52 protein-coding genes and 1 pseudogene (2 of these 53 only partly in view) are annotated in these 57671 nt (G+C 61.9%); 25 read left to right on the top strand and 28 right to left on the bottom strand.

From position 1 onward, the window contains the following. On the bottom strand, window positions 1-616 hold the start of the coding sequence (locus B0G83_RS27670) for a sensor domain-containing diguanylate cyclase (RefSeq protein WP_105510564.1). Its footprint begins 662 nt before the window's first position; 616 of the gene's 1278 nt are visible here — the first part of the coding sequence; it begins with the start codon at window positions 614-616; its stop codon lies off the left edge, out of view. After that, window positions 616-984, bottom strand: a complete 369-nt coding sequence (locus B0G83_RS27665; RefSeq protein WP_105510603.1) for a phosphonate transporter — start codon at window positions 982-984, stop codon at window positions 616-618. The genes B0G83_RS27670 and B0G83_RS27665 overlap by 1 nt, the downstream gene beginning before the upstream one ends. Before the next feature lie 216 nt (window positions 985-1200). On the opposite strand from B0G83_RS27665, the gene B0G83_RS27660 reads away from it, so the two are divergent. From B0G83_RS27660 to B0G83_RS27640, 5 genes are read left to right on the top strand one after another with little or no spacing between them, the layout of a single operon-like run. Beyond that, entirely contained in the window at window positions 1201-1806 is a 606-nt protein-coding gene (locus B0G83_RS27660) for a MarR family winged helix-turn-helix transcriptional regulator (protein ID WP_105510563.1), read from the top strand. Between the two features lie 6 nt (window positions 1807-1812). Next, window positions 1813-3915, top strand: coding sequence for an FUSC family protein (locus B0G83_RS27655; protein ID WP_105510562.1), 2103 nt, complete (start codon window positions 1813-1815; stop codon window positions 3913-3915). Between the two features lie 46 nt (window positions 3916-3961). After that, window positions 3962-4171, top strand: coding sequence for a DUF1656 domain-containing protein (locus B0G83_RS27650; RefSeq protein WP_105510561.1), 210 nt, complete (start codon window positions 3962-3964; stop codon window positions 4169-4171). Further along, window positions 4168-5226 carry an efflux RND transporter periplasmic adaptor subunit gene (locus B0G83_RS27645; protein WP_105510560.1) on the top strand — a complete coding sequence of 353 codons (1059 nt, stop codon included), beginning with the start codon at window positions 4168-4170 and terminating at the stop codon, window positions 5224-5226. Before B0G83_RS27650 ends, B0G83_RS27645 begins: the two co-directional genes overlap by 4 nt. Further along, window positions 5223-6698 (top strand): efflux transporter outer membrane subunit, encoded by a 1476-nt coding sequence (locus tag B0G83_RS27640; RefSeq protein WP_105510559.1) that lies wholly within the window; start codon window positions 5223-5225, stop codon window positions 6696-6698. The genes B0G83_RS27645 and B0G83_RS27640 overlap by 4 nt, the downstream gene beginning before the upstream one ends. Window positions 6699-6811: 113 nt before the next feature. Here B0G83_RS27640 and B0G83_RS27635 read toward each other — a convergent pair whose 3' ends face one another. Then, the gene (locus B0G83_RS27635) at window positions 6812-7600 is read right to left on the bottom strand and encodes an alpha/beta fold hydrolase (protein WP_105510558.1); all 789 of its coding nucleotides are present in this window, start codon (window positions 7598-7600) and stop codon (window positions 6812-6814) included. Window positions 7601-7769: 169 nt separating this feature from the next. Between B0G83_RS27635 and B0G83_RS27630 the strand changes: the two genes are divergently transcribed. Continuing rightward, a complete protein-coding gene (locus B0G83_RS27630; protein WP_105510557.1) occupies window positions 7770-9245 on the top strand; it encodes an HD domain-containing phosphohydrolase in 1476 nt (491 codons plus the stop codon). A 12-nt stretch (window positions 9246-9257) separates the two neighbouring features. On the opposite strand, the gene speD is transcribed toward B0G83_RS27630, so the two are convergent. The 5 genes from speD to B0G83_RS27610 all read right to left on the bottom strand — a co-directional run bounded on the left by speD (window position 9258) and on the right by B0G83_RS27610 (window position 12836). Continuing rightward, window positions 9258-9641, bottom strand: coding sequence for an adenosylmethionine decarboxylase (gene speD / locus B0G83_RS27625; RefSeq protein WP_105510556.1), 384 nt, complete (start codon window positions 9639-9641; stop codon window positions 9258-9260). 38 nt (window positions 9642-9679) lie between these two features. Beyond that, the gene (locus tag B0G83_RS38740) at window positions 9680-9826 is read right to left on the bottom strand and encodes a hypothetical protein (RefSeq protein WP_167444649.1); all 147 of its coding nucleotides are present in this window, start codon (window positions 9824-9826) and stop codon (window positions 9680-9682) included. 2 nt (window positions 9827-9828) lie between these two features. Continuing rightward, the gene (locus tag B0G83_RS27620; protein WP_105510555.1) at window positions 9829-11367 is read right to left on the bottom strand and encodes a DUF4178 domain-containing protein; all 1539 of its coding nucleotides are present in this window, start codon (window positions 11365-11367) and stop codon (window positions 9829-9831) included. Between the two features lie 9 nt (window positions 11368-11376). Further along, the gene (locus tag B0G83_RS27615) at window positions 11377-12384 is read right to left on the bottom strand and encodes an SPFH domain-containing protein (RefSeq protein ID WP_105510602.1); all 1008 of its coding nucleotides are present in this window, start codon (window positions 12382-12384) and stop codon (window positions 11377-11379) included. 65 nt (window positions 12385-12449) lie between these two features. Beyond that, window positions 12450-12836, bottom strand: a complete 387-nt coding sequence (locus B0G83_RS27610) for a DUF350 domain-containing protein (RefSeq protein ID WP_105510554.1) — start codon at window positions 12834-12836, stop codon at window positions 12450-12452. 86 nt (window positions 12837-12922) lie between these two features. Here B0G83_RS27610 and B0G83_RS27605 point away from each other — a divergent pair, with 86 nt between their 5' ends. Together B0G83_RS27605 and B0G83_RS27600 are read left to right on the top strand one after the other, a co-directional pair. Beyond that, entirely contained in the window at window positions 12923-14437 is a 1515-nt protein-coding gene (locus B0G83_RS27605; protein ID WP_105510601.1) for a polyamine aminopropyltransferase, read from the top strand. Then, window positions 14437-16080: an FAD-dependent oxidoreductase gene (locus tag B0G83_RS27600; protein ID WP_105510553.1), complete on the top strand. Its 1644-nt coding sequence runs from the start codon at window positions 14437-14439 to the stop codon at window positions 16078-16080. The genes B0G83_RS27605 and B0G83_RS27600 overlap by 1 nt, the downstream gene beginning before the upstream one ends. A 220-nt stretch (window positions 16081-16300) precedes the next feature. On the opposite strand, the gene B0G83_RS27595 is transcribed toward B0G83_RS27600, so the two are convergent. The 7 genes from B0G83_RS27595 to xylA form a co-directional block, all read right to left on the bottom strand. Continuing rightward, window positions 16301-16762 (bottom strand): (2Fe-2S)-binding protein, encoded by a 462-nt coding sequence (locus tag B0G83_RS27595; protein WP_105510552.1) that lies wholly within the window; start codon window positions 16760-16762, stop codon window positions 16301-16303. A 52-nt stretch (window positions 16763-16814) separates the two neighbouring features. Then, window positions 16815-19085, bottom strand: a complete 2271-nt coding sequence (locus B0G83_RS27590; protein WP_105510551.1) for a xanthine dehydrogenase family protein molybdopterin-binding subunit — start codon at window positions 19083-19085, stop codon at window positions 16815-16817. A gap of 283 nt (window positions 19086-19368) precedes the next feature. Then, window positions 19369-22116 (bottom strand): TonB-dependent receptor, encoded by a 2748-nt coding sequence (locus B0G83_RS27585; protein WP_105510550.1) that lies wholly within the window; start codon window positions 22114-22116, stop codon window positions 19369-19371. 1125 nt (window positions 22117-23241) lie between these two features. Next, the gene (locus tag B0G83_RS27580) at window positions 23242-24441 is read right to left on the bottom strand and encodes a sugar ABC transporter permease (protein WP_105510549.1); all 1200 of its coding nucleotides are present in this window, start codon (window positions 24439-24441) and stop codon (window positions 23242-23244) included. Then, on the bottom strand, window positions 24438-25997 hold the full coding sequence (gene xylG / locus B0G83_RS27575) for a D-xylose ABC transporter ATP-binding protein (protein ID WP_105510548.1): 1560 nt from the start codon (window positions 25995-25997) through the stop codon (window positions 24438-24440). Before xylG ends, B0G83_RS27580 begins: the two co-directional genes overlap by 4 nt. A 79-nt stretch (window positions 25998-26076) precedes the next feature. After that, a complete protein-coding gene (gene xylF, locus B0G83_RS27570; RefSeq protein ID WP_105510547.1) occupies window positions 26077-27105 on the bottom strand; it encodes a D-xylose ABC transporter substrate-binding protein in 1029 nt (342 codons plus the stop codon). Window positions 27106-27273: 168 nt separating this feature from the next. Then, window positions 27274-28596, bottom strand: coding sequence for a xylose isomerase (xylA, locus tag B0G83_RS27565; protein WP_105510546.1), 1323 nt, complete (start codon window positions 28594-28596; stop codon window positions 27274-27276). 275 nt (window positions 28597-28871) lie between these two features. Here xylA and B0G83_RS27560 point away from each other — a divergent pair, with 275 nt between their 5' ends. The 5 genes from B0G83_RS27560 (at window position 28872) to B0G83_RS27535 (ending at window position 34049) form a co-directional block, all read left to right on the top strand. Continuing rightward, window positions 28872-30101 (top strand): DNA-binding transcriptional regulator, encoded by a 1230-nt coding sequence (locus B0G83_RS27560; RefSeq protein WP_105510545.1) that lies wholly within the window; start codon window positions 28872-28874, stop codon window positions 30099-30101. A 33-nt stretch (window positions 30102-30134) separates the two neighbouring features. Further along, a complete protein-coding gene (locus B0G83_RS27555; protein ID WP_105510544.1) occupies window positions 30135-31208 on the top strand; it encodes an aldose epimerase family protein in 1074 nt (357 codons plus the stop codon). 172 nt (window positions 31209-31380) lie between these two features. Beyond that, window positions 31381-31680: a DUF4148 domain-containing protein gene (locus B0G83_RS27550; RefSeq protein WP_105510543.1), complete on the top strand. Its 300-nt coding sequence runs from the start codon at window positions 31381-31383 to the stop codon at window positions 31678-31680. Window positions 31681-32500: 820 nt separating this feature from the next. Beyond that, complete coding sequence (locus B0G83_RS27540) at window positions 32501-33547, top strand: polyamine ABC transporter substrate-binding protein (RefSeq protein WP_258168340.1); 1047 nt, start codon at window positions 32501-32503, stop codon at window positions 33545-33547. Window positions 33548-33686: 139 nt separating this feature from the next. Then, window positions 33687-34049, top strand: coding sequence for a cupin domain-containing protein (locus B0G83_RS27535; RefSeq protein ID WP_105510540.1), 363 nt, complete (start codon window positions 33687-33689; stop codon window positions 34047-34049). 70 nt (window positions 34050-34119) lie between these two features. Here B0G83_RS27535 and B0G83_RS27530 read toward each other — a convergent pair whose 3' ends face one another. Both B0G83_RS27530 and B0G83_RS27525 read right to left on the bottom strand, forming a co-directional pair. After that, a complete protein-coding gene (locus B0G83_RS27530; RefSeq protein ID WP_146120305.1) occupies window positions 34120-35418 on the bottom strand; it encodes a hypothetical protein in 1299 nt (432 codons plus the stop codon). A gap of 115 nt (window positions 35419-35533) precedes the next feature. Continuing rightward, entirely contained in the window at window positions 35534-36529 is a 996-nt protein-coding gene (locus B0G83_RS27525; RefSeq protein WP_105510538.1) for a GlxA family transcriptional regulator, read from the bottom strand. Between the two features lie 132 nt (window positions 36530-36661). Here B0G83_RS27525 and B0G83_RS27520 point away from each other — a divergent pair, with 132 nt between their 5' ends. Next, the gene (locus B0G83_RS27520; protein WP_105510537.1) at window positions 36662-37339 is read left to right on the top strand and encodes a DJ-1/PfpI family protein; all 678 of its coding nucleotides are present in this window, start codon (window positions 36662-36664) and stop codon (window positions 37337-37339) included. 17 nt (window positions 37340-37356) lie between these two features. Here B0G83_RS27520 and B0G83_RS27515 read toward each other — a convergent pair whose 3' ends face one another. From B0G83_RS27515 to B0G83_RS39260, 3 genes and pseudogenes are all read right to left on the bottom strand, one after another. After that, window positions 37357-38061 (bottom strand): hypothetical protein, encoded by a 705-nt coding sequence (locus B0G83_RS27515; RefSeq protein ID WP_105510536.1) that lies wholly within the window; start codon window positions 38059-38061, stop codon window positions 37357-37359. Between the two features lie 66 nt (window positions 38062-38127). Beyond that, window positions 38128-38616, bottom strand: a complete 489-nt coding sequence (locus B0G83_RS27510; protein WP_258168342.1) for a TetR family transcriptional regulator C-terminal domain-containing protein — start codon at window positions 38614-38616, stop codon at window positions 38128-38130. Window positions 38617-38667: 51 nt separating this feature from the next. Next, window positions 38668-38856 (bottom strand): annotated as a pseudogene (locus B0G83_RS39260) (helix-turn-helix domain-containing protein); the annotation flags it as partial. A gap of 8 nt (window positions 38857-38864) precedes the next feature. Between B0G83_RS39260 and B0G83_RS27505 the strand changes: the two are divergent. Beyond that, window positions 38865-39572 (top strand): glutathione S-transferase C-terminal domain-containing protein, encoded by a 708-nt coding sequence (locus tag B0G83_RS27505; protein ID WP_258168334.1) that lies wholly within the window; start codon window positions 38865-38867, stop codon window positions 39570-39572. Window positions 39573-39678: 106 nt separating this feature from the next. Here the strand turns inward: B0G83_RS27505 and B0G83_RS27500 are convergent, their stop codons facing one another. Then, complete coding sequence (locus tag B0G83_RS27500) at window positions 39679-40035, bottom strand: hypothetical protein (protein WP_258168333.1); 357 nt, start codon at window positions 40033-40035, stop codon at window positions 39679-39681. Window positions 40036-40610: 575 nt separating this feature from the next. Here B0G83_RS27500 and B0G83_RS27495 point away from each other — a divergent pair. After that, entirely contained in the window at window positions 40611-41243 is a 633-nt protein-coding gene (locus B0G83_RS27495) for a helix-turn-helix domain-containing protein (protein ID WP_105510600.1), read from the top strand. 28 nt (window positions 41244-41271) lie between these two features. On the opposite strand, the gene B0G83_RS27490 is transcribed toward B0G83_RS27495, so the two are convergent. Both B0G83_RS27490 and B0G83_RS27485 read right to left on the bottom strand, forming a co-directional pair. Beyond that, the gene (locus B0G83_RS27490; RefSeq protein ID WP_105510532.1) at window positions 41272-44319 is read right to left on the bottom strand and encodes an FAD-binding and (Fe-S)-binding domain-containing protein; all 3048 of its coding nucleotides are present in this window, start codon (window positions 44317-44319) and stop codon (window positions 41272-41274) included. A 51-nt stretch (window positions 44320-44370) separates the two neighbouring features. Further along, window positions 44371-45408, bottom strand: a complete 1038-nt coding sequence (locus B0G83_RS27485; RefSeq protein ID WP_105510531.1) for a DUF1338 domain-containing protein — start codon at window positions 45406-45408, stop codon at window positions 44371-44373. 175 nt (window positions 45409-45583) lie between these two features. Between B0G83_RS27485 and B0G83_RS27480 the strand changes: the two genes are divergently transcribed. After that, window positions 45584-46528 carry a LysR substrate-binding domain-containing protein gene (locus tag B0G83_RS27480; protein ID WP_105510530.1) on the top strand — a complete coding sequence of 315 codons (945 nt, stop codon included), beginning with the start codon at window positions 45584-45586 and terminating at the stop codon, window positions 46526-46528. Window positions 46529-46598: 70 nt separating this feature from the next. On the opposite strand, the gene B0G83_RS27475 is transcribed toward B0G83_RS27480, so the two are convergent. Further along, complete coding sequence (locus B0G83_RS27475; RefSeq protein WP_105510529.1) at window positions 46599-47735, bottom strand: 4-hydroxyphenylpyruvate dioxygenase family protein; 1137 nt, start codon at window positions 47733-47735, stop codon at window positions 46599-46601. Between the two features lie 265 nt (window positions 47736-48000). After that, complete coding sequence (gene pcaQ, locus B0G83_RS27470) at window positions 48001-49014, bottom strand: pca operon transcription factor PcaQ (RefSeq protein ID WP_258168332.1); 1014 nt, start codon at window positions 49012-49014, stop codon at window positions 48001-48003. Between the two features lie 107 nt (window positions 49015-49121). Here pcaQ and pcaH point away from each other — a divergent pair, with 107 nt between their 5' ends. After that, on the top strand, window positions 49122-49826 hold the full coding sequence (gene pcaH / locus B0G83_RS27465; protein ID WP_105510528.1) for a protocatechuate 3,4-dioxygenase subunit beta: 705 nt from the start codon (window positions 49122-49124) through the stop codon (window positions 49824-49826). Window positions 49827-49829: 3 nt separating this feature from the next. Further along, window positions 49830-50417: a protocatechuate 3,4-dioxygenase subunit alpha gene (gene pcaG, locus B0G83_RS27460; protein ID WP_105510527.1), complete on the top strand. Its 588-nt coding sequence runs from the start codon at window positions 49830-49832 to the stop codon at window positions 50415-50417. Between the two features lie 184 nt (window positions 50418-50601). Here the strand turns inward: pcaG and B0G83_RS27455 are convergent, their stop codons facing one another. Together B0G83_RS27455 and B0G83_RS27450 are read right to left on the bottom strand one after the other, a co-directional pair. Further along, window positions 50602-51840 (bottom strand): serine hydrolase, encoded by a 1239-nt coding sequence (locus B0G83_RS27455; RefSeq protein WP_105510526.1) that lies wholly within the window; start codon window positions 51838-51840, stop codon window positions 50602-50604. A 159-nt stretch (window positions 51841-51999) separates the two neighbouring features. Beyond that, window positions 52000-52263 carry an H-NS family nucleoid-associated regulatory protein gene (locus B0G83_RS27450; protein WP_105510525.1) on the bottom strand — a complete coding sequence of 88 codons (264 nt, stop codon included), beginning with the start codon at window positions 52261-52263 and terminating at the stop codon, window positions 52000-52002. 113 nt (window positions 52264-52376) lie between these two features. Between B0G83_RS27450 and B0G83_RS38290 the strand changes: the two genes are divergently transcribed. From B0G83_RS38290 to B0G83_RS27435, 4 genes are all read left to right on the top strand, one after another. Then, window positions 52377-52718, top strand: a complete 342-nt coding sequence (locus B0G83_RS38290; protein ID WP_146120304.1) for a hypothetical protein — start codon at window positions 52377-52379, stop codon at window positions 52716-52718. Between the two features lie 26 nt (window positions 52719-52744). After that, window positions 52745-53380 (top strand): LysE family translocator, encoded by a 636-nt coding sequence (locus B0G83_RS27445; protein ID WP_105510524.1) that lies wholly within the window; start codon window positions 52745-52747, stop codon window positions 53378-53380. A gap of 299 nt (window positions 53381-53679) precedes the next feature. Next, window positions 53680-53883: a cold-shock protein gene (locus B0G83_RS27440; protein ID WP_006047703.1), complete on the top strand. Its 204-nt coding sequence runs from the start codon at window positions 53680-53682 to the stop codon at window positions 53881-53883. Window positions 53884-54172: 289 nt separating this feature from the next. Next, window positions 54173-54397, top strand: coding sequence for a hypothetical protein (locus tag B0G83_RS27435; protein ID WP_105510523.1), 225 nt, complete (start codon window positions 54173-54175; stop codon window positions 54395-54397). A 28-nt stretch (window positions 54398-54425) separates the two neighbouring features. Here B0G83_RS27435 and B0G83_RS27430 read toward each other — a convergent pair whose 3' ends face one another. Beyond that, the gene (locus B0G83_RS27430) at window positions 54426-56057 is read right to left on the bottom strand and encodes an acyl-CoA synthetase (protein WP_105510522.1); all 1632 of its coding nucleotides are present in this window, start codon (window positions 56055-56057) and stop codon (window positions 54426-54428) included. Between the two features lie 92 nt (window positions 56058-56149). Here B0G83_RS27430 and B0G83_RS27425 point away from each other — a divergent pair, with 92 nt between their 5' ends. Together B0G83_RS27425 and B0G83_RS27420 are read left to right on the top strand one after the other, a co-directional pair. After that, window positions 56150-56962, top strand: a complete 813-nt coding sequence (locus tag B0G83_RS27425; protein ID WP_374954945.1) for a Crp/Fnr family transcriptional regulator — start codon at window positions 56150-56152, stop codon at window positions 56960-56962. Between the two features lie 190 nt (window positions 56963-57152). Continuing rightward, on the top strand, window positions 57153-57671 hold the 5' portion of the coding sequence (locus B0G83_RS27420; RefSeq protein WP_105510520.1) for a methyl-accepting chemotaxis protein. The gene runs 1041 nt beyond the window's last position; 519 of the gene's 1560 nt are visible here — the first part of the coding sequence; the start codon lies at window positions 57153-57155; its stop codon lies beyond the right edge, outside the window.

The raw sequence follows: 57671 nt of genomic DNA, 5'->3' as shown, positions 1-57671 counted from the left end.
CAAACGCCAGGTGCTCGGGAGAACGGTGCGGCGGAAATTGACCCGGCGAATAGAAGCGCGCCAGCGTATGACCGAGCGTGTCCGCCTCGCTGAACCCGGTCACACGTTCGACGGAGGCGTTCCAGCTCTCCACGCGCCCTTGCGCGTCGAGCGTGAAAAACGAAAAGTCTTTCACGTTGGTATAGATCGCCGCGAGCCACGATTCGGTCTGGCGCGAGCGACGTTCGGCGGCGACCTGGCGCGACACGTCGGTGAGCACCGTCATGAGCAGATCGGCGCTGATCTTGATGATCGAACACGACAACACCACCGCGCGCTCATGCGCCGGCGTCACGAAAATCCGATGATGCTCGCAGACCGCGCCGCGCACGGGCTTGAAACTCTCCACCAGATTGCGCAATTCCGGCGCGACCGAGGTCAGGCTTTCAAAAATATTCTCGATGCCGTGCGCACCGACCAGCGGCATCAGCAATTGCGAGGCGAGCGGATTCATCATATCGATGCGGCCCGCCAGATCGCTGCGCACAATGCCGACCGGCGACATGTACACGAACGACAGCAGCGCTTCGTGCTCGGCCTGAAGCTCTTCCAGTGCCTCGTCGTCGGGAGAGTCCACTAGGCCGCCTTGCGGTCGATCAGCACGAACCGCGTTGCAATGTCCGGCCCGCGCAGCAAGCGCAACCGCACCGGCGTGGGCCGCATGCGCAGGGTCAGCACGTATGGGAAGGTGGCGTCGAGCGTGGGTTCGTCTTCGAAACGCTGCGCCACCATGAAGTTGTTCATGCACGGCGCGACTTCGTCGAATAGATGACGGCCCAGCACGTTTGCCGCGCGCAAACCGGCGCCCGCCGATTCGAACGCGTTGTACACGGTCACGAGGCCGTCGGCGGCAAAACCGATCACGCCGAATGGAAACGCGTCCAACGTCTCGCGATTGGCGGTGTTCAGCGTCGCGAGCGACACGTTGTCAAATTCCAGAGTCACGATGTCTTCCAATAGATTCCGCCGGCGGGGAGACCGATGCCGCTTGACCGGCTAACAGTATGGTTAACGACATTAAACGTCATAAGTTTACCGGAGATGCTACATAGCAGCGGTCGACCGGCGCCCGCCTCCCACTGCTGCGCCGCCTCACCACGTCACAAAAAAATCGCAATTCAATAGTTTGCTAACGAATTTTTTAGAAATACAATACCGGCCATGTCGAACCTCGATAAATTGCGCCGCACCGTCAGCAGCACCCTGGTCGTGGCTGCCAGAAAATGGCGGCGCACGAGTCATGGCGTGCTCGCGGCCTTCAACGTCTCCGAGGCGTGCGCCACGCCGCTGTTGACCGCCAGCCGGCTCGGCGCAGCGGTGCGCCAGGTCACGCTGGCCGATCACGTCGGAATTGAAGGTCCGTCGCTCGTGCGGCTGCTCGATCAATTGTGCGCGGCAGGTCTGATGCGCCGTGACGAGGATCCCGAAGATCGCCGCGCGAAAACCGTCGTGCTGACCGAAGAAGGCCGCGCGGTTACCGCGAAAATGGAAGAGGAACTGGTTACGTTGCGCGCGCAAGCATTGAAAGGTGTGTCGCGCAGCGATCTGGAAGCGACCTTGCGGGTGCTGGCGGCGTTTACATCCGACGCGAGCGAGCGGGCGGATCAGATCACCGACGTGCCCACCCCGTCGGCATCCGGCGCGCGAAAAACCGGCACGCCCCGCAAAACCGCGAAAGCCAACCAGGTTGCCAAGGCGACCGCAGGCAAACCCCAGAAACGCAAATCACCCACCGCGGCGCCGCACGACGCCGGCGACCCGGCATAACGGTTCATGGCCTATCCCTCCCTTCGCGACTGGCTGTTCTCGGTCAAGACCTTCGCCGCGGCGATGATTGCGCTTTACATCGGCCTTGCACTCGAACTGCCGCGACCTTACTGGGCGATGGCAACGGTCTACATCGTGTCGAATCCGTTTGTCGGCGCGACCCGTTCCAAGGCGCTCTATCGTGCGCTCGGCACCGCGCTGGGTGCGTCGGCCGCCGTGCTGCTGGTGCCGCCCTTCGTCGAATCGCCGTATCTGTTCAGCGTGATCGTCGCGTTATGGACCGGCACGCTGCTATATCTCGCGGTGTCCGACCGCACGGCGCGCAGCTATGTGTTCCTGCTGGCCGGCTACACGATGCCCATCATCGCGCTGCCGTCGGTCACGAATCCCGGCGGCGTGTTCGATCTGGCGGTGAGCCGCACCGAAGAGATCACGCTCGGTATCGTCTGCGCGAGCATCGTGGGCAGCGCGCTGTTTCCGAGCCGGCTCGCGCCGACCATCATCGAGCGCACCGACGCGTGGTTTCGCGACGCCGCGTTCTATGCCACCGAAACGCTGTCCGGCCGCATTGCCGGTTCCGCGATTTCGGGCGCGCGGCAGCGGCTCGCGTCCATCATCAACGGGCTGGAATTGTTGTTGAGTCAACTGGCCTACGACCACACACGGCCCGACGTGCTGGCGCGCGCGCATGAACTGCGCGGCCGCATGCAATTGCTGCTGCCGATCATGTCGTCGCTCGCCGATCCGCTGATCGCGCTGTACCACTGCGGCCGGCAGACGTGGCCCGAGGGGCTCGAAACGCTACTGAACGACGTCATCAAATGGTTCAACGCGCCGATGCCCGCGGTCAGCGCGGGCTATCACCCCGATCCGGCCGCCGACGCATTGCGCGTGCGCATCGCGGCCATGCAGCCGCCGCCCGCCGCACTGGCGAACTGGGACGGCGCGCTGCTCTCGAACGCACTGTGGCGCATGAAACAGGTGATCGACGTGTGGCAGGACTGCCGCTCGCTGCGCATCATCATCACGCGCGAAGAAGGCTCGTGGCGGCCGCGTTTTCGCCATTGGCGGCTGGGCGGCACCGAGCGCTTCTACGATCGCGGCATCATGCTGTTCTCGACCGGTTCGGCAGCAGCGGCCGTGATTCTCGCGTGCAGTCTGTGGATCAGCTCGGGCTGGAACGACGGCGCGGGCGCGGTGACGCTCGCGGCGGTGGCTTGCTGTTTCTTCGCCGCGCTCGACGAACCCGCGCCGATGGTTTTCCGCTTCTTCGTGGCGACCGCGATCAGCGTGGTGGCGGCAGGCGTCTATCTGTTCGCCGTGCTGCCGCACGTGCACGATTTCCCGATGCTGGTCATCATGTTCGCCGCACCGTTCATTTTCGTCGGCACGCTGATTCCACGTCCGCAGTTCAACCTCGCAACGGTGTTGGTCGCGGTGAACACCGCCACGTTCATCAGCATTCAGGACGCGTACGACGCCAATTTTCTGATCTTCATGAACAGCAATCTCGCCGGTCTGGCCGGCCTGCTGTACGCGTATCTGTGGACGCGCGTCACGCGCCCGTTCGGCGCCGAACTCGCGGCCTCGCGCCTGCTGCGTTCGAGCTGGGCCGACGTAGCGCTCACGGCGTCGACACGGCCCATCGACGATCCGCGCAATCTCGCCGCACGCATGCTCGACCGCCTGATGCAGTTGATCCCGCGTCTGGCCGCCACCGACGACCATCGCCACCCGTCGATCGAAAGCTTCCGCGATCTGCGCATTGCGTTCAACGCGCTCGATCTGCGCCGCGTGACCCGCAAGCTCGCCGGCGAAGCGCCGGCCGCGATCGATCGCGTACTCGACGACGTGCGCGCCTATTACGAAAACTGCGTGGACCGTCGCAAGCGCGAACCGGTGCCCGACAGTCTGATGGCGTCGATCGACGCCGCCATGGCGCGCGTCATCGCCCAAGGGCTGGCCAATGCCGGCACCCCGAGCGCGGCCTCGCAGAGCTCGGCGCGCCGCCTGCGTGACGCGCTGCATGCGCTGGTCGGCTTGCGTCTTTCGCTGTTTCCGGCCACGCTGACGACACCCACGCCGCCCGAACCGGAGGCCGCTGCCTGATGTGCGCATCTCGTGACCCGTCCCCCACCCTTTTCTTCTTCCCGCGATGATCGGTGAAATCGATATTTTCGGCGTGTTCGTGCCGGCCGTGCTCGTGCTGATGTTGATCGCCTATCTGATCAACCTGGCCTTGCGCACCATCCTCGCGCGCGTCGGCTTCTACCGCCTCGTCTGGCATCGCTCCATCTTCGATCTCGGCATCTATGTGCTGGTGCTGGGCCTTGTCGTCGTCGTTTCGCACAGACTAATAACGTGAAAAAAACCTGGTTCTCCGTCGGTCAAATTCTGCTGACCCTGATCGTCGTCGTGGCCGCCGCCCTGGTGCTGTGGAAACTGGTCGGCTACTACATGTTCGCGCCCTGGACTCGCGACGGACACGTGCGCGCCGACGTGATCCAGGTCGCGCCGGATATCTCGGGGCTGATCTCGTCGGTCGAGGTGGTGGACAACCAGCAGGTCAGCAAAGGCCAGGTGCTGTTCGTGATCGACCAGGCCCGCTACACACTCGCGTTGCGTCAGGCCGAGGCGACCGCGCAGCAACGCCGCGCCACGCTCGACCAGGCGCGCCGCGAAGATGCGCGTAACCGCAAGCTCGGCAACCTGGTCGCGGCGGAGGTGTATGAGGAAAGCCGCTCGCGCGTCGAACAGGGCGAAGCCGCGCTCGCCGATGCGAACGTCGCGATCGACACCGCGAAACTGAATCTGCAACGCTCGACGATCGTGAGCCCCGTCGACGGTTATCTGAACGATCGCGCACCGCGTGCCGGTGAATTCGTCGCGGCGGGGCGCGCGGTGCTCGCGGTGGTCGATATGCATTCGTTCCGCGTGGACGGCTATTTCGAGGAAACCAAGCTGCGCGGCATCGACATCGGCCAGCCGGTCGATATCACGGTGATGGGCGAGCCGAACGTGCTGCGCGGCCACGTGCAAAGCATTGTCGCCGCCATTGAAGACCGCGACCGCACGCAAGGTTCGAATCTGCTGCCGAACGTGAATCCGGCGTTTAGCTGGGTGCGGCTCGCGCAGCGGATTCCCGTACGTGTCGCGCTCGACGAAGTACCCGCCGATTTCCGCATGATCGCGGGGCGTACGGCGACCGTGTCGGTGCGCGATTTGTCGCCGATTGGCAAGAAGCATCCTGATACGCATGCGGCAGGGGCGGTGGATGCTTCTGCAACGGTGGCTTCGGGTGCGGCTTCCGGCTCGGGCGCTTCGGTGAGCGGTGCTCAGGCTTCGGCTATGTCGGCGGCGCCCACCGGCTCGGCGGCACAGCCGGCCTCCGCCGCCGCGATCTCGGGCGCGTCGCAATGAAGCTGTCGCGCTCTCTTCTTCCGCTGCTACCGCTTTTGCCGCTGGCCGTGGCGCTCAACGGCTGCATCAACGTCGGCCCCAACTACGCGTTGCCGAAGCAGGCGCTCATCAACGCGCCGCTCGCCAATGCGCCGATCGAGGGCGCCGACACCGCGCTCACATCGCGCCAGAACGTGCCTGCCGTGTGGTGGCAACTGTACGACGATCCCGTACTGAACAGCCTGGTCGATCAGGCGCTGCAATCGAACACCGACCTGCGCGTCGCGGCGGCCAACCTGGCGCGTTCGCGTGAAGCACTCGGCGTCGCGCAGGCGCAAGGCGGCTTCTCGGGAAAAAGCTCGGTGTTGCTCGAACGCGCGCAGGAATCGGCCGAGCAATATCTTCTCACCGAGAAACTGCCGGTCGTCAATGAAGGCGATATCGGCATCAGCGTGTCGTACGAAATCGATCTGTTCGGCAAGCTGCGGCGCGGCGTCGAAGCGGCGCAGGCGGACACCGAGTCCGTGCAGGCCGCAGGCGATCTCGCCCGAATCAGCGTGGTTGCCGACGTGGTGCGCTCGTACGTCGACCAATGTTCGGCGGCGGAAGAACTTCGCATCGCACAGCAGTCGCTCGCGTTGCAGAAGCAGCGCGTGGACGTATCGCGCCGTCTGCGCGATGCGGGTCGCGGCAATCAACCGGACGTGACGCGCGGACAAACGCAGGTCGAAACACTGGCGGCGGATATTCCGCGCTATACGGCGCGCCGCAAAATCGCGCAGTACCGGCTTGCGGCGCTGCTCGCCCGCGCGCCGTCCGACCTGCCGCCGGCCGTGATCGCATGCGACCGGCTCCCGCAAATTCGCCAGCCGATTCCGGTTGGCGACGGCGCCGCGCTGCTCAAACGCCGCCCCGACGTGCGCGAGGCCGAGCGTCAACTGGCAGCCTCCACGGCGCGCATCGGCGTGGCGACCGGGGCGTTGTATCCGACGGTGAGCATCGGCGCGTCAGCGGGCCTGACCGGCGTTCTCGAAGATCTGGGCACGTCGCCGACCGCGCGCTGGGGCTTCGGTCCGCTGATTAGCTGGACTTTCCCCGCGAATGGCGCGCGCGGCCGCGTGCGCGAAGCCGAAGCCTCCAGCCAGGTGGCGCTCGCGAAGTTCGATGGCGTGGTACTGACCGCGCTACGCGAGACGGAAACCAGCCTTGCCACGTACGCGTCGGACTATGCGCGCGCCGATGCGTTGCGCGCCGCGTTGAAGTCGGCGGCCGAGTCGGCGGATGAAACGCATCGGCTGTATCTCGCCGGGCGTGAGTCGTTCATTTCGGATCTGGACGCGACGCGCACGCTGACATCGACCAAATCTCAGGTGGCTGCGGCGGAAGGCCAGGTGGCGGTCGATCAGGTCAATCTGTTCCTCGCGCTGGGCGGCGGGTGGGAGATGCCGGCGTCGGCGGCGGCGAACTCCGCGACCACCATCAAAGCCCCCTGAGCACGCTTTGAAAAGCAGAAAAGGTGTTGCCGGGACATCCCGGCAACACCTTTTTTTTCGGCAACGGGCGCACTTACGCGAGCCGGACATCACACGTCAGACATACAGCCGACTCACTTCGTGGCCCGCGCCGCTTCGATGATTGCAGCCGCAACTTCCGTCGGCTTGGACAGCATCGCCACATGGCTTGCGTCTACCTTGACCACCGTCGCGCCGATCTGCTGCGCCATGGCGTCCTGCAATGCCGGCGGAATCATACGATCCTTCCCGGTCACGACGAACCACGACGGCTTGTTTTGCCATGCGGCCTGTGTCACTTTGTCGTCGGTGCAACCGGCGAACCACGAACCTTGCGTCGCGGCCACGAGGCGCGCCTGAGCGACCGGCAAATCCTGCGCGAAGTCGTGAATGACGGCGTCGGTCGACAGCGTCAGGTAACCGCCCGAGTCCTTCTGCAACGCGGAGGCCCACGAAGGCGTGGGCTTGCCCTTCAGGATGTCGTTGATCGACTGGTCTTTTTGCGGCGCGAACGCGGCCACATAGACCAGCGATTTGACCTTGTCGTCGTTACCGGCTTGCGTGATGACCGCGCCGCCCCAGGAGTGGCCGACCAGAATCACCGGACCGTTCTGCTGGTCGATTACGCGGCGCGTGGCGGCCACGTCGGCGTCGAGCGAACTCAGCGGGTTCTGGACCGTGACGACATGCAGCCCCTTGGCTTCGAGAAGCGGAATGACCTTCTCCCAGCTCGAACCATCGGCGAACGCGCCGTGCACCAGCACGACGTTCTTGCCTTTGAGGTCGTCGTTGGGCGCGGCGCCGGCCGGCGTCAACGCACTGATCGACAGGAGGCTGCCGAACATCACTGCGGCGGCCAGGCATTTTTTGAGCAGGGTATTCATACTATCGGTCCTTGTGAGGAAGAGAAAATCAGTGGGTTAGATGGCGGATTGAAGGATGCGCCGATCCGGCCGCCGGCTGTATCGGTCGAATGACCGAGGCGCGGAAAGGCCGCTGCGGTGCTTTCGCCAGACGCGGCAAATGAAAGACAGAACGAACAGGTCGACACCTATGGCAGACGTTTCAACAATCCGCGCGCTCGACGCCGTGAAGGCGCTGGCGTTCATCGGCGATCTCAGCATGGGACAGCCCACCGACCACTCGCTGCGCACCAGTTGGCTGGCCGCGCGGTTGGCGGCCGCCGCGGGCCATGACGACGCGCAATGCGGTGTCGTGAAGGAGGTTTCGCTGTTGCGCTGGTCGGGTTGCACGGCCAACGCGTCGGGATTTTCGGAGATGCTGGGCGACGATATCGGCGGTCGCGAAGCGATGCTCGCCATGCGGCCGGGCTGGGGTGGCGCGACCGAATCTCAGGGACGGCTCGAAGCGACAATCACACCGCTCGCGGAGATTCACTGCGAAGTATCGGGGGAAATTGCGCGCATGCTCGGCCTGGAGGGCGCCACTCAATCCGCGCTGCGGCACATTTTCGAAACGTGGGACGGCGGCGGTCTGCCGCAAAAACTCGACGGCGCGCGGGTGCCTGACGCCGTATTTCTCGTCGCGCTCGCGGGCGACCTCGAAATTCTGAGTCGCGTGTATGGCCTGGAGGCGGCGCAAAAATTTATCGCGCAGAAGGCGGGGCACAAATATCCGGATGCACTCGCCCAGGTCGCGTTTGCGCAAGCCGCCGACTGGCTCGCCGAACTCGACGAGCACAACGCGTCGGACCGCGACGAACCACTCGACGCGCTGCCCATGCAACAAGGCACCGCGCCCGAGATCATCGCCGACGTGATCGACCTGAAGTTACCGTGGATGGCCGGCTATTCGCGCCGCGTGGCCGAAGCGGCGGCAGGCTGTTGCGCGCGCCTCGGCTTCGACGACGACATTCGTCACGCCACCTATCTCGCCGGACTGATTCACGGCATGGGCCGCATGGCGGTATCGAACATGATCTGGAATACGCCGGGACGGCTCTCACCGGCCGCGTGGGAGAAGGTGCGCCTCGTACCCTACTGGACCGCGCGCGCCGGTAAGCAGATCGGTGCACTCGCACGTGAATCGGAAATCGCATCGCAGGCTTATGAGCGGCTCGACGGCTCGGGCTATTTCCGCGGCGCGACGGGCGGCATGCTCGGTCGCGAAGCGCGCGTGCTGGCCGCCGCGGCGAGTTGGGTGGCATTGCGCTCGCCGCGTCCGTGGCGCGCGGCGTTGTCGGCGGATGAAGCGGCGGCGGTACTCACTGAAGAAGCGGCGGCGGGTCGACTCGATGCCGACTCCGTGCATGCGCTGCTGAACAGCGAGAAAGACGGGTACGAGGCGGACGCAGAGCGCATCAAGCCGGCGCGTGCCGCGTTGCTGTCACCGCGCGAAGCGGAAGTCTTGCGCCACATCAGTCAGGGCGCGAGCAACAAGGAGGTCGCCAAAACACTGCAAATGAGTCCGAGCACGGTACGCACGCATGTGGAAAGCGTGTTCCGCAAGCTCGAATGTTCGACGCGCGCGGCGGCTACGCTGAAAGCCTCGACCCTGCGGTTGATCTGAGGCGAGTTAGCGCTAGCGTGGCGGCGTCACGTTGCCTCGTTCGCAGGTGCGCAGGTTCCGCACTTCAGCTCGCAAATCAAGGGCAATTCGTTCGACCGCCTGGTCGGGTCGAGCGTGGCCGCACATGAAAATATCGAGGGCGGCGAAGCGATGTTCGGGCCACGTGTGGATCGTGATGTGCGACTCCGCAAGCAACACGACACCCGTCACGCCATGCTCGCCGCCGAAGTGATGAAAATGCGCCGACAACACGCGCGCGCCGGCTTCTTGGGCGGCATTCACCAGAATCGATTCGAGCGTGGGGGCGTCGCGTAACAGGTCGGCCGCGATTCCGCCCAGATCGGCCAGCACATGCGTGCCATATGCGTCACGCGGTGTAGACGTGATTGCGGCCATGGTCGTAGACACGAGTTGCGACAACGGTAGCGCCCCGCTCACTTGTGCGCCCCATACGACGAATAACCGCTACGCGCCGACGTCCCGCCATAACCGCCACCACTCCCACCGCTTCCCGTCATCGACGTGCAACTGAACATGACGATCACCACGAACGCGTAGAGCGCATATAAAAACTGTCTCACGCTTACCTCGACTCGTCGTGGAAGGCGCGCCAGATCCACTCGGGCGCCCACAAGGCCAGCATGCCGATAATCACCAGCACCGTCGAGCCATCGAATTCGAACAGCTTGCCGAAGTTGACAAACGTCATCACGCCCGTGGCGATCCAGGGCCACGGCCCGAAGCCGGCAGTCGTGAAGCCTTCCTTGGCCGGTTCGAGGTCGCTTGCGCTGGAAGTGGGCCGGGACGCACGACGGCTCACCGCCGCGCCAGCCGCCAGTTCCGGCATGCCGAACCGTTCGGCCACCTTGCCGTTGGTCAGCGGCCTCGCGCGCGACCAGACGATTTCGTCGGCGGTGATTTCGCGCGTCATCTTGAAGTCGCGCCAGGCGAAATCTGTAATCGACGTTCTGTCGCCCACCTGCACACGCCAGTTGAACGCACCCGCCACATAGGTCACTTCCGAAACGTAGTGCTCGCTCTCGCGGTAGGTCTTGCCGTCGTCGAGCACCTGGCCGCTCTGGCTGATCATCGGCCAGCGATTCAACACTTCCACGCGCTCCCAGCGGCCTTCGCTATGCACTTGCCACAGGAACCCGCGGTCGAGGTTGTGCAACAGATATTCGTCCCAGCTGGCTTCGCCGTCCGGCGTGCGGCAACGCATCAGGCCGAGCACCGTGTACTTCGCACCGTCGAAGGTTGCGCTCGCACCGAGCGGCAACGCGGTGTCGATCGCTTCGAGCGTGCGTTTTTTCGAAAACAGCGTGGCCTGTTGCGCGCTGCAATCCACACCCGCATGACACGAACCGCAGATCACATAATCCGCGACGCCGACCGGGCAATCGAGCGACGCGCCGCAACTCGGGCACGTGAACGCCGCCAGGTCGCCGCGATAGCGTCCCGCCGATTCGCGAATCGCCGCTTCGTCGCGCAAACCCTGACACGCGAGTTCGGCGAGTTCCACCGACTCGCCCGAATACAGCGCCGGCTTGCCGTGTTGCTGATCGGCGTCGGCGTAGTCGAGCGTGATGAAATGGTCTTCGTAGCGGAAGTCCGCCACCCGCGCCTGCCAGCCGTCGCCGACACGAAACGGCAACTCGCCCTCGCCGCCCACGCATTGCGCCGTGCGGATATCCGACGCGAGAAAGCGCTTGCCGTCGAACTCGAAGGGCACACCCGGGCTCAGCGAGTCGAAGGGCGGCAGCATGGCGGTCTCGGCAGCTTCCAGCGCTCGCTGCGTGGTGACCGCGTACTGGCCCGATGCATCGGAGAGCCAGCCGAACGTGCCGTCGTCGAAAGTGGCGTACCACTCGCTCCAGTAGCCCGCGTCGTAGCGCAACTGGATCCGGCCGAGCAGCGTGAACGAGCGCGTTTGATACTGGCCGGTGGCGCCGAGTTGCAACGGTGAATAGTCCTCGAACACCGAGGCCATTTCACCGAGGCGTTCAACGGCTTCGCCGTGTTTGAGCAAGGTGCTGCGGCACGATCCGCACACGGCCATCACGGCTGCGGCGGAGCGGAATTCGAGCGGTGCGCCGCATTGTGGACACGAGGTACTGAACATCGAGTGCGCTTATTTCGTCAGCTTCGCGAGAATCTCGGCTTTCGCCTTCGCATAGTCGTCTTCGGTGACGAGGCCTTTGTCGAGCAAGGTCTTGAGTTGCTGCAAGCGCTCGACGTAGTCGTTTGCCACGGCTGCCGGCTGTGCGGGCGTCTGCGCTTGCGTCTGATTGAGCGCGCCCGTCATGGTCTGCGCGATCGCCGCGCCGGCCGCGAGGCCCGCGCCGACACCGGCCACGCCGCCGGCATTCTGCGCGGCGAGCGGAATTGACTGCGCGGCCTGGTACTGCGCGAACTTGTTCAGGTCGCCGCTCACGCCGACGCTGATACGCGCGTCGAGCGCCTTTTGCAGCGCGTCCGGCAGCGAGACGCTTTGCACCGTGAACGAATCGAGCGCCACGCCGTAACGCGCGAACACCGGCGCGAGCGCCTGGCCGATGCGTTGCGACAGCACCTCCTGATTCGCGGCCATGTCCAAGAACGCGACGTCGGCCGAACCGAACGCCACGCTCATGGCGGTCACGACGAGATTGCGCAATTGCTGTTCGAGGTCGTCGACGGTATAAACGCCGCGCGTGCCGCTGATCTCGCGATGAAACGCCGGCACGTCGACTACCCGGTAAGAGTAGATGCCGAAAGCGCGTACCTGCACGAGGCCGAATTCGCTGTCGCGGATCGTGACGGGTTGCGGCGTGCCCCAGCGGCGGCCGAGTTGCAAACGCGTGCTGAAGAAATACACGTCGGACTTGAACGGCGATTCGAACAGCTTGTCCCAGTTGCGCAGGCTGGTCAGCAGCGGCAGCGTGCGCGTGGTCAGCGTGTACAGGCCAGGGCCGAATACGTCGGCAATGCGGCCTTCGTTGACGAACAGCGCCATTTGCGACTCGCGCACCGTCAATTGGCCGCCGTACTGGATTTCCTGGTCTTCCATCGGATAACGCCAGGCTAATACGCCGTCACTGTCTTCCGTCCATTGCAGGACGTCGACAAACTGCTTGCGAATAAACGAACCGAGACTCATCGTGTACTCCTCGCGCGCGGCGCCCGCCAATCGGGCATTAAGATGAAAATGTATGAAATGTGAAATCAGGTCAGGCAAGCGGCATTGATAATACCCACCACTAGCGAAGCCGCGCCCATCAATCCGCCCATGGCGTTATTACGCGTTTCAATCGCATGGTTCATGCCGGGCAATAAGCGCGTGAGTACGGCATAAGTGGCGACCTGCACGATCATCGCACCGAATGCCCAGATCAGCACGAGCACCAGCGTGGAGTTGTGCGCAATGCTCGACGCGAGCGTCAGGCAGAAGCCGATCAGCGCGCCGGCAAAGGACAGCAGCGCCGCCACGTTGCCTTCGCGGATCAACGCCAGTTCGTCGAACGGTGTGACCTTGAGGTAAACTGCCGCGAATCCGAGGATCAGCACAAACGCCGACAGTAAATGAATCCCATAAGAAAAGGCATCACCCATTTAATCTCCCGGATTTTGTGTGTCGCGACGGCGCGCGCAAATCGCCGCCAGTATATCCAGATCGGACCGGAGTGCCCAGCATGAAGATTAAACATAATCGCATGCTGATTCTGTCCGTACTGGTGCTGGCGTCGTGCGGATTGGGTTATGAGCTGATCAGCAGTACCTTGTCCAGCTATTTGCTCGGCGACTCGGTATTGCAGTTCTCGTCGGTGATCGGTTGTTATCTGTTTGCCATGGGCGTGGGCTCGTGGCTCGCCAGGTTCGTCGACGACGACGACGTGCTCGACCGCTTCGTGGATATCGAATTACTGGTGGGCCTGCTCGGCGGTTTGTCGGCAGCAATGTTGTTCGGCGTGTTCGCGTGGCTGTCCACGCCGTTTCGCGCGGCGCTCTATGCGGTGGTGCTGGTGCTCGGCGCGCTGATCGGCATGGAGATTCCGCTGGTGATGCGCGCGTTCCAGCAGCGTCGTCAGGCGTTCCGCCACACCGTGAGCGACGTGCTCACGTTCGACTATCTCGGTTCGCTCGCGGTCTCGCTGCTGTTTCCTCTGGTGCTCGCGCCGCGTCTCGGCCTGCTGCGCACCAGCTTTCTGTTCGGCATTCTCAACGCGCTGGTCGCGCTGTGGACCACCCACACGTTCCGCGCCGAAATCAGCAACGTGCCGGGCAAGCTGATGCGCGCCGCGCTTGTCATCAGCCTGCTCGGCGCCGGTTTCGCGCTATCGGAGCGTCTGACGCATTGGGCCGAGCACGGCTTGTACGGCGACGAGACGATCTTCTCCGAAACCACGCCGTATCAGCGTATCGTGCTCACGCAATGGCATGACGACATGCGTCTCTACCTGAACGGCAATCTGCAATTTTCGACACGCGACGAACACCGCTATCACGAGGCGCTGATTCATCCGACACTCGAAGCGTTACCGTGGGCGAAGCATGTGCTCGTGCTCGGCGGCGGCGATGGACTCGCCGTGCGCGAAATCCTCAAGCATCGCAACGTCGAGACGGTGACGCTGGTCGATCTCGACCCGGCCATGACGCGGATGTTTTCCACCTCGGCGCCGCTCGTCAAACTCAATCAAGGCTCATTGAAAGACCCACGCGTCCACGTAATCAACGACGACGCCGTGCGCTGGCTCGAATCCAACGCCGAGGTCTTCGACGCGATCGTGGTGGACTTTCCCGATCCGACCAACTTCGGTTTAGGCCGGCTGTACTCGGTGCCGGTGTATCGCATGCTGTCGCGACATCTGTCCGAGAACGGCTATGCGGTGATTCAATCCACCTCGCCGTATTTCGCGCCGCACGCGTACTGGACAATCGTCGACACGTTGCGCGAGGCGGGCTTCAACACATGGCCGTATCACTGCTATGTGCCCTCGTTCGGCGACTGGGGTTTCGTGATTGCCGGCAAGCGTCGCGACTATACGATCCCCACGCACTATTCGGAGCCGATGCGCTGGCTCGACGCGCAGACCGCGATTGAAATGTTCCACTTTCCCGCCGACATGCCCGCATTGCCGATGGCGCCGAATCAGATGAACGACCAGCCGCTCGTCCGCCTTTTCGACGACGACTGGAAGCACGTGCTGCGCTGATGGACCGCCGCACTTTTCTTTTTGCGGGCGCGGCTGGCGCGGTGGGGGCGGCCGCGTTGGGCGCGCTGCCCGATCTCAGCCGCACCGGCTGGATCGAAACGACGCCGGTGATCGACAGTCCCGGCATGCGCGAAGGTCATGCGCTGCGCGACCATCGCGGTTTGCCGGCGCCGTCCGGCACGCTCGAGACCGACGTCGCGATTCTCGGCGCGGGCGCGGCCGGTTTATCGTGCGCGTGGCAACTCGCGCGAGCGGGGCACAAGGATTTTGTCGTGCTCGCCGGACCCGAATTCGGCGGCAATGCGGCCGGTGGCCGCTATGGCGAGCTAGGCTATCCGAAGGGAGCGCATTATCTGCCGTTACCGTCGATGGAATCGACGCACCTGCGCGACATGCTTGCCGACCTCGGCGTGATCGAAGCCGATCCGTTCACCGCGCGGCCGGTGTTCGACGAACGCGTGCTGGTGCACGCGCCGGACGAACGCTTGCTGATCGACGGTCAATGGCAGGACGGCCTGGTGCCGACGCTCGGCGTGAATCACGCGGAAATCGCGCAGCAGCAGCGCTTTTTCGCCTACACCGACGCACTGCGCACCGCCGTGGGCAGCGACGGCCGCAAGGTGTTCTGCATTCCGCTCGCGCAGTCGTCGCAAGAACCGCGCTGGCGCGCATTGGACAAGCGCTCGTTCAAACAGTGGCTGCTCGACGAAGGCTATACCGCGTCGTCGCTGCACTGGTATCTGAATTACGCGTGTCGCGACGATTTCGGCGCCGGTTATGAACATGTCTCCGCGTGGGCCGGCTTGCATTACTTCTCGTCGCGCGGCGGCCATGCGCGTAATGCGGAAGACGGCGCGGTGCTGACCTGGCCCGACGGTCTGCATGGCATGGTGACGAAACTGAGCGCGTCGATCACGCAACGCGTGGGCAAATCCACATGGTCAGTGCCGGGCTTTGCCGCGCGTGTCGATGAAAAACCGGGTGGCGTGGAAGTACTCTGCGTACGCATCGACAGCAATAATGTGCCCACTACCTTCGTGCTGAAAGCGCGCCGCGTGGTGTCGGCCATGCCGCTTTTCGTCGCGCAGCACGTCATACCGCATCTGTCTGCGTATGGTTTCGACGCGCCGCGCGACCTGCCGCCGCGTGCGCCGTGGCTTGTCTCCAACTTCCTGATGGACGGCATGCCGCGCGAAGCGCAAGGCGTGCCGCTCGCGTGGGACAACGTCGTCTATCGCGGCGAAGGCCTCGGTTATGTGGTCTCGACGCATCAACTGATCCGCCTGTCGCCGCCGCAACGCTCGGTGTTCTCGGCCTATCAGGCGCTCGATCTGAAGACGCCCGACGACACCCGTCGCTGGCTCGCCGCCGCGCATCCCGACGAACTGCGCGCGCAAGCGTCGATCGATCTGCTGCCCGCTTATGGCCGCGACCTGTGGCGTCACGCCACCGCACTGGAAATCACCGTACGCGGTCACGCCATGGCGACGCCGGATGTCGGCTTCCTCAGCCGTCCCGGGCTGCTCGCGTTACGCGACGCGGAAGGACCGGTGCTGTTCGCGCACGCGGATCTGTCGGGCATGTCGCTATTCGAGGAAGCGTCCTACTGGGGCGTACTCGCGGCAAATCGCGCCCTGGGATAACCCCGAATTTGTTTACGTTTTATTTTTGATAAGCTTTCTTTAAGCTTTCATTTCGGGTTAAATGTTCTTCATCACTCACTCACGCTACGGGTCACGTATGTCGCAATTCATGCAAGGCGCAGTCACACTGGGCGGATGTATCGGCATTTTCACGGCCGTGGTCGCCGTGGTGGAAATGTTCGCTAATTAAGCGCGCAAACGCGTCGAAACGTCGCTGGCGTTATGCCGGCCGACGTTTCGACGCGGCCTGATGAATCGCCGCCCGCACGCGCGGATACGTGCCGCAACGGCATACGATGTTAGACATGGCCGCGTCGATATCGGCGTCCGTGGGATTGGGTTTCTGTTTGAGTAGCGCGCAGGCCGCCATGAGTTGCGCGCTCTGGCAATAACCGCACTGCACCACGTCGAGATCGATCCACGCCGCTTTCAAAGCCTGCGCTTCAGCGCCCTGCACGCCTTCTATCGTCGTGATCTTCTGCGCATGCAGGCTCGACATCAGCGTCTGGCATGACAGGCTCGCCTTGCCGTCCAGATGAACCGTACACGCGCCGCAAATGCCCACGCCGCAGCCGAATTTGGTGCCGGTCATGCCGAGTTCCGCACGCAGCACCCACAGCAGCGGCATGTCCGGCTCGGCCTGCACCGCTACCGCGCGGCCATTGATATTTAGCGATCCCATGCGGGTCTCCTCGTGATTCCCGTTCTCTTTGTGTACTTGAGCTTGCTACGCGTTACGCCAGTTTCAGCGGCAAGGTTCGCAGACGTTGGCCCGTCAGCGCGAACACTGCATTCGCCACGGCCGGTGCGACCGGTGGCACACCCGGCTCACCGACGCCTTGCGGATGCAGTCGACTCGGCATGATCTCGGTTTCGATCGTCGGACAATCATTCATCCGCACCACAGGAAAATCCACGAAGTTCTTCTGCTGCACCTGACCGTCGACGATCGTGATTTCATCCTGCAACGCGGTCGAGAGGCCGAACACGATCGCGCTCTCCATTTGCTGGCGGATCAGATTCGGATTCACCGGCAAGCCGCAATCGATCACACAGATCACGCGATGCACGCGAATCTGCTTGCCCGGCCCGATCGACACCTCCACCACCTGCGCGACGACGCTGCCGAACGCCTCGTGCAGCGCGACACCGCGCGAGCGCGGCGCGCCGTCGGCGGCATGACTCAACGGGCGCCCCCACTCCGATAACGCGGCAACCCGCTTCAAGACCGCCAGATGGCGCGGATGCCGCGCGAGCAGTTCGGCGCGAAACGCAATCGGATCGCGGCCGGCGGCGGCAGCGAGTTCGTCGGTGAAACTCTCCGTGAAAAACGCCTGATGCGAATGGCCGACCGAACGCCAGAAACCAACCGGCACCGGCAATTCGACGATCTTGTGCGCGACACGCGCGGCGGGCCATTCGTAGGGTTGATCGAATGCGCCTTCGCAGGTGGTTTTGTCGATCGGGATTCGCGGCACGCCGTAGTAGCGCGCGAGCGATTCCGGCACGATCGCCTGACCCGCGGACAGGCTGTCCCATGCAATCAGTTTGCCGTGTGCATCGAGACCGGCCCTGAGCCGCGACACGCAAGCGGGTCGATAGAAATCGTGCGTGAAATCCTGCGCGCGCGACCAGATGGTCTGCACCGGACGTCCACCGCCCTGGCGCGCGATCACCGCGGCCTGCGCGATGAAATCGAGTTCGAGACGCCGGCCGAATGCGCCGCCGAGCAATTGGGTTTGCACATCGACCTTGTCGGCGTCGAGGTTCAGCACCTTGGCGACGTGATGACGCGCGAGCGCGGGGACTTGCGTGGAAACCCACACCGTCGCCGCACCCTCCGCAACCTGCACGGTGCAATTGAGCGGTTCGACCGCGCCGTGCGCGAGATACGGCGCGTGATAGTCGGCGCTGAGCGTGCGCGCGGCGCCGTTCATTGCGGTGTCGACATCGCCGAGTCGGTAGTAGGCGTGGCCGTCGCTATCGTCCAATGCTTGCGCGAGACGGTTTTGCACCTCCGCGCTCGACACGTGCGCTGCGGCGCCGTCGTTCCAATCGACGGTGACGGCGGTGACGGCGTTCATCGCGCGAAACGGGTTGTCGGCAATGACCGCGACGCCGCCGGTTCCACCGTTGTACGGCGCGACGGTGAACGCCTTGATAAACCCCGGCAGTTTCTCCGCAGGCCCGGCGTCGAACTGCGCGACCGTCCCACCCAGCGTGGGACACATGACGACGCTCGCGTAGAGTAGGCCGTCCGGCAGCGCGTCGATGCCGAAGCGGGCCGTGCCGTTGATCTTCGACGCGGCTTCGATGCGGCGGACCGGTTTGCCGATCAGCTTGAAGTCGGCCGGGTCTTTTAACGCCACGTTGCGCGGCAGCGATTGCTGCGCCGCCAGCGACGACAACTCGCCGAAGCTCGCCCGATGTCCCGACGGATGCAACACGCGGCCACTTTCCGCACGGCATTCGGCAGCCGGCACTTGCCATTGCGCGGCCGCCGCGCCGATCAGCATCGCGCGCGCCGAGGCGCCGGCTTCGCGCATCGGCGTCCACAGATCGTTGATGCTCGACGACCCGCCCGTCATCATCGTGCCGGCGTCGCGCACCAGTTTGCGAGTCATCCAGACCGTCGCGCGCTTCACGGCGCTGTCGTCGTCGGGACGAAACGGCAGATCGTCGACGATGTTCTGCACGCTATTGTAGATTCCGTCGATCGGCGAATCCTCCACGCGCACTTGCGACCAGTCCGCGTCGAGCTCTTCGGCGAGCAACATCGCCAGGCCCGTATGGACGCCCTGCCCCATTTCCGCTTTGCACATCATGATGGTCACGCTGTTGTCGACCGCGATCTTGACCCAGCCGTTCAGCGGTACTTGCGTGCCTTGCGCGGGTAACGGCGTGGAGGTCGTGAGCCTTTGACCCGGCGGCAGCACCGACCAGCCGACCAGCAGCGCGCCCACTGCGCCGGCGCCGCCGAGCAGGAAGGTTCTGCGCTTCAACATGGCGAGGCTCGGTGAGCTTGCATGGTGACCGACGTTGGAATGCGCGCGGGCGCGCGGGTTTAGCGTGGCAGGTGTTCGGATAGTAGTAAGACGGGGGAGCGATTGCGGGACTTAAATTCGGGAATTTAAGTCAATCGTGGTGAGGCGGAGGGTTAACGCGAAGTTGCCGCCAGGCGAGACGCGAGGCGCGCAATGGTCAGCGCCGCTTTCACCCCTCCATACGTGGGCAAAAGCGGCGCCGGGCTGGGCTTATTAGCCAGTTGGTCAATCTGCGATCAATTCATCAGAACCGGTACGTCGCGCCAATCTGGAAGAAACGGCCCAGGTCCGTGTAAAGCGACTGGTCGTAACCCGTAATGTCCGGCGTTGCTTGCCACTCGACGTCGAACGGCGGCCGTTTGTCGAACAGATTCGTGATACCGCCGTAGATCGTCCAATGCTTGAAGCCGCGATAGCTCGCCACCAGATTGAACTGACTATAGGACGCCACCGATCCGGTTCCGCCGTCGCCGAACTCGGCCGACACGCCGTTCGTGTAAGGACCGGTGTATTGCCACGTCAACGACGTCGTCAGGTTGTGGAAATCCCACGTCAACGTGGTGTTGCCCTTCCAGCGCGGGTTACTTGCGCCGAACGGTTGCAGCAGGGCGAGATTGTTACCCGCGAAATCCTGCGGCGCGGCACCGGGGCTGTGTAGCTTGAAGTGCCACACGTAAGCCCAGTCGCCCGATAGCGTGAACGTACCGTAGGTCGTCCGAACCGCCTTGCGGAAGTTCATGTCGAAGCCGTCGGTATCGAGCGCGCCCAGGTTGACGAACGGCTGCACGATATAACGGATCGTGCCGTCGGGATTGCGTACCACCGTCGACGGATTGTTTTGCTGAAGCACGGCGTTTGGATCCGCGGTCCCGATCACACCGTCAATGCGCACTTTGTAGAACGCCGCGCCGATATCGGTCAGCGCGTCCGGCGACAACTGGAAGCCGATGTTGTAGTTCTTCGTGTGCTCGGGCTGCAGATTCGGATTACCCGTCGTCTGCTCGGTCGTAAAGTGTTTGGTCGGCGTGCCGCTCGGATCGTTCGGATCGACCAGGTTCTGGTGACCGAGATAAACCGCCTGCGAATTCTCGACGCCGGTCGGCGCGCGGAAACCGCGGCTAAACGAGGCGAACGTCGTCAGCATACGCACCGGCTGATAACGCAGCGCGAAGCTCGGCGAAAAAGCACCGCCGAAGTCGCTGTAGTGATCGTAGCGGGACGCTTGCGTGAACGTCAGGTTGTGGATGATAGGAATGTCGATCTGATAGAACAACGCCGCCACGTTGCGCGAGCTGTCGACTGTCTGCACGTTCGCCGGCGCGACGATGCCTGCTGACGCAAGCGTCTGCGGGTTGATCACCGACGACTCGTGGCGGAACTCCGTACCAAAGCCCAAGCCGACATTGCCGGCGGGCAGGCTGAACAGATTCGCCGTCGAGGTCTTGGCCGTGACGCTGTCCACCTTCGAAATGGCTTGCTGATAGTCGTCGCTGAACACGCCGTTCAGGCCGTTGGGCGTCGAGCCCGGGTTCGCGAAGTTGTACGAGCCGTTCGCCAGCATGTTCTCCACGCCCGCCACGTTCAGGCGGTTGGAGTAACTCGTGTCGACCGTACTCTGCGAATGGCCGTAATCGGCGGACCAGTCCCAGCTACCCAGCGCCGCCGAGTTGTACGTACCTTTAACGCCCGTCGACGCCATCCAGAAAGTCGACACCGTATCCGCCACACCAATTTTGCCGGGGAACGTCAGATTGATCGGCGTCGCCACGCCGAACGGATTAAACGGGTTCGACGCCGACACGGTCCGCGAGAGCGGCGCGACGGAACCCGTGGCCGGCGTGAACACGTTCGAATTGGCCGTCAACGCCGCCGGGCCCTGCAATTGCACGTTTTCGTCGCGGCTCACCCAGAAGCCCGCGTATGCTTCCTTGTCTTCGTCGATCTTGAAAGTGCCGCGCACTTTCGCGTTCAAACGCGTCACGGCCGGCGTTAGGGAAGTACCGGCCGCGACGTTGTAGGCGCACGCCGCACCACCCGTCTTCGCCGCCGTGCTGCCGGGCGGGCAGGGATTCAGCGCCACATTGCCGCCGGGCGTGGTCCAGTACGACTGCTGGTTCGGACCCAACGGCGCCGCGAGACCGCCGGCGTATTGCGTGAAATCCTGCCCCGACGTCATGTCGCGATCGGCCAGCGTCGATCCGCTGTCGCGGTAGTAGCTCGCTGCGGCGGTGACGTTGAAGCGATCCGAGTTCAGGTCGCCGAAGCCGCCGAGGGCACTGAAGCTTCCCTGACCGTTGCCGGGATGCTGAGCCTTGCCCAGCTGCGTATCGAGCTGCAGGCCCTGAAAGTTCTTCTTGGTGATGATGTTGACGACACCGGCGATTGCATCGGAGCCGTAAATCGACACCGCGCCCGTCTTCACGATGTCGATGTGATCGACAATATTCAGCGGGATGCTGTTGACGTCGAAGAAGGTGTCGGTGAAATTCACCGCTTGCGCATAGTTGGCGACACGCTGGCCGTCCACCAGGACGAGCGTGTACTTCTCGCTCAGGCCGCGCAGCGCGATACCGGCGCCGCCGGGAGCGGCGCTGTTCATGGTCGACTGCGACCAACTGCTGGCCGAGTTCGCCGCCGTACCGCGCAAGAAGTCGGACACCGTGGTATAGCCGCTTTGCGCGATGTCCTTTTGCGTGATGGTCTGGACTTCGGTATTGCCGACTTTGTCCGACGTGCGGATAAGCGAGCCTGTCACCTCGAATTTCTTGAGCTGCTTAACCGGTGCCGTGGCCGCCGCGCCCGATGCAGCCTCAGGCGTTGCCGCCACGCCCTCCGGCGTGCCGGCTTGCGCAACGACAATGGGTAACGCGACCGCCGCGCTTGCCGCCGACGGCTGGCTCTGTGCGAACGCGGACGTCCCCACCATCGCGGTTAGCGCCATTTCAGCCCAGACAATCTTCCGAATGGCCGATGCTAGATCCCTCTGTTTCATGTTCCTCTCTCTCGCCATAAACGCCAAGTTGTTATTCGAAGAGGCCTGGCAAGCCTCTTCGTTTGCGGCACCCCACCGCCACGCTTCGAACGCCCTGTTTTCCCTTCGAAACTCCAATAGCCATCCACCCGACTAGCGAATCGGCGATTCAGAACCACACACCTGTTTCGTAGTGATACTAAATATTCGTCTTGCTGCGCTCGCCTTGAGTGCGGCAACATCCATAGAACGTTGATAACGACGGCGCGTCGGTTGGTGCCAATCGGTTTATTCGTCGATCTATATGCCTTCCATTAGCTGTACAACCACTCGCAATCTTTAGATTCGATTTCGAGCCATCGGTGTTTACCCCGCACTTTTCTCAGCATGACTAATTTCTTTGCACGGACAAAAAAATTCGATAACGGTGATTTCTCTCAGATAACGAACGACAGCACGGGCACCCGTCTGCTCGCGAGGCGCGACCCGTTAATCAAATCCTTCATTTAGCTTACTTAATGGATAGCCGTGAAAGACTACCCGTATCCGCTTTCAAGCCACGTCACGACTCTTGCCTGACACCAAGACGAACTTTTTCTTTCATTTAGTGGACGCAAACATATCAGGACAGAATCGCTCAGTCAAAATTTGTTTGATCGGCGTAAAAAAATTGTGCGATCGACGTAACACGCCGCCTTACAACTCCGGCGCCGGTTTGCACCACGTCAGTGCTGGTTTTCCATATTGGTTAAGGCTTGCACCAATTAAAACCGGCGCCGCCTAAAGTCTTTCAAAGAAGGAAAACCTGACAAAAAAAAACCTGCACGTCTAGGGGAAGGCGGCAGGTCGAGAGCACTGACGAGTGCACTTATCTCAGCGATAAGTTGCACGCATTGTAATCACAATGAAAATAATATGTAAATGATGATATGCGCCAAATAGAGGATCTCGACGAGAGAACGTCATGAAGCCGGAATTACGCGCTGAAGTCTGCAGGGACATGCTCGCTGGTGAAGCAAGGGCTGACGAGGACGAGACTGATTGAATATTTATACGGATGCCTAACGTAATTTTAAAATAAATAAAACATGCAGCAATCCGTTGCCGAATGCTGCACGTGTGTCGCTGTCGTCGCGATGGGCTACCTCATCGTCGGTTCGATCCGGATACAACGTCGATCCACACAGCAAGTACCAGAATGCTCCCCTTCACAATCATCTGCCAGTACGCGTCGACGTCGAGCATCGACATGCCGTTATCGAGGCTCGCCATCACCAGCGCGCCGATCAATGCGCCGTACACGGTGCCGGAACCGCCGCGCATCGACGTACCACCGATAAAGCACGCGGCAATCGCGTCGAGTTCACCCATCGAGCCTGCCGACGGCGAACCGGCCGCGAGCCGTGCCGTGTTGACGATGCCGCCAAACGCGCACATCAGCCCCATCAGCGCGAAGATCGCCAGCTTCACGCGATTCGTGTTGACGCCCGAGAGCCGCGTCGCTTCCAGGTTCGAACCAACCGCGTAAATGCGCCGTCCGAACACGGTTTGCGTCGCGATCCACGTGAAGATGCCGAGCAACGCGAGTAGCAACAGCACCGGCACCGGAATCCCGCCGTAACGATCGAGCGTGGCGACGAAGCCCGCCAGTATCACGCCCGCGCCGACCACCTTCACGACGTCCTGCCACACGGGTACCACACGCAATTGATAGCGTTCGCGATTGCGCCGCTGCCGCAGTGTGAGAAATGCGAGCAGCACGAACAGCACGACGGCAAGCGCGTCACCCACGAGTCGGGGCAAATAACCTTGGCCGAGAAACACGAAACCGTCGGAGACCGGTGCAATCGTCGAACCACCCGTGACGCCCAGCAGAATGCCGCGATAAGCGAGCATGCCGCCCAGACCGACAATGAACGAAGGCACGCGGCGATAGGTCGACCACCATCCATTGAACATGCCGACCACGACGCCGAGCAGCATCACCACGGGCACGGTCACGCCGATCGGCCAATGGCGGTTGACGTCGAGTATCGCAGCCACGCCGCCGAGCAAACCGAGTAGCGAGCCGACCGACAGATCGATCTCACCGGCGATGATTACGAACACCATGCCGCATGCGAGCATGCCGGTGATCGACATTTGCCGCAGTAGATTCGACAGATTGCGTGGCGTGACGAACGCGCCGTGTGTGAGGAACGAGAAGAAAATCCAGATCGCGGCCACCGCAATCAGCAACGCAAGAATCTTGTAGCGTGCAAAAAGTTGCTGAATGCGCTGCGGGCCGCCGAATGCACCGCGTGACGCGGCGCCGTCGGCGCGTTGGGTAGTAACGTCGGGCGTCATGCGGCACTCGCTGCGGTTGGGTTCGGGGATCGCTGTACGGGACGGATCGCGGCGCTGAGAATGTCCTCCTGGGTGAGGCCGTCGTTGACGAAATCGCCTCGTAGTTCACCCTCGCCAATCACCAGTACGCGATCGCTGATGCCAAGCACCTCGGGCAATTCGGACGACACCATCACGATCGACATACCGCGCTGCGCCAGTTGAAAAATCAGTTTGTAGATTTCGTATTTCGCGCCGACGTCGACGCCGCGCGTGGGCTCGTCGAGAATCAGGACTTTAGGGTCGGTTAGCAGCATGCGCGTGAGCACGGCCTTCTGCTGATTGCCACCGGACAAGCTCGCAATCGACAGCATCGGATGCGCCGCGCGCACCGAAAGCCGCTTCATCTCGGTGTTGATCGTGTCGAGTTCGGCGGCCGAATCGATCCGGCCGCCTTTCGCGAAGCGTTGCAATACCGCGAGCGTGATGTTGTGGCCGACGCTCAAACCCGGCACGATGCCGTGCCGCTTACGATCTTCCGGCACCATGCCGATGCCGGCGCGAATTGCATCCACGGGGGCGCGAATCTTTAGCGGCCGGCCTTCCAGCACGACCGTCGCTTCGCTCACACCCGCGTATGCACCGAAGACCGCCTCCATCAATTCCGTGCGCCCGGCGCCGACCAGACCGGCCACGCCGAGAATCTCGCCGCGCCGCAGCGCGAACGACACGTCGTTCACCCGCTTACGCCGTGGATTGGTAACGTCGAAGCAGGTCACATTACGCGCTTCGAAGATCACGTCGCCGATTGGATGCGGCTCGCGCGGAAACAGGTTCTTGATCTCGCGGCCCACCATCAGCGAGATGATGCGGTCGGTGGTGAGCGAGCGCATCGGCTCGGTTGCGACATGCCGGCCGTCGCGAATCACGCTGATCGTGTCGCACACTGCCGCGACTTCGTCGAGCTTGTGCGAGATGTACACGCAGGCCACGCCGCGCCGTTTCAGATCACGCACAATGTCGAGCAGAATGCGGATCTCCGACGCGGTCAGCGACGACGACGGTTCGTCGAGAATCAACAGTTTCGCGCGCTTGTTCAACGCCTTCGCGATCTCGATCAATTGCTGGTGACCACCGCCGTAGTTCATCACCGGTTGCGCGGCATTAATGCCGCTAATGCCGAGCTCACGCATGAGTTCGTCGGCACGCTGATACATGGCCGCGTAATTCATACGCCCGCCGGGCAGCGTGATTTCATTGCCGAGAAAAATGTTCTCCGCCACCGAGAGCTGCGGCACCAGCATCAATTCCTGGTGAATGATGATAATGCCGGCGCGTTCGGTGTCGCGTACGCTGGCGGCCTTCAGCGGCTCGCCTTCCCACGTGATGTCGCCGTCCCAGGTGCCATGGGGATAGACGCCGGACAGCACCTTCATCAGCGTAGATTTGCCCGCGCCGTTCTCGCCGCACAGGCCGACGCACTCGCCCGGCGCGACCGTCAGGTCGATGCCGTCGAGCGCCTTCACGCCGGAAAATGCCTTGACGATGCCCCGCATCGTCAGCAAGGGTTGAGTCATTCGCTATGCCTCGCTGCAAGGCGCGCGGCGGCGGCGACACGCACCGGGCGTGTCGACATCGGCCGCGCACACGTTACGCTCATTGGCTCGCGAGCTGGGCCTGGGTATAGAAGCCGTCTTTGATCACCACGTCGACGTTGCCCTTGGTCAGCAACGTAGGCTGCAGCAATACCGTGTCGACCTTCTTCTTACCGTTGTCGTACTGCGCGTTATAGCCCGGCTTCTCGCCCTTGGCCAGCGCCACGGAGAGCTTGGCCGCTTCGCTCGCGATCAGCTTCAACGGCTTGTAGACCGTCATGGTTTGCGTACCGGCAATCACCCGCTTCACCGCGGCGAGGTCCGCGTCCTGGCCCGACACCGGCACCTTGCCCGCCATGTGCTGCGCGGCCAGCGCCTGGATCGCGCCGCCGGCGGTGCCGTCGTTCGAGGCGACGATCGCGTCGATCTTGTTGTTGTTCGCCGTCAATGCGTCTTCCGTAATACGCAGCGCCGTTGAAGCGCTCCATTCCGGCACCCACTGCTGACCGACAATCTTGATGTCACCTTTGTCCATGGCCGGTTTCAGAATCTTGAGCTGGCCTTCGCGCAACATCTTGGCGTTGTTGTCGGTCGGCGCACCGCCGAGCAGGAAGTAGTTGCCTTTCGGTTGCGCGTTGTAGACGCCTTGCGCCTGCAATTCGCCGACCTTTTCGTTGTCGAACGAGATGTAGGCGTCGACGTCGGCGTCGAGAATCAGGCGGTCATACGAGACGACCTTGATGCCCGCCTTTTTCGCTTCGGCCACCACATTGCCGAGTGTCTTCGAATTGAACGGCACGATCACGATCACATCCACGCCGCGCGAAATCAGGTTCTCGATCTGCGAGATCTGCCGCTCCTCGCTCGCATCGGCCGATTGCACCGACACTTTCGCCCCGAGTTTCTCCGCGGCGGCGACGAAATAGTCACGATCGCGCGACCAGCGTTCGACACGCAGATCGTCGATACAGAAACCGATTTCAGGGTGATCCTTGCTTGCATGCGCGAGCGGCGCGACAAGCGACAGGCTGGCGAGTACCGCTCCACACACGAGCGAACTCAATACGGTACGACGCGTTGCGAATTTCATCTCTGTCTCCATCTTCTGATAGCCGGAATACCGGATTGGACGGTTTGCGCTGCGAGCCGCAAGACCGGACAAGCGACAACCCAAAGCTTCCTGATTCGCGCGGTCAACGTGGCCGCGCGATTTTTATGTGATGCCGCTATTGCCTGATGCGCTTGCGGCGAGACGCGCTCAACGCCCGCTGTAAATAGCCTGATTCACGATACTTTCCATCAACTCCTGATGCCCACTGGCGTGCTGCGGATTCAATCCACGCGTCAGCGCATCCGACGCCAACGTCGACAACGAGTAATCGCCCGAGAGAATCTTGCGACCGAACTCGGCCTCCCAACCCGCGTAGCGCTGACGTTTGAATTGTTCGAGACGGTCGTTTTCGATCAGCACCGCGGCTCGCTCAACGGCGATCGCGAGGTTGTCGATCGCGCCGATATGGCCGTAAAACAGATCTTCCGGATCGACGCTCTGCCGCCGCACTTTCGAATCGAAGTTCATGCCGCCGGTCGTGAACCCGCCATGCTTGAGAATTTCGTAAAAGGCCAACGTCAGTTCTTCGACACTATTTGGGAATTGATCGGTATCCCAGCCGTTTTGCGGATCGCCGCGATTCGCGTCGACGCTGCCGAAAATACCGAGCGCATACGCCGTCGCGATCTCGTGATGAAACGAGTGCCCGGCGAGGGTCGCGTGATTGGCCTCGATGTTCACGCGAATCTCTTTCTCGAGTCCGAACTGCAACAGAAAGCCGTGAACGGTCGCAACGTCGTAGTCGTATTGGTGCTTGGTCGGCTCCTGCGGCTTCGGCTCGATAAGCAACGCCCCCTTGAAACCGAGCCGATGCTTGTGGTCGACCACCATATGCAGGAAGCGCGCAAGCTGATCGCGTTCACGCACGAGGTCGGTATTGAGCAGCGTGTCGTAACCTTCGCGGCCGCCCCACAGCACATAGTTTTCACCACCCAACCGGTGCGTTGCATCGAGCGCATGACGGACTTGCGTCGCGGCAAAGGCGAACACTTCCGGATCGGGACTGGTCGCCGCGCCGGCCGCATAACGCGGATGCGAAAACAGATTGGCCGTGCCCCACAGCAATTTGACGCCAGTGTCTTGCTGCTTGCGCGCCAGATAGTCGGCCATACGCGAGAAGTTCTCGCTGTATTCCTTCAGGTTGGCGCCTTCGGGCGCGACGTCGGTATCGTGAAAGGTGTAGTACGGCGTGGCAAGCTTCGAGAAGAAATCGAAGGCGGCATCCGCTTTCTGCTGCGCCCGCTCCATCGCGTCGCCGGCTTGCTGCCACGGTCGCCGGAACGTCCCATGCCCGAAGATATCCGTACCCGGCCAGACGAAGGTATGCCAGTAGCACACCGCAATACGCAAATGTTCTTCGAGGGTCTTGCCGAGTACTTTTTTACTTTTATCGTAATGGTGGTACGCAAGCGGGTTGTCCGACTGCGGGCCCTCATAACGGATTTCGGGAATGTGTTCGAAATAGGACATCGGCGTCTCCTGTTTATGTTGCAATGCAACTCGCACGGCGTTGCCGTAGCGGTCGACAAGGTGACGCCATGCTGACGCCTGGACAAGGCATCGGCAATTGCGAAATTGCGCAGCGTGCTTGATGTTTCTCACCGCCCGCGTGTTTGATTCGCACGGCTTCGTGATTCGGGGCCTAGAATAACCAGACACTTAAAAACGATGCGGTATAAACCCGTATTCAACCGGAGACGAAGGCGTGCGGAGTCCCATTCACGACCTGCATGCCACCCACCGCCATGACCCGTCCGCCAACACCACAGACGACCCATCGGATCGCGCTGCTGTTCAACGCGAACAAGGTCTACGACCGGGAGATCATTACCGGCATCGGCAATTACCTGCTGTCGACGCGCGTGGCGTGGGATCTGTTCCTCGAAGAAGATTTTCGCTGCCGGCTCACGGGAATCGAGCGTTTCGACGGCGACGGCATCATTGCGGATTTCGACGATCCGGCCGTGGGCGAAGCACTGCGCGATTGTCCTTTGCCGGTGGTAGCGGTGGGGTCGTCGTTCGAAGATCCGGCGCACTACCCTCCGGACTTACCCTATATCGCCACGGACAACAACAAGCTTGTTTCGCTGGCCTACACGCATCTGATCGGCGCCGGCCTCGAACATTTCGCGCTGTACAGCCTGCCGCAAGCGCAGGAGAACCGCTGGGCGCAACAGCGTGAACTGGCATTCGCGCACCTGCGGCGTGCGGACGGTCACAGCGTCGAGCAGATCGACGGCGAGATCTATCGCGGGCTTTCCACCAGTGCGCCGTCGTGGAACCAGGCGACTGAACAACTCACCGCGTGGCTGCGGGAATTGCCGAAGCCGGTCGGCCTCATTGCCGTGACCGACGCGCGCGCGCGGCACCTGCTGCAGGCCTGCCTGATCGCGGGTATTGCCGTGCCCGAGGAAGTGGCGATTATCGGCATCGACAACGATCCGCTCACGCGTACGTTGACGCGAATTCCACTTTCGTCGGTCATACAGGGCACCGACGAAATGGGCCGCACCGCCGCCCATTTGTTGCATCAAATGCTGCACGGCGCGCGTTTTCCGGGGCGGCGCATTCTCGTACCGCCGGTTGGAATTAATGTACTCGAATCGACCAAACATCAACCGCTTGCGAGTCCGTATGTGATGCGCGCGCGGCACTTTATCCGCCAGTACGCGTGCCAGGGCATTCGCACCGAGCAGGTAGCCGATTACGTGGGCGTGTCGCGTTCGTCGCTCGAAGAATACTTCCGGCGCGAACGGCAATGTACGGTGCACCAGGAAATTCTGCGCCATAAACTCGATGTCGCGAAAGCACTGCTGGCCAAACGCGACGCGTCCAGCGCCGAGGTCGCGATTCGCTGCGGCTTCACATCGCTGCAGTACATGTATGCGGTATTTCGGCGGGAGCTCGGCTGCACGCCGCGCGAGTATCAGGATCGCGCGAATGCGGAACAGACGCCGGCGCCCATGCCCGACTGAGCGCGCCCTCACTCTCTTATTTAGATCGACGACATGATCAGCATCGCACAACTTTCTTCCGAGCCGTGGGGCACGTTGCATGGCGGCGATCCCGTCCGGCTCTTCACGCTGCGCAACGCGCACGGCATGAAAGTCGCCATCAGCGACCTGGGCGCAACGCTGGTGTCGTGGCATGCACCGGATCGTGCAGGACGTCTCGGCGATATTCTGCTTGGTCATGACACGCCGGCCGACTACGTGGCTGCCACGACTTACATGGGCGGCCTGATCGGCCGCTGGGCGAATCGCATTGCGGATGCGCGCTTCACGCTCGACGGCATCGAGTACACGCTCGATCGCAATGAAGGCGCGAACCTGCTGCACGGCGGCACGGTGGGTTTTCATCGTGCGCTGTGGGACGTGAGCGAGGACAACGGCGCGCTGCTCATGCGGCTGGAGTCGCCCGAAGGCGACGCGGGTTTTCCAGGCAACGTCACCACGCAAGTGCGCTATACGCTCGACGACGACGGTACGCTGACCCTTACCTACGAAGCAATCACCGACGCCGCGACGCCGCTCAATCTGACCAGCCATCCGTACTTCAATCTGACCGGTCGTCCTGGCACCGATATTCGCGGTCACGTGTTGTCGATCGACGCCGAGCGTTTTTTTGAAGTCGATACGGCGATGATTCCGTGCCAGCTCGCGGAAGTCGCGGGCAATGCATTCGACTTCCGGCAAAGCGCGCCGATCGGCGCACGTCTGGACTGGCCTCATGCGCAACTGGCGCGGGCGCATGGATTCGATCATTGCTACGTGCTGCGCGATGCAGCGGACGCCGGCACATTGCCGCTACGCCCAGTGGCCTGTGCGTACGATCCAGGCAGCGGACGCCAGTTGATCGTCTCGACCGATCAACACGGCTTACAGTTTTATACCGGCAATTGGCTGAATGGCGAGAAGGGGCGCGGCGGTATCGCCTATCAGGCGCATGCGGGCTTGTGTCTCGAAGCGGGTGGTTTTCCGAACCAGGTCAATATGGCCAAGCAGGATCGAGGCATCGTGCAAGCCGGCGACACGTACCGGCAAGTCACGACTTATAAGGTCGACGTACGCCACGGCGTGTGAGGCGATTCGTCCTGTCTTACGACGTGGCTTACAGCGCGCCGACTTACTGTTTGCGGCAATACTGAATTAACCGACCAGTAGTTTCCCCAAGACAGCGGGCTTCCTAGACTCCTTCAGTGGGCGCCGTAAATTGCTGCGGTGCCGGATAAAACAATTCCTGGAGGGAAGCATCATGAACTCGCTAATCAAAGCCGTTGCACTGGTTGCCGTGCTGGCTGCGCCCGTGGCAGCGTTCGCGCAATCCGATCAGCAGCCGCTCACGCGTGCAGAGGTCAAGGCTCAGTTGAAGCAACTCGAAGACGCCGGCTACAACCCGGCCGTCGCCACCGACGCCACCTATCCCGCCGATATCCAGGCAGCGGAAGCCCGTGTTGCCGCGCAGAATGCAACCGGCTACGGCAGTCCGGCCGGTGGCACGTCGCAAACGGGCGCCAATGCGCCCATGCAGCAAGCGCCGATGAACAGTCAGTAACGCATCACGAGTTCATCCGATGCGAGCGCATGTCACGCGCTTGCATCGCGCGATAGTGTGTGAATACGCGCGACCATGACGAGTCCATGTCAGAAAGTCCTTTGACGAAAATAATGGCTCGGCTATCCTAAGGCGGCAGTTTGGTGGTTCTCGTCGCGTGGTTGTTCACGTCAGCGAGAACGTCTACTCAACGTCGCTTCGGGTTCCATCGTGAAAGTCCGTGGTCCATTGGTGAGATACCAGCCTGGTCGGGAAAGAACGTTCCTGTCCGGCTGTCCGATCGCTCATCAGGGGAGCAACTGCGCTTCGCCATCCCGCCCCCTGTCCATCGATACCGTCTTGTCGCGCCGCTCAGTGCGCCGGCATAACGTCATCGCAGCGCCCTCCGCTATTCCCGTTCGTACCGACGAAATCGCGTCGCTTCTGCCTTAGCCCCCCTCTCTTTTCGCGAACCTGTGTTGCATACGGTAGGCCGCTCGTTTAGCTAGCGGCCGAGCGTTTGCAATGCGTCTGCCTGATCGTGTCGAGCAAGCTCGCTTGCTCGCGCGAAATGGCTGCCGACGTTCGCCTATACGCCTCCCGTTTCGCTTTGCTGTGCGCTTGCGCTGCGGCAGGTGGCGTCACGCCTCGTCTCGTCCTGCTGGTCATGTCGTCGCAATCGTCGTGACCGCATGGGCGAATGGACAGTGATGGATGCGCGCCGTTGCGTCGGCAACAAATCGAAGATCGAACCCAAGGAGATTGCAGAATGAAGACCCGTCATAACACGCTGCTTTCGCTCACCCGCACGCTGCTGTGCTCGCTGACCGCTTTGACCGCGATGAACGCCGCATGTGCCGCGGACACGTCGCTGAACGTCTATAACTGGTCGGACTACATCGCGAAAGACACGATCGCCAATTTCGAAAAGCAGTCTGGCATCAACGTGAAATACGATAGTTACGACAGCGACGATACCCTGCAGGCGAAGCTGCTTGCAGGCAGTTCAGGTTATGACATCGTGGTGCCGACATCGAGCTACATGGCGCGGCAGATCGAAGCCGGCGTCTATCAGAAGATCGACAAGTCGAAGATGCCGAATCTTGCGAATCTCGATCCTGGACTCATGAAACTGATCGCCGATGCGGACCCCGGCAATCAATACGGCGTGCCCTGGGCGTGGGGCACGGACGGCATCGGCTATAACGTGCAAGCCGTGAAGAAAGCGCTGGGTGGCGACGCGCCGGTGGATAGCTGGTCGCTGCTGTTCGATTCGGCGAATCTGTCGAAAGTAAAAAGTTGCGGCGTCTCCTTCCTTGACTCGGCGTCGGATGTTTTCCCCGCCGTGCTTCAGTACATGCATAAAGACCCCAACAGCACCAATCCCGGCGACTACCAGGCGGCGTACGAAGTCCTGAAGAAAATCCGTCCATACATCACGCAGTTCAATTCGTCCGGCTATATCAACGATCTCGCGAACAACGATATCTGCGTCGCGTTCGGTTTTTCGGGCGATGTGGGGATCGCCCTGCGTCGCGCGTCGGAGGCCAAGCGCGCTTACGAAGTCCGGTTCTCGAATATCAAGGACGCGGGGCTGCTGTGGATGGACGTGATGGTCATTCCGAAAGATGCGCCGCATCCGGAAGCGGCAATGAAATGGATGAACTACATCGAAGATCCGAAGGTCAGCGCGGATATCACCAATGAAGTGTTTTATCCGACCGCTAACCGGGCCGCGCGGCAGTTCGTGACCCCGGCTATCGAACAGGATACGAACGTCTATCCACCCGCAGCCGTGCTGAACAAGATGACATTGATGCGGCCGCAACCGGCGCCGATCATGCGACTCGAAAATCGGCTTTGGGCGCAGTTGAAATCGGGTAGTTGAGTGACGGGCGGTAAGTAGGAATTAGCTGGATGGTGGGCTTTCAAACGAAGATGAGTCTTTCCGGCGTGGCGCATGCAGTGGGTGCGTATGCCACGCTTTTTTTGATCTTGCAGTCTTTGCGCGTTTTAACTGGGACATCATGAGCATTTCGAACATCGTGGACTTCGCGCTGCCGGCGAAAGAGAGCATCGAGTACATGCCGAAGGCCGAGGCGGTGCTGGCCGGCGATCCGCTACAGACCGTTCATACCCACTTCACCAGCCCTTGCAGTCAACTCGCGGCGGGCGTATGGGAAGGTGCATGTGGACAATGGAGCGTGAACTTCACCGAGAGCGAGTACTGTGAAATTCTCGCCGGCGTGTCCGTCATTCGTGACGCCGATGGGACGAGTAAAACCGTGCGGGCGGGAGACCGGTTTCTGATTCCGGCCGGATTCAAGGGTACGTGGGAAGTGCTTGAGCCGTGCAGGAAGATTTTTGTTTCGGTGGAGTTCAAGGGATAGGCAACAGCGGGTTCGATGGAAGAGGTTCGCTTCATCGCGCACCTCTTCGCCGCGTCGAACCGGCTCGACTTCAAACCGCGCAATGCCTGGGGTCCGCAACGGCGAGGTTGCCGACTTTGCCGTCCCGATACATTGACAGATCGAACCTCACTTTCGTTTTGTCCGGGTCCAGCATGTCGCCCACCACGATAAGGTGCTTCATCCGGTGGTCTGTTGTCATGCCGTCCATGATCGGCACCTGGAATTGACCGTGCTTCCCCGAGGAGAGAAACTGGGCGGAAACCGAATCGGATCGCTTCGAATAGGTGATCGCGATCGCCTTGTCGAATACCCGCATCGGCTGCCCCGTCGATGGCCACGCGAATACCTGCGGGGCACGCGACAGAATCGTTACCGTATCCACGCCCGACTTCTGACTCAGCTCTTTCAGGTTTGACCTGGCGTTGTTTGCAAAACACTGTGCCCGCTCGGACAAAGCGCTCGCATAGTAGTGGTTCGCAGCCTCTCCCGCGTTATCGCCCAGTCCGTGCGGTACACCGCCCGCTGGAGGAGCACCCGGCGTGTTTCCTTGCGATAGCTCGAATGTCTCGACGGCTGGTTGCATGGCCGACTTATAGATCGAGCCGAACCAGTTGATGATCGGCGTTGCATTTAGCGCGGCCTCCTGGTAAATGGTGTGCATTGCATCGGCCTCGGTATTGCGCCCCTGTGCGCGCAACCGGTTCACTTCGTGCCGGAGATCCTCGGCATGATGGATTTCGGAAAAATTCGGCAGGAGCAACGGCGCCAGCGCGGCGGGAGGAAAGACGAACGACGCAGCCGTGGCAGCGAGACCGCCAGCAAGATGCGCCGCCGAATTGCCCACGTCCCATTTGGCCTGCTCATTCTTCGGATCCGAGATCAATTGCTTTACGTTGCCGGACAGACTTTGGACCGCCGGCATGATGCCCAACTCAGTCGCCCCATCCGACAACCCTTTCGATGCCAACCCCAGCAGTTCCTTGCCGCCGAGATTGCCCGTACCCAGCAAGTCGCACGCACCGCGCACAAAATCGTTTGACCGAGCCTTAACGATCCGCAGCAAAGGCGCTACGCCGGTTTTTCCGTTGTGGGAGCAGCCCATCTGTCCCAATGCACCAATGCCTCGCGATGCGTTGGCCGCCGCATCACGACCCGCATAGCCCATGCGGTTTGCCTGAATCGGCGAGCAAGCTTCGTCTCCCTGAAATAGATGACGATAAATAGCGGGGAGAGCTTGCCGTTCATCTTTAGTTCGGCTCGCACTATTTCCACCAGCACCGATCCGATCGGGAAGGATCGTTATCGGTGTCGCGGCACGCAGGGGCGTGCCTGAAATTGACGTCGACATTTGATAGCCTCTGAAGGTGCCATGTGAGCAATCATTGAAGCACGCTCATTCAGAGGCGATGTGCTATGGAGGTAAAGCATCGGACTTTTGCGCGACCGAGCGCTTCCCGATAGCGCTATGACTCGACCAATTCGCTATCTCTCGACGCAAAACGTTCCCGATACGCCTGTGGCGTGACCGCGATAGTCCGCATCAAACTGCGCCGCAGAGTCTCTTCACTGCCGAATCCGCATCGCGCCGCAATGCGCTTGATCGGCAACGACGTATCCACGAGCAAACCTAACGCGGCCTCGGTACGAATCTGTTCGATGGCACGCGCCGGCGTTTTGCCGGTCCGCGCGCGATAGTGGCGCATGAAGCTGCGTTCGCTCATGCCGACGCGGTCGGCCAACACCGCAACCGAAAGATCGACAGTCAGGTGCTCCACGATCCATGCGTGAAGCTCGCCGAATTGATCGTCGTCCTGTTGCAGTGACAAGGCCGCGCTGAATTGCGACTGCCCGCCTGGCCGCTTGAGAAAGACCACCAGTTCTCGCGCGACGTCGAGCGCCATTGACCGGCCGAGATCTTCCTCAACCAGCGCCAGCGCCAGATCGATACCGGCCGTCACACCCGCCGAGGTCCACACCGTGCCGTCCCGAATGAAAATCCGATCCGGTTCTACCTGCAACGCCGGGTATTGCTGCAAAAGCTCATTGCAGTGCGCCCAGTGCGTCACGACACGGCGTTCGTCCAGCAGCCCGGCGGCCGCGAGTAGAAACGCGCCCGTACACACCGACGCGACCCGTCGCGAGATGGCTGCGTGCTGGCGTACCCAGCGAGTCAGCACGGCGTCGCGCGAGGCCGCGTGAACCCCTCTTCCGCCCGCGACGATGAACGTGTCCGACGGCGTGCGAGCCGACGGCAACGCATGCGCCACGAGTCCCAACCCGGCCGAAGACACGACCGTGCCCGCTCGAGCGGCGATCACGCGCGGCGCGTAGCACGGAGCGAGGCCGCGCGCACGCGCGAGTTCGTTCGCGGAGGCGAACACTTGCAATGGCCCTGAAACGTCGAGGAGTTGCACGTCCGGGAAGGCGAGAACGTTGATCGATCGAAGCGCTTTATGCATGGCAACCTGGCGGGAAATGTTGGCGATATGGCATTCCCGCCACACAGTACTTGCGTACAGTTCGTCTGTCCATCCCCGCATTGCCTGCCGAACGTGGAGCAGGCCACGCTATTCAAACAACGAGGTACTGCAATGACGCTTCACATTGGCTTGCTCGTATTCCCGCGCGTGCAGCAGCTCGACCTGACCGGGCCGCACGACGTCTTTTCCTCGCTGCCCGATACGACCGTTCATCTGCTCTGGAAAGACCTCGCGCCGCTGAAATCCAGCAGCGGACTCACGCTCGTACCGGATACCACGTTCGACGACTGCCCGCCGCTCGACGTGATCTGCGTGCCAGGCGGTGCGGGAATCGGCGATCTGATGGAAGATCCGGAAACCCTCGACTTCATCCGGCGACAAGCGGGTCAGGCACGCTTCGTCACCTCCGTCTGTACCGGCGCCCTCGTGCTGGGCGCGGCCGGCCTGCTGCGCGGACGCAAGGCGACGACGCATTGGGCGTTTCACGAGTTGCTCGCGCCATTGGGCGCGATTCCCGTGCGAGATCGTGTGGTTCGCGACGGCAATCTGATCACCGGCGGCGGCGTGACCGCGGGCATCGATTTCGCGCTGACGCTGGCAAGTGAGCTGGTCGGTGAGCAGCAAGCGCAGGCGATTCAACTGCAGCTCGAATACGCGCCCGCTCCGCCGTTCGACGCCGGCAGCCCGGAGACCGCGCCGCCGTCCGTCGTGGAGTCGGTGCGGGAACGGTCAGCGGATTCGCTGGCGCGACGCAGGGAGATCGTTACGCGGGTAGCCGCCTTGCTTTGAGAAGAGGTTACGGCGGCTCAGCCGGCCGGACGCCAATGTCCCGACGCCGGGCACACCACGACTTTTTCGCCGTCGAGCCGGACTTGCTCTTCATCCAGTTTCAACGCAAAGGAAGGCGCGACGTCGAACTCGATTTTGAGCGCTCGCGCTACGTGAGCGTCTTCAATCGGCAGCTCCCATGTCAGGAATAGTTGCACGTAGTCTTCTTCGGGGGCGAAATCGGCAGCATCAAAGCCGCTGCTGCCGCGCTGAATGACGCCGTGAGGCTGGCCTGTGTCGAAAATCAACGCCGTGCCTCGCTTCAGGGGAATGCGTTGGCCGACCGACGGAAAATGCACGTCGAGTCCGCGGTCGTCGCTCAGGAAGAGATTGCAGAACGCCGCGCCGCCATATTGCCCGGCGTCGTGGTGATACCTCGCGCCTCGGCAGACCATCAGGGCGACATCACTGGATGCGAGCGTGTCCGGCAATCCCAGCGCGTGCGTCCAGTCGGACACGGCCTGCACGCAGCGGCCGTACTCCGGCCAGCGCGCCCGCGCTCGCGCCAACGGCATGACTTCGACGTCACCGGGTTCGAGGACCATGTGCATCGCGATTTCCCTTTGCCAATCCGCCAGCAGACGGGGCGGGGGCATGGGGATGTCGAGCGTATCGGCCAGCACGATGTCGCTCACGTAGCGACTGCGAATAGCGTCCCCACTCCAGAAGTAGGAAGTCAGCACAGGTCGCACTCGGTGCAATTGCAGTGATAAATCATGGGGATCATGGTTCGCGGCATAAAGCGTTCGTTAGCGGTTCGCTTTGCGTTTTGCGGGGGTTTCTTCAAGCGCATCAGTGGCCCGCTCGTCACCACCACCACGAGGCTTTCTAACAACCTTCCGCGTCAGCTCGGCAGGCGTGCCGCAGATCAACGCGACGCCCGCTTTTGCCGTTGCGCGCAGCGACGCGCGTGAATCGCCCGCACGCGAACGCAGCGCCAGACTGTGCAGAACCGCGGAGGCGACCTTCGCCAATACGGCGGGGTTCGCCGCGCTATCAAGCTCACCCGACGCCTTCGCGCGTTCGAGGCGTCGCTCAAACGAGGCGTCGAACGTATTCAGCCCCGCCGCGAGTTTGTCGCGAACCTCCTGATCCGTTCTCGATTCCGCCAACGCCGTGCCGATCAGAAAACAGCCGCGCGCCGTCTCGCCAACCGGCAAATAGATCGCCAGCGCACCGTCGTATACCGACATCAAGGCATCGGCTAAAGGCCGATCTCCGGCGAGCGCGGCTTCCATGCCCTGAAGCCCGCTTTCGACGTATCGATCCAGCGTACTCAGATAGAGCGCGTGTTTATCGCCGAACGCGCCGTACAGGCTCGGCCGATTCATCCCCGTCGACTCGCTCAGCGCGTCGAGCGAGGTGCCGGAATAGCCACCGTCCCAGAACGCGTCTCGCGCATCGCTCAGCGCCTGCTCGGGATCGTAGCTGCGAGGCCGCCCACGCGACCGCTTGTCATTTTTTGTACCGGTATGCATAAAATTAGTTGCCAGCGTTGATTTTTATACACTATAGTACAAAAACAATCCCAACGACCGGAGTCGTCAGCATGGAGCTTTACTTTTCGCCACTCGCCTGTTCGCTCGCCACCCGCATCGCGCTTTACGAGGCGAATGCCGAGGCACGATTTATCGAAGTCGATACGAAGTCGAAGCAATTGCGCGACGGCTCCAATTTCTATCCGATCAACCCGCTAGGACAGGTGCCGGTGTTGCGTACCGACGAGGGTTGGCTGCTAAAGGAAAACACCGCGATCCTGCCGTATGTGGCCGATGCATTTCCGGCGGCCAGGCTTGCGCCGGCTGTCGGCACGGCGGAACGAGCGAAGTTGCAGGAATGGTTGGGTTTTATCAGCACGGAACTGCACAAGGGGGTGTTCGTGCCGCTGCTCGACCCGCATGCCTCCTCCGACGTTCGGGCCTACACACAGAAGAAGGTTGCGCTGCGCCTTGACTTGCTCGAACAGCATCTCGGCGAGCAAGAGTTTTTGCTGGATCGTTTCACGGTGGCGGACGCTTATCTGGTTACCGTGCTTAACTGGGCACAGTATGGTGGCGTCGATCTCGCCAAGTGGCCTGCCGTCGCGGCGTATTACAAGCGGACAACGCTTCGACCGCTTGTCGCCAGGGCGTTGACGGAAGAGATCGCGCTGTTTGGCGAAGAGCAGGCGAGGCGGCAAGCGAGCGCTTCGTAAGTGTGTGCGTAGCAGCGCCTAAGGGCGCTGCCCGGACTGAAGCTGTTGCGAAGCCGATAATAAACGGCCCGTAACAGCGGCCAACGCCATGCCACGCCAATCGCCCTTACCACGGCGATCGCTTCTCGCTCTTTCCAAAACGCACAACGCGCGATTCGGCTTCATCAACCGCAAACACCGGCGCGGATAGCAACTGCTGCTCGTGCAAATCGAGAATCCGGATAATCGGCGGACAGTCGATGGTGGCAATCGACCAGATATCTTTGTTCGCGCCGTGAGCCGCGGCATCCAGAATGCGTTCCGCTTCGAGATAAAGCTCGCGTTCCGCGTCGCCGAATCCGGCCTGCTGAAGATACCAGGCGAGATAAAGCGCCTTGACCAGTTTGACGAGCAGATCGCCATTACCCTTGCCCGTCTGAAACGCCGCCAAAGCCAGATGCCAGTATAGGGATTGCTCACGCACGTAAGAGGTGGTATGCGGGAGGAGCTTGGTCTTGCCAAGCGGTTTTCGACGCCCGTGATTCCCCGTTGGTCGTTTTTTACGATTCTGCGACATGGATCGTTTTTATCTGAGTGATGCCGTTTTTAATCCCAGCATCGTAATCGATATAGCGGATAAAAATAACCGTCGGCAGGGCCATTTAACAAAAAATAATCAATATGCCATAGGCATATACTTGCCGCACAAAATAAATTCTTTCGAGGATCTTCGCTTTATCCGGGAGACCGCATCAAAAGCACCTATAACGGATTTCAAATCCAAAGTGCCAATGGATCTTTCGTCTTTAAATTTTTTCACATTCAAATATGCATTCAGCAAATAATGCCGATTCCCCATACACGCGGGCATCGCTTTAATTCACGACGTTAACCGCCATGACGCAAGACACGCGCGCCATGTCGAAGCATCGCGTTTCCAATGGGAAAATCGGCTCGACCCGTCAGCCGCACGCATCCACCGACCGGGCCGATCGCATCGAATGTTATTATCGGAAACATCACACGCCCACGAAGGCGAGCTTTCAAGCTGTCGACCCCATGGATACCCATCTCACCAAACCCGCCGATCCTTCCACCACGGACCTCGGCCGGCGCGTGCGCGCCGCCCGTCAGGCCCAGGATCTGACGCTGGAAACCGCGAGCCGCCTGTGCGGCGTGTCGCGCTCGACGCTCTCCAAAGTCGAAAACGGCCTGATGTCCCCCACGTTCGACGTGCTGCAGAAGATCGTGCTGGGTCTGAAGATCGAAATCGGTGAGCTGTTCGGCTCCACGCCGAAAGTCAGCGCGAGTGGGCGCCGCGCGTTGACCCGCAAAAATGAAGGCCAGCGCCACGCGTATCGCGGCTATCAGATGGAATTGCTCGCCACCGACCTCGCGCATAAAGCAATGCTGCCGTTCCGCATTCGCATTTCGGCGCACACGCTCGACGCCTTCGACGATTGGGGCCGTCACGAGGGCGAAGAATTCCTGTACGTGATTAGCGGCAGCGTGTGCCTGTATTCCGAGTTGTACGCGCCGACGCATCTGAACGCCGGCGACAGTTTGTACTTCGACAGCCGTACCGGTCACGCGGCGGTGTCGACCAGCGACGAAGATGCCGAAGTGTTGTGGATGGCGACCAGCGCCGACATCCCGCAAGTGCCCGCCACCACCGATTCACCGAAGAAATAACCGCCGCGTACGCGGCAAGCCGCGCGTATCAACCGGCCGTAACGTCGGCGACCGCGTCCGCACGCGCCGCCGCCAACGCCCGCTGCGCCAGTTGCGCGATATGCATTGCGTGGCGGCCCGTTCCCTGTCCGATCTGCTCGCGGCAACTAAAGCCATTGGTCAGTACGATCGTTTCCGCGTTCGCCGCCGTCGCATTCCGCACAGCCGGAAACAGCGTGTCTTCACCAATCTTCTCCGACAGCGCGTGATGCTCGGCGTTAAAACCGAACGATCCCGCCATGCCGCAGCATCCCGTGTCGAGCAGTTTCCAGGTCACGCCGAGTTTGTTCAGCAGCGCCGTGTCGCCTTGCATGCCGAACAATGCCTTCTGGTGACAATGCCCGTGCACGATCACGTCCGCGTCGAGCGTCGGCCAATCGAACGGCTGACGCGCGACGAAATCCGAGAACAGAAATGTTTGCGCGGACAACTGCTTCGCCAACGCGTGATCGGGCAATTGCTTCAGCAGTTCGTCCTTGAAGACGGATAAACAACCCGGCTCGAGACCGACTAACGGCACACCGGCGGCGATATCGTCCGCGAGGTCGTCGAGAATGTGAGTGAGCAGCTCACGCGCGCGGTCGAGCAGACCGAAGTCATATAGCGGACGTCCGCAGCACAGGCGATTTTTCGGTAGCACGACATGCCAGCCCAGTTGCGCTAAAACATCCGCGGCGGCTTCGGCGATTTCGGGCGTGAAATGATCGTTGAAGGTATCGACCCAGAGAATGACTTTCTTTCCCGGGTGGCCAACCTTGCCTTCATCCCCACGAGCATGGGATGAGGCACGCCGCACGATCTCCCGATATGTCGCTCCGGCGAAGCGCGGCAATTCGCGCGTCTGCGCCACGCCCGCCACCCACTTGCCGAGCGAAGCCAGTCCCGGCGCCGACGTCATGAAGTTCGTCAAACGCGGAAAGCGCGCGGCCCATGGCGCCCATTCGCCGATGCGTCCCATGAACAACGCCTGCCGTGGCCGACGCTTCGTCTCGTAGTAATGCGAGAGAAATTCGGCCTTGTAAGAAGCCATATCCGTATGCGTCGGGCAATCGGATTTGCAGCCCTTGCACGCGAGACAGGTGTCGAGCGCGTCTTTCACCTCGCGGCTTTGCCAGCCATCGGCGATCACGTCGCCTTGCAGCATTTCCCAGAACAGATGCGCGCGGCCACGGGTCGAATAGCGCTCTTCACGCGTGGCGCGATAGCTCGGGCACATCGTGCCGCCTTCGAGCGAACGACACTTGCCCATGCCGATGCAGCGCTCGATCTCGCGCTGAAAACCGTGACCTTCCGGGCTCGCGAACGTGAGCTTCGTTTGCAAGGTCACCGGCTTGTACGCGGGCCCCATCCGCAGATTCTCGTCGGCACGATACGCATGCACGACCTTGCCCGGATTCAGACGATTGGCCGGATCCCAGATCGCCTTGAATTGCTCCATGGCGCGCATCAATTCCGGGCCGTACATGATCGGCAGGAACTCGGCCTTGGCCTGGCCGTCGCCGTGCTCGCCCGACAGCGAGCCGCCGAATTCCACCACCAGCTCCGCCGCTTCGCGCAGAAACTTGCGCCACGTCGACACGCCTGCCGCGCTGCGCAGGTCGAAGGTAATGCGCGCGTGCACGCAGCCGTCGCCGAAATGGCCGTACAGGCTGGTCTCGTAGCCATAGCGGTCCACCAGCGCCTGAAAAGCGCGCAGGTAGTTGCCGAGCCGCATCGGATCGACGGCCGCGTCTTCCCAGCCCACCACCGGATCCGGCGCGCCATGCTCGATCGACAACGCCACCGCCGACGCCCCCGTCTCGCGAATCGACCACACCTTCGCTTGCAACGCGCGATCTTCGACGAGCATCGCCGACACGTTCGGCCCCGCCTCGCCGGACGAAAAATAGGCCGCGGCGGCTTGCGCCCGCTGCATCACCGCCTCTTGCGTGTCCGCGCCGAATTCGAGCACGACCCAGGCGTCGCCCGGCGGCAGCAGTGCGATCTCGTCCTTCTTCAAACCGCGCGCCTGCAAGCCGCGAATGATCGCGCGGTCGAGTCCTTCGATCGCGATCGGCTCGCAGCGCATGAAATGCGGCACGGCATCTGCCGCGACGTAGATATCGGTGAAGCCAACCACGACGATCACGCGCTTCGCCGGACTCTTCACAAGGCGCACTTTCGCTTGCAACGTGACCGCGCAGGTACCCTCGGTGCCGACCAGGGCTCGCGCCACATTGAAGCCGTTTTCCGGCAACAGTTGATCGAGATTGAAGCCCGACACGCGCCGCTTGATCTGCGGGAATTTCGCGCGAATCTGCTCGGCGTAGGTGTCGCGCAATTGTTTGAGCGCGGCGTAGATTTCGCCCTGACGGCCGCCGGTCGCGATGATGCTTTCGAGTTCCGCGTCGGAGGTCGGGCCGACCCAGAAACGCGCACCATCGAAGGTCGCGATTTCCAGCGCTTCGACGTTTTCCACCGTCTTGCCGGCCATCACCGAATGCGCGCCGCACGAGTTGTTGCCGATCATCCCGCCGAGCGTGCAACGGCTATGCGTGGCCGGATCGGGGGCGAAGGTGAGGCCGTGCTGTTCGGCGGCGTCGCGCAACGTGTCGCACACCACGCCCGGTTCGACGATCGCCACGCGCGCGACCGGATCGACCGACACGACGCGATTCACGTACTGGCTCGCGTCGGCCACCACCGCGACGTTCACGCATTGACCGTTCTGCGATGTGCCGCCGCCGCGCGGCAAAAACGGCACGTCGTTGCGGCGGCAGGCGGCGAGCGTGGCCAGCAGATCGTCGACGTCGGCGGGTACGACGACGCCGAGCGGAACCTGACGATAGTTCGACGCATCCGCCGCATATATCGCTTTCGAACCCTGGTCGAAGCGCACTTCACCGCGCACATGGCGGCGCAGGTCTGCTTCGAGTGCCTGCAAAACGGCGACGGTGCCCTTGAACGGCGTGGCGACGCGTGGCTCGTTTAGCGAGCCACGCCCGCCATCAGGCTGCGTCGACGCTTGCGCTTCATCGAATGACGTTGTTGTTCCCACTGCCGCGCCCTCACGTGTTCCGCTCAACGTACGAGCGCCGTTGCCCGACGCTCATGCCGCCTGGCTCGCCGTCATCTTGAAGATGCCCTGCGCGTTGCCCGCGTCGAAACGCAGATCGGTTTCCCAGCGGCGCGTGTCCTGATCGAACGTGCGCTTGCGCGTGATGAACTCGTAGAACGAACCCGGCACGTCACGCGTCACGATGCGGCCATCAGCCGCAACGAACTCACGACGCACCGTATCCGCGCGATACGCGGTCTGGAACACGCGGCCCGAACGCGAGCGCTCCACGTCCGGCTTCATCGGACGACCCTTGGCCTTCTCGTCGTCGGAGAGCTGGAAGACGTCCGCGACGCGATCCGTGGCGTGATTGAACGCGTTGCCTTCCGTGGCGATCCACGCCATTTCCGCCGACTCCTTCAACAATACGTCGTAATCGGCTTCGCGTGGGGTCTCGTGCTGGCGCGCGAACGCACCGACGATCACCGGCAGCAATGCGTGCGCCGCATCGAGCGGCAGCACGCCGTCGCGTTCGAGCTCCCACAACTGGCCGACGGCGCGCGGCGTCAACGGATCGCACGCCGCGCCGATCACGTTCGTCACGGCCTGCTGGAAGTCCGCTGAAAAACGCTCGGGATGCAATTCGCTGACGAAGAATTGCGCGATCTCGTCGGGCGCGTCGTCATGCGCCCACGCGCGGCCGGTCATGCCCAGGCGGTCGAGCGGATAGCGTCCGTTGATGCTGAAGCCGAGCGGACGCAGAATGCGCGCGAACGCGGCTTCGCCCATCGGCAGCGCGCCGCTGTGCGGCCAGCGCACCGTGCGCAGCGCGCCGTGATCGAAATACACGCTGCCGCCGGCGGCGATCGTTTCGTCCGTGTACTGGCGGCCGTTCGGCGAACGTGCCAGCAGGTCTTCGAACAGCGCCATGTTCATCGCCTGCGCCAGTTCCGCGCGCGTGACCGTGCCCGCTTCCCACTCGTTCAGAATCTGCGGATGATTCAGCGTGGCGAAGAGCCGCGCAGTGGTCTCGGCGCCGAGCAGTTTCTGCAGCAGTTGTTCGACATTCGCATTCTTAATGTTTCGCATATCCGTTCTCTACGTCGCTTCACGCGATGCTTCGCGCACTCGCCGGCGCGCTGTTGGAGACCGCCGGTGGCCGCGCAACGCGCGATACGGCATGATTGAAGGTGACATTATTCAAATCCGCAACGCTGCCGTAAAGCGAGATAAAATCGCCACTTGATGCGTTTTCGGAATCAACATGCGAAAGTTCAAGATCCCCAACATGGGCGCGCTGCTCGCTTTCGAAGCCGCCGCCCGGCACGAAAGCTTCACGCATGCGGCGCGCGAACTGTTCCTCACCGAAAGCGCGGTGTCGCGGCAGATCAATACGCTGGAAACCAATCTCGGCGTGCGGCTGTTCGTACGGGTCAAACAGCGCGTGGTGCTGACCAAGGCGGGTAAGGTGTATAGCGCGCAGGTACGGCGTTCGCTGGAACAGCTCGATCGCGATACGTTGTCTATCATCGCGCATGGCAGCGGCGGCGGTTATCTGGAACTCGCGGTGTTGCCAACGTTCGCATCGCAATGGCTGATTCCGCGGCTCGCGGCATTCAATGCGCAGTACCCGGATGTGCGCGTGAACATGGGCGTGCGTACCGGCACGTTCCCGTTCGCCGACACGCATTTCGAAGCAGCGATTCACTATGGCAAACCGACATGGCCGGGCACGTCGGCGGATTTTCTGTTTAGCGAAGAAGTCGTGCCGGTGTGCGCGGCGAGTTTGCTGAAGCGGGCGGTGGAACAAGCCGCCGATCTGCTGGACTACCCGCTGCTGCATTCCACCACCCGGCCTGACGGTTGGGCAACGTGGTTCGCGAATCTGGGCGTCGACGACAACCGGACCATGCAGGGCGTACGCTACGAGCTTCACACCATGCTGATCAGCGCCGCCGCGGCCGGCCTGGGCATCGCGCTAGTGCCGCGTTTTTTCGTGGATGCGCAACTCGAACAGCTCGGGCTCGTGATTCCACTCGTGGCGCCGCTCGCCGCGCCGGCGGTTGCGGACTCGGCGTACTACCTCGTTTATCCGACGGAGTTGAGTCACGGTAAGCCGCTCGCGAGCTTCCGCGAGTGGCTGCTGCACGAGGCGGCGGATTACGGGGCGGTGAATCCGGAGTTGGCGGGCGAGCCGAGGGTTGATTGAGAGCGCCGGGGCTTGAAGCGTTGAAGCCTTGAAGCGTTGAAGCCTTGACGCGTTGAACCGCTGAATCGCGTCAAGCGCCCGCTTGCTGATCGCGGGCCTGCGCCAGCGCGCTCAGATTGCCTTCGCCGAATCCGTGGTGTCCCTGGCGCTGGACGATCTCGAAGAAAATCTCGCCGACGCGGCGGCGCACGAAGGTCTGAAAAAACAGCAACGGCACGCCATCGGCGCCCATTTCGCCATCCACCAGCACATGCGTGCGCTTGAGTCGCTCGACGTCGAGTCCGTGACCGGGCAAACGCGTATCGAGTTGCTCGTAGTAGCGCGGCGGCGGCTCGACGAATTCGACGCCGTTCGCGAGCAGTTGCTCGACGCACGCGAAGATGTCGTCGGTAGCGAGTGCGATGTGCTGTACGCCTTCGCCCGGGTGGTCCGGCAAATAGTCGTGCATCAGATTGGTCCGACGCGTGCCTTCTTCGTACAGAGGCACGCGGATCGCGCCGCACGGCGACACCATCACGCGCGATTCCGCGGCGATGTGCCAGTTCGCGTGCAACTCGTGAATCTCGCGGAAGTTGAGCAGATCGCGATAGAAGTCGAGCCATTCCTGCATGCGGCCCTCGCCGACCGTTTGCGTCAAATGATCCACGGCAACGAGCCCGGTGCCCGCGTGACTTAGATCCGCGTGCGCCGTGTCGATCTCGACAGGCCGGAAGTCGATGTCGAAGATCGAGATGTCGCCCAGGCCGCCGCGCTGCCCACCGCGTCCGCGCCAACGGTCGATGAAATAGATGTGCGAGTCGCCGATGCCCTGAATGGCCGGAATCAGCAATTCTCCCTTGCCGAGCCGCTCGCCTTCGAACGCCCAGGCGCCGAGGTCGATCGCGCGGTCGAATGCGCGTTGCGCGTCGGCCACGCGAATGCCGATCGCGCAGATGCCCGCGCCGTATTCCTCGGCGTAGCGGGCGGCGAACGAATCCGGCTCGGCGTTGATCAGGAATTGCATCTCGCCCTGGCGATATAGCGTGACGTCCTTGCTGATATGACGGGCGACAGCCTTGAAGCCAAGCTGTCTGAAGGTCTCGCCGAGCGCTTGCGGGTCGCGCGCGGCGAACTCCACGAATTCGAGGCCGGCGGTGCCGAGCGGATTGTGCTCAGGCACCGACACGGCGCGCAGCGCGGCGTCCGGAGTAGGCAGGTCGCTGGGCATGGCAATCTCCTTGTGCGGTCGTTCGACGGCTGTGTTCGGCGTTGCCGAGGTTGGCTGCGCACACGGTTTTTCCTGGCGGGTTAACGCTGGATGTGTGGTGCGCTGCGGCAATGCGGTACGCGACGCGCATATGCTCCGTGTTTGTACACCGGGTCGCGGGGCATTCGCAACCCACATTTTGTACTAAATGGTTCACATTTGAACAGGGTTGCTGCTTGCGATGCCTGGTTCGCGGTGTGTCGTTCACGGCTTGCGCCGGGTAGCGTCAATAGTTCGGCGGCTTCTTTGCAGGCATGCGCTTACGAACGCCTTTGCGCGGGCCCTTTTCCACCGGCTTATCCGCCATCGCCGCCATCCGCCGGCGCGCGACCTCGCGCATCGCATCGATAAACGCGCGTCCCACCGGCGACGGCTGCGTATCCGACCGCCGAATCAATCCGACCGGCTCGTCGGTACCGGCAAAAGGCAACGGCAAACGCACCAGCAGGCCGTGCGCCAGCTCGTATTCCACCGCGCTCTGCGGCACGAACCACACCGCGCCGTTCTCCAGCGTCAGCGCCCGCCCAGTGGACACCGACAGCACTTCAACGAACGCCGACAACGGCGGCACGCCCCACGCGCTCAACAAACTCTCCGCCGACTGCCGGATCAGCGTGCCGAACGGCGGCAACACCACCGGGTAATCTTCCAGCGCACTGGCCGGCAAGCCCGGCCCCAACGCCAGCGGATGCCCGGCTCGCACCACCGCGATCAACGGTTCGCTGAACAACTGCTCGAAGCTCAAACCCACCATGCGCTCAGGATCGGCCAGGCGCCCGATCGCCAATTCGATCGTGCCCGCTTTCAGCCGCTCGAGCAATTCCGGGTTCGCGCCGGTTGCGAGACGCACGATCACGCGCGGCCACAGCACGGCGATCCGCTCCAGCACGGGTGGCATCAACGCCGCCGCGACGGTCGGCAGCACGCCGACCTCCAGCGTGGCCGCCGCCGCGCCTTCCGCGCGCGCCAACAGGTCGACGCCCTGCCGCAACGCGCTGACGCAGGCGCTAGCGTGCGGCATGAAGAGCTGCCCTTCGCGGGTCGGCACCGCACCATGGCGACCGCGCTCGAATAGCTTCACGCCGAGAATCGCCTCGAGTTCGGCGATAGTCTTGGAGACGGCGGGCTGGGTGATCGACAGGCTGTCGGCGGCCCGCTGGACGCTGCCGAACTGCGCAACAGCCAGAAAGCACTGGAGATGACGAAATTTGACGCGGCTATCCGCGAGACTGCGTTGCATAACGTTAGGTTATACGAAAAGAGCGAAAACGTCATTTTTCATAACCGCTCGCGTTGGATACAGTCGCTTCATAAAGCCGTATCCCACAATTGTCGAAGGAGACACCGATGGACGAGTCCTTTCTCACCGCGCGCGACTTCGCGTCTCACCCTGCCTACATTCATCCCGGTTATGGTTCATCGGTCAAACGCGGCCCGACACAGCCGCTGATTCCGTTGAAGGAAAAACTGCGCGACCAGCGGGTGCCGGTGTACGGCACGGAAGACCTCGGCTCGCTCGATCACGACTTGACGCGCAATGCCGTGCGAAACGGCGAGCCGCTCGGCGAACGCATCATCGTGACCGGCCGCGTGCTAGACGAAGGCGGCCGACCGGTACGCAATACGCTGGTCGAGATCTGGCAAGCCAACGCCGCCGGCCGCTATGTGCACAAGGCCGACCAGCACGACGCGCCGCTCGATCCGAACTTCCTCGGCGCGGGCCGCTGCATCACCGACAACGACGGCCGTTACCGCTTTCTGACCATCAAACCGGGCGCGTATCCGTGGGGCAACCACCCGAATGCATGGCGTCCGAACCATATCCACTTTTCGTTGTTCGGCGACCATTTCGGCTCGCGCCTCGTGACGCAGATGTATTTTCCCGGCGACCCGCTGCTCGCGTTCGATCCGATTTTCCAGGGCACGCCGGAACACGCCCGCAGCCTGCTGATCGCGAACTTCTCGCTCGACACCACGCAGGAAGCCTATGCGCTCGGCTACGACTTCGACATCGTGCTGCGCGGCCGCAATCAAACGCCGATGGAGCGCTAAGCCATGACCACCCTCAAGCAAACGCCTTCGCAGACGGTCGGGCCGTACTTCGCCTATGGTCTGTGCCCGCAGCAATACGATTTCGATTTCAGGAGCCTGTTCACGCCCGTGGTGGCCGACCGCGAAGCGGCCGGCGAGCACATCACGATCGTCGGTCAGTTGTTCGACGGCGACGGCAAGGTGATCGGCGACGCGATGCTCGAAGTGTCGCAAGTCGACGCGAACGGCCACTTTCCGGCATCGCGTGAGGAAATCCTGAAGACGGGATTTCGCGGCTTTGCGCGCGTCGGTACCGGAACGGATCCGCACAAGCGCTTTGTGGTGGAGACGGTCAAACCCGGTCGCGTGAGTCCCGATGAAGCGCCGCATCTGAACGTGATCGTGACCATGCGCGGCATGCTGCTGCACACATTCACACGCATCTATTTCGAGGACGAAACCGACGCGAACGCGCAGGACGTCGTGCTGGCAGCGGTCCCAGCGGACCGGCGCGGCACGCTGATCGCACGCCGCGAGCCGAACACCGCCAACGTGTACCGTTTCGACATCCACATGCAAGGTGAGCAGGAAACCGTGTTTTTCGACCTTTGATGTCGTTTTTCTATACTTTCATATCGCTTTCACATACACTGAGCATGATCCGTCCAGCGACTGGATCGCGAAACTCCGAGTAGTTAAGCCCGCCCCGCGCGGGCTTTTTTTTGGCCTGCGGCCTTTGATGCGGCCGCTGAAAAGCGCGAACGGCTGAAAGCTGCAAGCCGCCGGTTGCAAGCTCTCAGCGAAGCGAACAGTGCAGCCAGCGGCTGATGCGCTCCACGTCGGCAATGTGATCGCGCGAGCCTGGCGCGCCGAGCACGACGATATCGACAGGCCGGCCGTGCACTCTCATTCGCACGACGACACAATGGCCTGCCTCGTTGATGAAGCCGGTTTTCTGAAGAACGATCGAACGGTCGCCGCCACGCACCAGCGCATTCGAGTTCACATAACTCAAACGCGCCCGCCCGCCGCCCGGCAAAACCACTTGCGCGCGATCGGTCGAATAGGCGCGAATCAACGGATAACGGCTCGCCGCCGCGACCAGTCGCGACAAATCGCGCGCCGTCGAAACATTGTGCGGCGACAAACCCGTACCGTTCACGAACGACGTATGCCGCATGCCAAGCGCACGGGCCTTCGCATTCATCGCCGCGACGAAGCCCGGCCGTCCGCCCGCGTAATCGCGACTCAGCGCGGCGGCCGCACGGTTCTCCGACGACATCAGCGCAATGTGCAGCATGTCGTGACGCGACAATCTCGACCCCACGCTCAGACGCGAGCCGGTGAACTTGTCGAAATCCTGATCCTGAACGGTAACGTCGAGCGGTGCATTCAACGCGCGTTTGGTGTCGAGCGACACGACCGCCGTCATCAGTTTGGATACCGAAGCGATTGGCATGACCCGATCGGCCTGCTTTTCGGTGAGCACGGTATGCGTGCGTTCGTCCACGACATAAACGGCTTTCGCGCGCAGCAAAGCGCGCGACCGAGGTGTATAACCGCAGCGCGCCAACAGATGCGGCGAACGAGGCGACGCACGCGCGGCCGTGCGCGATGCTGCCGTGGACGTCGCATTGCGCTGTGCGGTCACCGCTGCGGGACGTCGTACGCCGCGTGGCTCGCGCGCATTGCGCGCAGCCTGCTTGCGATGCTTGGTCGCGTGCTGACTGGCATGCATGGGCAACTCGGCGGCCGTCAGCTGCTTGCGTTTATGCGCGACGCGACGCCGCGCGTTGCCGGCAGTGGACTTTTTCGCTTTGTTGGACGGGTGGATTTTCGCTTTCGAAGTGTGCTTCGTTGACGGCACAGCCTGTCGGCTCACGCGAGCGGACGAATGCCGCGCAGACTCATGCGCCGCACCGAACGACGCGCCGACATTCAGCCATAACAGGCCGATGGCCGCGAAACAGCGGAGCCATGCAGGAAAACGACAGGCAGGGAATTCAAACGAGGGACTTCGACGACCGTACGGCATTCAGCTTCCAGTTCTGTGCCGTGTGTGCCCGAAATGGAGTGGACACGAAGCCGGCAACGACCCGGGCGATGGTAAGGCAGATCGTGCCGCCTATCAACGGTAAAGGCACATGTCAGCCGATTCGCCGCGGACTCATCGCCGAGCGAACCGCTTCAGCCGTTAACAACGAAAGTGGTCAATGTTCTGTCCAGCGTGAATGGCACGCTTGAGCCAATCCGGCTTATCGCCATAACCGTCCCAGCTATTGCCGAAAGCGTCGCGGTACAGCACCGCGCGAACCGCATTCGCGTCGGCCTCGATCGATTCGGCCAGCACTTCCAACGTGATGCCGTAGTCTTCCATGCGCCGGCGAATCCAGACGATCTGGCGCTCACGCGCATTCCCGTCGAGGTCGAGCTGCATTTGTCCTTCTCGCTCTTTCATAACGTAGTGGTGTCGAGGCTAGTATGGCTCGCATTGGATAAACAAAAGGCTTCGCTAAACGACGCGAAGCCTATGTGCGAATTCGAATCGGCTGAGCGCAATTCGAATTCGCAATGACGTTCCCTATTCGAGTCGAATTGCACCGGGAAATCATGCCCAACAAATCCTGGATTCCAGAGGGCTCGCCAGTAATCGGTTCGATAGGTTCGAAGGGGATCTGTGTCTCACCCACCATTCGGGGCTTGCTTCTGCGTATGGGCAAGAATTCTAGCATCCAATTTCTTCTGCTTGCAGCAACGGATGGTTTGCGTGCAACGTCGGCTATTCATTTCTTTTTCGGCTATCGCGCGCGCCATTCACGCACTGACGAACTCGCCGACTCACGCGCCAAAGTTACAATAGCCGGCAACAAAGGGAGTCGTTCGATCAGCCAAAGTTCCACCCATACCTGTTGACCCATCCACGCTCAGGAGACACCACCATGCATGCCTCAACCGCCGTCATGACAATTCTTGCCGCGCTCCTGCTCGGCGCAATGAGTCCGGGACCAAGCTTCGTTATCGTGGCACGCAATGCGATCGGACTTTCCCGCAGCGATGGACTTGCTACTGCGCTCGGCATGGGGATCGGCGGTGTGTTTTTTAGCGGCATCGCGTTGCTCGGACTCTATACGCTGCTGGCCACCGTCGAGTGGCTCTACGTGGGCTTGAAAGTGGCGGGTGGACTTTATCTGATCTACCTGGCGTCGAAAATCTGGCGCGGCGCGGCTAAACCGCTCGCCTTCGACGCTTCGCAAGCTGCCGTCACCAATCCGCGCAAATCGTTCTGGATCGGTTTGAGCACACAACTCAGCAATCCGAAGACCGCCGTTTATTACGGCAGCATTTTTGCGGCCCTGCTTCCGCAGCACCCGCCGCTGTGGTGCTACTTCGCCTTGCCGCCCGCAATCTTCGCGATCGAAGCCGGCTGGTACACGATCGTCGCGTTGTGCTTTTCGAGTAAACGCCCGCGCGAAATCTATCTGCAATGGAAAGCGTGGATCGACCGCGTCGCTGCGAGCGCCGTCACCGCGCTGGGTCTGCGTCTGATCCTCACTGCCCATAAAGTGGGCATCTGAAACCTCACCGCTGATCGGCAGTTTGCCGTGTCGCCCGGCACGGCAAACTTCGGACGAACCAGGGCCGCATCGCCAGGCGCGTCGCGTCGGCGATTCGACGTGCCCAGCAAAAAATTTACAAGATAAGGGTTGACGCTGACGCACCTAAACGGTTACTGTGCCACCCGAAGTTCAAGAAGTTCGATTGCTGTTCATCAATGTCTCGCTCCCAAGCGGTATTCGTTGTCCTCTCCCTCCTTGACGCTTCATCCGCTCCTCAACCGAGCACATCTTTTACTATTTTTACTCAAGGATTCTTCATGGATACCGGTACCGTTAAGTGGTTCAACGACAGCAAAGGCTTTGGCTTCATCACCCCGGACAAGGGCGGCGACGACCTGTTCGCGCATTTCTCGGAAATCAGCGGCAATGGCTTCAAGACGCTGGCTGAGAACCAAAAGGTGAGCTTCGAAACGAAGCAAGGCCCGAAGGGTCTGCAAGCGGCTAACATCACGCCGCTGTAAAGTTTGAAGGGCTCGGTGTCCGGCAACGGACACCGGGTTGCAGCGACATCCTCGCGGAGCTTCGTCTCCCACAGTTGGCGCGATCGCTTTTTAGCTGCGAATCATTTCAGCAGCTTGCCTAAGCGCCAATCGCCTCGTTGCACCTCATTCTCCCCTCCGGCTTCAACGCCCATTTTTCGCTTTCCGACTGCGTCAGAATTCGGCTCGCAATGGCTCGAATCAGCTCGTCCGCGTGACTCGCATTAGCGTTCGCACGGCCGGCGCGCACTCGCACATTATTAGAAATAAAATGCAAACCAAACATATTCATCATTACAACGGCTATGCCGTCAAACCCTCGGCGCACCGTTTGCCCGATGGCTCGTTTTCATCCAACCTGCTGCTCGAACGCGCCGACAGCGCGCGCACCGAAGGGCGCTACCAGTTCTATTCGCTCGACTACTTTACGAACGAAGAACAGGCTTTGCAGCACTCGGCGCGCTGGGCCCACCACTGGGTCGACACGCGCGGTTAAACGCGGTCAATCGCCATGGTCACGCGCGCTATTCATGGCCTTCGGCCTTGATTCGCGCGCGCAGTTCGAACTTCTGAATTTTCCCCGTCGACGTCTTCGGTAATTCGCCGAAGCGCACCGCTTTCGGCAATTTGAATCCCGCAAGGAACAGCCGGCAGTGCGCGATGATCTCGTCTTCGGTCACTTGTGCGCCTTCTTTGAGTTCGACGAAGGCGCACGGTACTTCCCCCCATTTCGGATCGGCCATCGCCACCACGGCGGCAACCGATACCGCAGGGTGGCGATACAGCGTGTCTTCGACCTCGATACTCGAAATGTTCTCGCCGCCCGAGATGATGATGTCCTTACTGCGATCGCGAATGCGGATATAGCCGTCAGGCATCCGCACACCGAGATCGCCGGTATGGAACCAGCCGCCACGGAAGCTTGCCTCCGTGGCGCGCTCGTTCTTCAGATAGCCCTTCATGCAGATATTGCCGCGGAACATGATCTCGCCGAGCGTTTCGCCGTCGGCGGATACGAGCTCATGCGTGTCAGGATCGAGCACCGTCACCGCCGCTTGCAAGTGATAACGCACGCCTTGCCGCGCGTTCATTTCGGCGCGTGCGCTGTCGTCGAGTGCGTCCCACGCGTCCTGTTTCGCGCAGACGGCCGCCGGCCCATAGGTTTCGGTGAGCCCGTACACGTGCGTCAAATCGAAACCGATCTCCTTCATCTTCGCGATCACGGCCGGCGCGGGGGCCGCGCCCGCCACCATCGTCGACACGCGATGCGCGATGCCCTCGCGCCATTCCGCCGGCGCATTGGCAAGCGCGCTCTGCACGATCGGCGCGCCGCAATAATGCGTGATGCCTTCGCGACGAATCAGGTCGAACACCGTCTTCGCATCGAATCTGCGCAGACAGACATTGACGCCGGCGCGTGCGGCAACGGTCCACGGAAAACACCAGCCATTGCAGTGAAAAAGCGGCAGCGTCCATAGATAGACCGCGTGTTTGGGCATGTCCCATTCGAGGATATTGCTGAGCGCATTCAGATAGGCGCCGCGATGGTGATAGACCACGCCCTTCGGATCGCCGGTCGTGCCCGACGTATAGTTCAGCGCGATGGCGTCCCATTCGTCGACGGGCATCGTCCACGCGAAAACGGCGTCGCCACCTTGCAGAAACGCTTCATAGTCGGTCGCGCGGATGAACTTCGCGGCGTCCGCCGGTATCGCGTCGGCCACGCTGATTACCCGCAGCTCAGGAAACTCCAGCGCCGCCCGATGCGCGAATTCGCCGTATTCCGTATCGACGATCAACGCCTTCGCCTCGCCATGACGCAGCATGAAGAGCAGCGACGACACGTCGAGCCGCGTATTCAGCGTATTGAGCACGGCGCCGGCCATCGGCACGCCGAAATGCGCTTCTATCATCGGAGGAATGTTGGGCAGCAAGGCGGCCACCGTGTCGCCCCGCTCGATACCGGCCTGCCGCAGCGCGCTGGCCAGACGCCGCGCACGCTCGTACGTCTCGCGCCAGGTGCGGCGAATCTCCCCGTGGACGACCGCCAGCCGCTCACCGTAGACTTCGGCCGCGCGCACGATGAAATCGATCGGCGTCAGCGGGACATAATTGGCCTCACGTCGCTCCAGGCCTTCTTCGAACATGTGCTTCATCGCTTCGTCTCCTGAGGCGCTGGCCGCGCCGTCGCTTATTCTGGTGGGTAAGCTAGCCTAGCAAGTGACATGGTGAACTGTCTGTCATTCAAATGACAGACTGGTTCGCCCCAACGCATGCCGCCCAACTTCCGCCGAGCCCGCCACCCGAGCCACTTATGAACGACGCTCCGCTCCCCGTCCTCACGGACACTCACCCGCACCGGCCCGAACGGGTCGCGCGCGACGCCCTGCCGGGCCTGTTTGCCACCTGCGCGTGGTTCCGCGCACTCGCTGCCGAGCATCAGGCGATGGTCCTCGCCAGCGCTCACGCCGAGCGTCTGGAGGGCGGCGCGTGGATCGCCCGCCGCCAGGAGCCGTCGGACTACTGGATCGGCGTGCATAGCGGCCTCATCAAGCTCGCCATCTACAACGCGTCGGGGCGCAGTTGCACGCTGTCGGGCGTGCCGCCTGGCGGCTGGTTCGGCGAAGGCAGCGTGATCAAGCGCGAACTGCGCAAGTACGACGTGGCCGCGATTCAACCTTCGCTCGTCATGTTCGTGCCGTCGGCGACTTTCCATGCGCTGCTGGAGTCGAGCCTGCCGTTCACCGGCTTCGTGATCCGGCAATTGAACAACCGGATGGGCGAGTTCATCGCGTCGATCCAGAATAGCCGGCTGCTCGATGTGGATGCACGCGTCGCGCAATCGCTGGCGCAATTGTTCAATCCCGATCTGTATCCCGACACTGGTCGCACGCTCTTTATTTCGCAGGAAGAAGTCGGCCTGTTAGCGGGCGTATCGCGTCAACGGATCAATCAGGCGCTGCAAAACCTCGAGAAGCTGCAGATTTTGCGCCTCTCGTACAATCAGATCCACGTGCTCGACCTCGAGCGTCTGGGCGCATTTGGTCGCGAGCAAATCTAGCGGCCACGCGCCGCACGGCGCCTCATCCCCCTCTCTTCGCAACGGCCGCCTGAACGCGGCCGTTTTGCTTTCCCGCGCCTAAATTTTCAGCAGATGGATAAAGAAAGCGCGACAGCAGCCGTTATGCGGACTATGCAGCGCAGATTGCAGCCGCCCCTATTCCGAGCCCAACGCATCGTCGAAACCGATAATGAACCGTCTGACACTGAAGCAGAAACTGTGGGTGCCGTTGCTGTTGTGCTGGGTCGCGCTCCTGATCGTGACCGTTGTGAACGCGTTCGACGCACGTAACGCCCAGATGGACGCACGCCAGGCCGATCTGGCTGACGTCACCGATATGGCGGCGTCGATCGTCGCGGACTACGCCAGGCAGGCCGACGCCGGCAAGCTCTCCGTCGATCAGGCCAAACAGCAGGCCATCGCCCGCGTCAACGCGCAGCGTTACGGCGCGTCCGGCTACGTGACGATCGTGCGCAGCGATTCGGTGATGATCGATCACCCGATGAGCCCGAAGCTGAACGGTAAGGACATGAGCGGCTTCCGCGACGCGAAGGGCAATGCGCTCTATCACGACATCGCTCAAGCGGGCGGCTCGGCGGGCGGTTCGGGCTTTTTGCGCTACTGGTGGCCGAAACCCGGCGAAACGACGCCGAGCGAAAAGATCGGCTATGTGAAGCGTTTTGCGCCTTGGGGCTGGGACTTTATCGCC

The organism is Paraburkholderia sp. BL21I4N1 (genome assembly GCF_002973525.1).
Classification (GTDB): domain Bacteria; phylum Pseudomonadota; class Gammaproteobacteria; order Burkholderiales; family Burkholderiaceae; genus Paraburkholderia.
Note: the sequence above shows the minus strand (reverse complement) of the source record. Positions and strands in the feature narration are given on the sequence as shown.

Excerpts from the sequence above, each read along its gene's own strand:
- B0G83_RS27660 (WP_105510563.1), top strand. The coding sequence starts at position 1,201 with ATGTCGAACCTCGATAAATTGCGCCGCACCGTCAGCAGCACCCTGGTC.
- pcaH (WP_105510528.1), top strand. The coding sequence starts at position 49,122 with ATGGACGAGTCCTTTCTCACCGCGCGCGACTTCGCGTCTCACCCTGCC.
- B0G83_RS27540 (WP_258168340.1), top strand. The coding sequence starts at position 32,501 with ATGAACGCCGCATGTGCCGCGGACACGTCGCTGAACGTCTATAACTGG.
- xylA (WP_105510546.1), bottom strand. The coding sequence starts at position 28,596 with ATGTCCTATTTCGAACACATTCCCGAAATCCGTTATGAGGGCCCGCAG.
- pcaG (WP_105510527.1), top strand. The coding sequence starts at position 49,830 with ATGACCACCCTCAAGCAAACGCCTTCGCAGACGGTCGGGCCGTACTTC.
- B0G83_RS27650 (WP_105510561.1), top strand. The coding sequence starts at position 3,962 with ATGATCGGTGAAATCGATATTTTCGGCGTGTTCGTGCCGGCCGTGCTC.
- B0G83_RS27495 (WP_105510600.1), top strand. The coding sequence starts at position 40,611 with ATGGATACCCATCTCACCAAACCCGCCGATCCTTCCACCACGGACCTC.
- B0G83_RS27430 (WP_105510522.1), bottom strand. The coding sequence starts at position 56,057 with ATGAAGCACATGTTCGAAGAAGGCCTGGAGCGACGTGAGGCCAATTAT.
- B0G83_RS27560 (WP_105510545.1), top strand. The coding sequence starts at position 28,872 with ATGACCCGTCCGCCAACACCACAGACGACCCATCGGATCGCGCTGCTG.
- B0G83_RS27555 (WP_105510544.1), top strand. The coding sequence starts at position 30,135 with ATGATCAGCATCGCACAACTTTCTTCCGAGCCGTGGGGCACGTTGCAT.
- B0G83_RS27510 (WP_258168342.1), bottom strand. The coding sequence starts at position 38,616 with ATGGAAGCCGCGCTCGCCGGAGATCGGCCTTTAGCCGATGCCTTGATG.
- B0G83_RS27520 (WP_105510537.1), top strand. The coding sequence starts at position 36,662 with ATGACGCTTCACATTGGCTTGCTCGTATTCCCGCGCGTGCAGCAGCTC.
- B0G83_RS27630 (WP_105510557.1), top strand. The coding sequence starts at position 7,770 with ATGGCAGACGTTTCAACAATCCGCGCGCTCGACGCCGTGAAGGCGCTG.
- B0G83_RS27640 (WP_105510559.1), top strand. The coding sequence starts at position 5,223 with ATGAAGCTGTCGCGCTCTCTTCTTCCGCTGCTACCGCTTTTGCCGCTG.
- B0G83_RS27635 (WP_105510558.1), bottom strand. The coding sequence starts at position 7,600 with ATGAATACCCTGCTCAAAAAATGCCTGGCCGCCGCAGTGATGTTCGGC.
- B0G83_RS27600 (WP_105510553.1), top strand. The coding sequence starts at position 14,437 with ATGGACCGCCGCACTTTTCTTTTTGCGGGCGCGGCTGGCGCGGTGGGG.
- B0G83_RS27475 (WP_105510529.1), bottom strand. The coding sequence starts at position 47,735 with ATGCCCAGCGACCTGCCTACTCCGGACGCCGCGCTGCGCGCCGTGTCG.
- B0G83_RS38290 (WP_146120304.1), top strand. The coding sequence starts at position 52,377 with ATGACGTTCCCTATTCGAGTCGAATTGCACCGGGAAATCATGCCCAAC.
- B0G83_RS27455 (WP_105510526.1), bottom strand. The coding sequence starts at position 51,840 with ATGCCGTACGGTCGTCGAAGTCCCTCGTTTGAATTCCCTGCCTGTCGT.
- B0G83_RS27590 (WP_105510551.1), bottom strand. The coding sequence starts at position 19,085 with ATGTTGAAGCGCAGAACCTTCCTGCTCGGCGGCGCCGGCGCAGTGGGC.
- pcaQ (WP_258168332.1), bottom strand. The coding sequence starts at position 49,014 with ATGCAACGCAGTCTCGCGGATAGCCGCGTCAAATTTCGTCATCTCCAG.
- B0G83_RS27480 (WP_105510530.1), top strand. The coding sequence starts at position 45,584 with ATGCGAAAGTTCAAGATCCCCAACATGGGCGCGCTGCTCGCTTTCGAA.
- B0G83_RS27525 (WP_105510538.1), bottom strand. The coding sequence starts at position 36,529 with ATGCATAAAGCGCTTCGATCGATCAACGTTCTCGCCTTCCCGGACGTG.
- xylF (WP_105510547.1), bottom strand. The coding sequence starts at position 27,105 with ATGAAATTCGCAACGCGTCGTACCGTATTGAGTTCGCTCGTGTGTGGA.
- xylG (WP_105510548.1), bottom strand. The coding sequence starts at position 25,997 with ATGACTCAACCCTTGCTGACGATGCGGGGCATCGTCAAGGCATTTTCC.
- B0G83_RS27535 (WP_105510540.1), top strand. The coding sequence starts at position 33,687 with ATGAGCATTTCGAACATCGTGGACTTCGCGCTGCCGGCGAAAGAGAGC.
- B0G83_RS27580 (WP_105510549.1), bottom strand. The coding sequence starts at position 24,441 with ATGACGCCCGACGTTACTACCCAACGCGCCGACGGCGCCGCGTCACGC.
- B0G83_RS27595 (WP_105510552.1), bottom strand. The coding sequence starts at position 16,762 with ATGGGATCGCTAAATATCAATGGCCGCGCGGTAGCGGTGCAGGCCGAG.
- B0G83_RS27655 (WP_105510562.1), top strand. The coding sequence starts at position 1,813 with ATGGCCTATCCCTCCCTTCGCGACTGGCTGTTCTCGGTCAAGACCTTC.
- B0G83_RS27585 (WP_105510550.1), bottom strand. The coding sequence starts at position 22,116 with ATGAAACAGAGGGATCTAGCATCGGCCATTCGGAAGATTGTCTGGGCT.
- B0G83_RS27530 (WP_146120305.1), bottom strand. The coding sequence starts at position 35,418 with ATGTCGACGTCAATTTCAGGCACGCCCCTGCGTGCCGCGACACCGATA.
- B0G83_RS27450 (WP_105510525.1), bottom strand. The coding sequence starts at position 52,263 with ATGAAAGAGCGAGAAGGACAAATGCAGCTCGACCTCGACGGGAATGCG.
- B0G83_RS27615 (WP_105510602.1), bottom strand. The coding sequence starts at position 12,384 with ATGAGTCTCGGTTCGTTTATTCGCAAGCAGTTTGTCGACGTCCTGCAA.
- speD (WP_105510556.1), bottom strand. The coding sequence starts at position 9,641 with ATGGCCGCAATCACGTCTACACCGCGTGACGCATATGGCACGCATGTG.
- B0G83_RS27425 (WP_374954945.1), top strand. The coding sequence starts at position 56,150 with ATGACAGACTGGTTCGCCCCAACGCATGCCGCCCAACTTCCGCCGAGC.
- B0G83_RS27485 (WP_105510531.1), bottom strand. The coding sequence starts at position 45,408 with ATGCGAAACATTAAGAATGCGAATGTCGAACAACTGCTGCAGAAACTG.
- B0G83_RS27435 (WP_105510523.1), top strand. The coding sequence starts at position 54,173 with ATGCAAACCAAACATATTCATCATTACAACGGCTATGCCGTCAAACCC.
- B0G83_RS27620 (WP_105510555.1), bottom strand. The coding sequence starts at position 11,367 with ATGTTCAGTACCTCGTGTCCACAATGCGGCGCACCGCTCGAATTCCGC.
- B0G83_RS27610 (WP_105510554.1), bottom strand. The coding sequence starts at position 12,836 with ATGGGTGATGCCTTTTCTTATGGGATTCATTTACTGTCGGCGTTTGTG.
- B0G83_RS27550 (WP_105510543.1), top strand. The coding sequence starts at position 31,381 with ATGAACTCGCTAATCAAAGCCGTTGCACTGGTTGCCGTGCTGGCTGCG.
- B0G83_RS27445 (WP_105510524.1), top strand. The coding sequence starts at position 52,745 with ATGCATGCCTCAACCGCCGTCATGACAATTCTTGCCGCGCTCCTGCTC.
- B0G83_RS27440 (WP_006047703.1), top strand. The coding sequence starts at position 53,680 with ATGGATACCGGTACCGTTAAGTGGTTCAACGACAGCAAAGGCTTTGGC.